Source organism: Flavobacterium koreense, assembly GCF_054776075.1.
The window spans coordinates 115,344-173,014 of the sequence record NZ_BAAHCF010000008.1 but is presented as its reverse complement, the minus strand read 5'-3'; the positions used below and the strand labels follow the sequence as shown (position 1 = coordinate 173,014).

The 57,671-nt window shown below is 31.5% G+C and carries 57 protein-coding genes (2 of these 57 cut by a window edge); 27 read left to right on the top strand and 30 right to left on the bottom strand.

Translation table 11 applies throughout. From position 1 onward, the window contains the following. The 12 genes from ACYU7A_RS04335 to ACYU7A_RS04280 form a co-directional block, all read left to right on the top strand. Positions 1–598, top strand: partial view of a transporter gene (locus ACYU7A_RS04335; protein WP_460574368.1) — the 3' portion only. The gene continues 146 nt to the left of window position 1, outside the view; the window shows 598 of its 744 coding nt (coding positions 147–744); its start codon lies beyond the left edge, outside the window; the stop codon is at positions 596–598. Then, positions 599–1,738 carry a lycopene cyclase family protein gene (locus ACYU7A_RS04330; RefSeq protein WP_460574366.1) on the top strand — a complete coding sequence of 380 codons (1,140 nt, stop codon included), beginning with the start codon at positions 599–601 and terminating at the stop codon, positions 1,736–1,738. 33 nt (positions 1,739–1,771) lie between these two features. Further along, positions 1,772–2,569, top strand: a complete 798-nt coding sequence (locus ACYU7A_RS04325) for a tetratricopeptide repeat protein (RefSeq protein WP_460574364.1) — start codon at positions 1,772–1,774, stop codon at positions 2,567–2,569. Positions 2,570–2,692: 123 nt separating this feature from the next. Continuing rightward, a complete protein-coding gene (locus ACYU7A_RS04320; protein ID WP_298117920.1) occupies positions 2,693–3,103 on the top strand; it encodes a BrxA/BrxB family bacilliredoxin in 411 nt (136 codons plus the stop codon). A gap of 217 nt (positions 3,104–3,320) precedes the next feature. Next, positions 3,321–4,679, top strand: a complete 1,359-nt coding sequence (gene trhO, locus ACYU7A_RS04315; RefSeq protein ID WP_460574362.1) for an oxygen-dependent tRNA uridine(34) hydroxylase TrhO — start codon at positions 3,321–3,323, stop codon at positions 4,677–4,679. Next, a complete protein-coding gene (locus ACYU7A_RS04310; protein WP_460574360.1) occupies positions 4,679–5,920 on the top strand; it encodes a peptidase U32 family protein in 1,242 nt (413 codons plus the stop codon). The genes trhO and ACYU7A_RS04310 overlap by 1 nt, the downstream gene beginning before the upstream one ends. Further along, positions 5,920–6,150: a ferredoxin gene (locus tag ACYU7A_RS04305; RefSeq protein ID WP_460574358.1), complete on the top strand. Its 231-nt coding sequence runs from the start codon at positions 5,920–5,922 to the stop codon at positions 6,148–6,150. Before ACYU7A_RS04310 ends, ACYU7A_RS04305 begins: the two co-directional genes overlap by 1 nt. Before the next feature lie 163 nt (positions 6,151–6,313). Next, complete coding sequence (locus ACYU7A_RS04300; RefSeq protein WP_460574356.1) at positions 6,314–7,612, top strand: PSP1 domain-containing protein; 1,299 nt, start codon at positions 6,314–6,316, stop codon at positions 7,610–7,612. Further along, positions 7,596–8,081, top strand: a complete 486-nt coding sequence (locus ACYU7A_RS04295) for a gliding motility lipoprotein GldH (RefSeq protein WP_396145341.1) — start codon at positions 7,596–7,598, stop codon at positions 8,079–8,081. The genes ACYU7A_RS04300 and ACYU7A_RS04295 overlap by 17 nt, the downstream gene beginning before the upstream one ends. Positions 8,082–8,086: 5 nt before the next feature. Continuing rightward, positions 8,087–10,405 (top strand): penicillin-binding protein 1A, encoded by a 2,319-nt coding sequence (locus ACYU7A_RS04290; RefSeq protein ID WP_460574353.1) that lies wholly within the window; start codon positions 8,087–8,089, stop codon positions 10,403–10,405. Positions 10,406–10,436: 31 nt separating this feature from the next. Then, a complete protein-coding gene (locus ACYU7A_RS04285; protein WP_345093230.1) occupies positions 10,437–11,138 on the top strand; it encodes a CoA transferase subunit A in 702 nt (233 codons plus the stop codon). 2 nt (positions 11,139–11,140) lie between these two features. After that, positions 11,141–11,800 (top strand): CoA transferase subunit B, encoded by a 660-nt coding sequence (locus tag ACYU7A_RS04280; RefSeq protein WP_460574350.1) that lies wholly within the window; start codon positions 11,141–11,143, stop codon positions 11,798–11,800. 77 nt (positions 11,801–11,877) lie between these two features. On the opposite strand, the gene ACYU7A_RS04275 is transcribed toward ACYU7A_RS04280, so the two are convergent. From ACYU7A_RS04275 to hemA, 14 genes are all read right to left on the bottom strand, one after another. After that, positions 11,878–12,273, bottom strand: coding sequence for a hypothetical protein (locus ACYU7A_RS04275; protein WP_460574348.1), 396 nt, complete (start codon positions 12,271–12,273; stop codon positions 11,878–11,880). 70 nt (positions 12,274–12,343) lie between these two features. After that, positions 12,344–13,945: a fumarate hydratase gene (locus ACYU7A_RS04270; protein WP_460574346.1), complete on the bottom strand. Its 1,602-nt coding sequence runs from the start codon at positions 13,943–13,945 to the stop codon at positions 12,344–12,346. Between the two features lie 120 nt (positions 13,946–14,065). Beyond that, positions 14,066–14,620: a transposase gene (locus ACYU7A_RS04265; protein WP_460574344.1), complete on the bottom strand. Its 555-nt coding sequence runs from the start codon at positions 14,618–14,620 to the stop codon at positions 14,066–14,068. Positions 14,621–14,668: 48 nt separating this feature from the next. Further along, the gene (locus tag ACYU7A_RS04260) at positions 14,669–16,108 is read right to left on the bottom strand and encodes a nucleoside recognition domain-containing protein (RefSeq protein WP_460574342.1); all 1,440 of its coding nucleotides are present in this window, start codon (positions 16,106–16,108) and stop codon (positions 14,669–14,671) included. 162 nt (positions 16,109–16,270) lie between these two features. After that, a complete protein-coding gene (locus ACYU7A_RS04255) occupies positions 16,271–16,984 on the bottom strand; it encodes a 3'-5' exonuclease (protein WP_460574340.1) in 714 nt (237 codons plus the stop codon). A 123-nt stretch (positions 16,985–17,107) separates the two neighbouring features. Then, on the bottom strand, positions 17,108–17,581 hold the full coding sequence (locus ACYU7A_RS04250) for a methylated-DNA--[protein]-cysteine S-methyltransferase (protein WP_460574338.1): 474 nt from the start codon (positions 17,579–17,581) through the stop codon (positions 17,108–17,110). An 87-nt stretch (positions 17,582–17,668) separates the two neighbouring features. Then, complete coding sequence (locus ACYU7A_RS04245; RefSeq protein WP_460574336.1) at positions 17,669–18,094, bottom strand: c-type cytochrome; 426 nt, start codon at positions 18,092–18,094, stop codon at positions 17,669–17,671. Positions 18,095–18,277: 183 nt separating this feature from the next. Next, positions 18,278–19,273, bottom strand: a complete 996-nt coding sequence (gene hemB / locus ACYU7A_RS04240; RefSeq protein WP_460574334.1) for a porphobilinogen synthase — start codon at positions 19,271–19,273, stop codon at positions 18,278–18,280. Between the two features lie 44 nt (positions 19,274–19,317). Next, positions 19,318–20,220 carry an oxygen-dependent coproporphyrinogen oxidase gene (hemF, locus tag ACYU7A_RS04235; RefSeq protein ID WP_460574332.1) on the bottom strand — a complete coding sequence of 301 codons (903 nt, stop codon included), beginning with the start codon at positions 20,218–20,220 and terminating at the stop codon, positions 19,318–19,320. Further along, positions 20,210–20,740: a GNAT family N-acetyltransferase gene (locus ACYU7A_RS04230; RefSeq protein WP_460574330.1), complete on the bottom strand. Its 531-nt coding sequence runs from the start codon at positions 20,738–20,740 to the stop codon at positions 20,210–20,212. The genes hemF and ACYU7A_RS04230 overlap by 11 nt, the downstream gene beginning before the upstream one ends. After that, on the bottom strand, positions 20,740–21,765 hold the full coding sequence (gene hemE / locus ACYU7A_RS04225; RefSeq protein ID WP_460574328.1) for a uroporphyrinogen decarboxylase: 1,026 nt from the start codon (positions 21,763–21,765) through the stop codon (positions 20,740–20,742). Before hemE ends, ACYU7A_RS04230 begins: the two co-directional genes overlap by 1 nt. 52 nt (positions 21,766–21,817) lie before the next feature. Then, complete coding sequence (locus tag ACYU7A_RS04220) at positions 21,818–22,489, bottom strand: uroporphyrinogen-III synthase (RefSeq protein ID WP_460574326.1); 672 nt, start codon at positions 22,487–22,489, stop codon at positions 21,818–21,820. A 37-nt stretch (positions 22,490–22,526) separates the two neighbouring features. Then, a complete protein-coding gene (gene hemC, locus ACYU7A_RS04215; RefSeq protein ID WP_460574324.1) occupies positions 22,527–23,453 on the bottom strand; it encodes a hydroxymethylbilane synthase in 927 nt (308 codons plus the stop codon). Between the two features lie 65 nt (positions 23,454–23,518). Further along, positions 23,519–24,778: a glutamyl-tRNA reductase gene (hemA, locus tag ACYU7A_RS04210; protein WP_460574323.1), complete on the bottom strand. Its 1,260-nt coding sequence runs from the start codon at positions 24,776–24,778 to the stop codon at positions 23,519–23,521. A gap of 228 nt (positions 24,779–25,006) precedes the next feature. Here hemA and ACYU7A_RS04205 point away from each other — a divergent pair, with 228 nt between their 5' ends. The 5 genes from ACYU7A_RS04205 (at position 25,007) to ACYU7A_RS04185 (ending at position 29,913) form a co-directional block, all read left to right on the top strand. Then, positions 25,007–25,879: a helix-turn-helix transcriptional regulator gene (locus ACYU7A_RS04205; protein WP_298308684.1), complete on the top strand. Its 873-nt coding sequence runs from the start codon at positions 25,007–25,009 to the stop codon at positions 25,877–25,879. A 95-nt stretch (positions 25,880–25,974) separates the two neighbouring features. Beyond that, complete coding sequence (gene hemH / locus ACYU7A_RS04200; protein ID WP_460574322.1) at positions 25,975–26,991, top strand: ferrochelatase; 1,017 nt, start codon at positions 25,975–25,977, stop codon at positions 26,989–26,991. 65 nt (positions 26,992–27,056) lie between these two features. Then, positions 27,057–27,596: a CopD family protein gene (locus ACYU7A_RS04195; protein WP_460574321.1), complete on the top strand. Its 540-nt coding sequence runs from the start codon at positions 27,057–27,059 to the stop codon at positions 27,594–27,596. 114 nt (positions 27,597–27,710) lie between these two features. Then, a complete protein-coding gene (locus tag ACYU7A_RS04190; RefSeq protein WP_460574812.1) occupies positions 27,711–29,126 on the top strand; it encodes a sensor histidine kinase in 1,416 nt (471 codons plus the stop codon). A 4-nt stretch (positions 29,127–29,130) separates the two neighbouring features. Then, positions 29,131–29,913, top strand: a complete 783-nt coding sequence (locus ACYU7A_RS04185; protein ID WP_460574320.1) for an enoyl-CoA hydratase/isomerase family protein — start codon at positions 29,131–29,133, stop codon at positions 29,911–29,913. Positions 29,914–29,947: 34 nt separating this feature from the next. Here ACYU7A_RS04185 and ACYU7A_RS04180 read toward each other — a convergent pair whose 3' ends face one another. The 3 genes from ACYU7A_RS04180 to ACYU7A_RS04170 form a co-directional block, all read right to left on the bottom strand. Further along, positions 29,948–30,592: an HD domain-containing protein gene (locus tag ACYU7A_RS04180; protein WP_460574319.1), complete on the bottom strand. Its 645-nt coding sequence runs from the start codon at positions 30,590–30,592 to the stop codon at positions 29,948–29,950. 77 nt (positions 30,593–30,669) lie between these two features. Next, entirely contained in the window at positions 30,670–31,659 is a 990-nt protein-coding gene (locus ACYU7A_RS04175) for an acyl-ACP desaturase (RefSeq protein WP_460574318.1), read from the bottom strand. Between the two features lie 49 nt (positions 31,660–31,708). Continuing rightward, positions 31,709–32,440 carry a lysophospholipid acyltransferase family protein gene (locus ACYU7A_RS04170; protein WP_460574317.1) on the bottom strand — a complete coding sequence of 244 codons (732 nt, stop codon included), beginning with the start codon at positions 32,438–32,440 and terminating at the stop codon, positions 31,709–31,711. 134 nt (positions 32,441–32,574) lie between these two features. On the opposite strand from ACYU7A_RS04170, the gene recA reads away from it, so the two are divergent. The 4 genes from recA to ACYU7A_RS04150 all read left to right on the top strand — a co-directional run bounded on the left by recA (position 32,575) and on the right by ACYU7A_RS04150 (position 36,266). Beyond that, the gene (gene recA / locus ACYU7A_RS04165) at positions 32,575–33,579 is read left to right on the top strand and encodes a recombinase RecA (RefSeq protein ID WP_345093314.1); all 1,005 of its coding nucleotides are present in this window, start codon (positions 32,575–32,577) and stop codon (positions 33,577–33,579) included. Positions 33,580–33,671: 92 nt separating this feature from the next. After that, a complete protein-coding gene (locus ACYU7A_RS04160; protein WP_460574316.1) occupies positions 33,672–34,079 on the top strand; it encodes a hypothetical protein in 408 nt (135 codons plus the stop codon). Between the two features lie 10 nt (positions 34,080–34,089). Next, positions 34,090–34,632, top strand: a complete 543-nt coding sequence (locus ACYU7A_RS04155) for an RNA polymerase sigma factor (protein ID WP_460574315.1) — start codon at positions 34,090–34,092, stop codon at positions 34,630–34,632. Beyond that, positions 34,629–36,266 carry a hypothetical protein gene (locus ACYU7A_RS04150; protein WP_460574314.1) on the top strand — a complete coding sequence of 546 codons (1,638 nt, stop codon included), beginning with the start codon at positions 34,629–34,631 and terminating at the stop codon, positions 36,264–36,266. Before ACYU7A_RS04155 ends, ACYU7A_RS04150 begins: the two co-directional genes overlap by 4 nt. An 83-nt stretch (positions 36,267–36,349) precedes the next feature. Here ACYU7A_RS04150 and ACYU7A_RS04145 read toward each other — a convergent pair whose 3' ends face one another. Then, positions 36,350–37,087, bottom strand: coding sequence for a lysophospholipid acyltransferase family protein (locus tag ACYU7A_RS04145; protein ID WP_460574313.1), 738 nt, complete (start codon positions 37,085–37,087; stop codon positions 36,350–36,352). Positions 37,088–37,179: 92 nt separating this feature from the next. On the opposite strand from ACYU7A_RS04145, the gene trpS reads away from it, so the two are divergent. Beyond that, positions 37,180–38,151 carry a tryptophan--tRNA ligase gene (trpS, locus tag ACYU7A_RS04140; protein ID WP_460574312.1) on the top strand — a complete coding sequence of 324 codons (972 nt, stop codon included), beginning with the start codon at positions 37,180–37,182 and terminating at the stop codon, positions 38,149–38,151. 11 nt (positions 38,152–38,162) lie between these two features. Here the strand turns inward: trpS and ACYU7A_RS04135 are convergent, their stop codons facing one another. Next, a complete protein-coding gene (locus ACYU7A_RS04135) occupies positions 38,163–39,674 on the bottom strand; it encodes a hypothetical protein (RefSeq protein ID WP_460574311.1) in 1,512 nt (503 codons plus the stop codon). A 117-nt stretch (positions 39,675–39,791) separates the two neighbouring features. On the opposite strand from ACYU7A_RS04135, the gene ACYU7A_RS04130 reads away from it, so the two are divergent. From ACYU7A_RS04130 to ACYU7A_RS04120, 3 genes are all read left to right on the top strand, one after another. Further along, on the top strand, positions 39,792–40,079 hold the full coding sequence (locus ACYU7A_RS04130) for a hypothetical protein (protein WP_460574310.1): 288 nt from the start codon (positions 39,792–39,794) through the stop codon (positions 40,077–40,079). 14 nt (positions 40,080–40,093) lie between these two features. Then, positions 40,094–42,574: an Hsp70 family protein gene (locus ACYU7A_RS04125; RefSeq protein WP_460574309.1), complete on the top strand. Its 2,481-nt coding sequence runs from the start codon at positions 40,094–40,096 to the stop codon at positions 42,572–42,574. A 121-nt stretch (positions 42,575–42,695) separates the two neighbouring features. After that, entirely contained in the window at positions 42,696–43,148 is a 453-nt protein-coding gene (locus ACYU7A_RS04120; protein WP_460574308.1) for a hypothetical protein, read from the top strand. A 4-nt stretch (positions 43,149–43,152) separates the two neighbouring features. On the opposite strand, the gene dprA is transcribed toward ACYU7A_RS04120, so the two are convergent. Continuing rightward, a complete protein-coding gene (gene dprA / locus ACYU7A_RS04115; RefSeq protein WP_460574307.1) occupies positions 43,153–44,256 on the bottom strand; it encodes a DNA-processing protein DprA in 1,104 nt (367 codons plus the stop codon). Between the two features lie 118 nt (positions 44,257–44,374). On the opposite strand from dprA, the gene ACYU7A_RS04110 reads away from it, so the two are divergent. Together ACYU7A_RS04110 and ACYU7A_RS04105 are read left to right on the top strand one after the other, a co-directional pair. After that, complete coding sequence (locus ACYU7A_RS04110) at positions 44,375–45,319, top strand: HU domain-containing protein (RefSeq protein WP_460574306.1); 945 nt, start codon at positions 44,375–44,377, stop codon at positions 45,317–45,319. 81 nt (positions 45,320–45,400) lie between these two features. After that, the gene (locus ACYU7A_RS04105; protein ID WP_298306928.1) at positions 45,401–45,910 is read left to right on the top strand and encodes an acyl-CoA thioesterase; all 510 of its coding nucleotides are present in this window, start codon (positions 45,401–45,403) and stop codon (positions 45,908–45,910) included. A gap of 74 nt (positions 45,911–45,984) precedes the next feature. Here the strand turns inward: ACYU7A_RS04105 and ACYU7A_RS04100 are convergent, their stop codons facing one another. From ACYU7A_RS04100 to atpA, 10 genes are all read right to left on the bottom strand, one after another. Next, positions 45,985–48,669: a T9SS type A sorting domain-containing protein gene (locus ACYU7A_RS04100; RefSeq protein ID WP_460574305.1), complete on the bottom strand. Its 2,685-nt coding sequence runs from the start codon at positions 48,667–48,669 to the stop codon at positions 45,985–45,987. A 296-nt stretch (positions 48,670–48,965) separates the two neighbouring features. Further along, positions 48,966–50,219 carry a murein hydrolase activator EnvC family protein gene (locus ACYU7A_RS04095; protein ID WP_298306923.1) on the bottom strand — a complete coding sequence of 418 codons (1,254 nt, stop codon included), beginning with the start codon at positions 50,217–50,219 and terminating at the stop codon, positions 48,966–48,968. Between the two features lie 5 nt (positions 50,220–50,224). Then, positions 50,225–50,998, bottom strand: a complete 774-nt coding sequence (locus ACYU7A_RS04090) for a DUF4292 domain-containing protein (RefSeq protein WP_460574304.1) — start codon at positions 50,996–50,998, stop codon at positions 50,225–50,227. A 27-nt stretch (positions 50,999–51,025) separates the two neighbouring features. Continuing rightward, positions 51,026–52,378 carry a tetratricopeptide repeat protein gene (locus tag ACYU7A_RS04085; RefSeq protein ID WP_460574303.1) on the bottom strand — a complete coding sequence of 451 codons (1,353 nt, stop codon included), beginning with the start codon at positions 52,376–52,378 and terminating at the stop codon, positions 51,026–51,028. A gap of 7 nt (positions 52,379–52,385) precedes the next feature. Next, entirely contained in the window at positions 52,386–53,396 is a 1,011-nt protein-coding gene (locus ACYU7A_RS04080) for a sugar phosphate nucleotidyltransferase (RefSeq protein WP_460574302.1), read from the bottom strand. A gap of 114 nt (positions 53,397–53,510) precedes the next feature. After that, positions 53,511–53,945: a dUTP diphosphatase gene (dut, locus tag ACYU7A_RS04075; RefSeq protein ID WP_298306913.1), complete on the bottom strand. Its 435-nt coding sequence runs from the start codon at positions 53,943–53,945 to the stop codon at positions 53,511–53,513. 6 nt (positions 53,946–53,951) lie between these two features. Then, positions 53,952–55,409 (bottom strand): lipopolysaccharide biosynthesis protein, encoded by a 1,458-nt coding sequence (locus tag ACYU7A_RS04070; protein WP_460574301.1) that lies wholly within the window; start codon positions 55,407–55,409, stop codon positions 53,952–53,954. Between the two features lie 96 nt (positions 55,410–55,505). Next, the gene (locus ACYU7A_RS04065) at positions 55,506–56,519 is read right to left on the bottom strand and encodes a T9SS type A sorting domain-containing protein (RefSeq protein WP_460574300.1); all 1,014 of its coding nucleotides are present in this window, start codon (positions 56,517–56,519) and stop codon (positions 55,506–55,508) included. 217 nt (positions 56,520–56,736) lie between these two features. After that, the gene (gene atpG / locus ACYU7A_RS04060) at positions 56,737–57,597 is read right to left on the bottom strand and encodes an ATP synthase F1 subunit gamma (RefSeq protein WP_460574299.1); all 861 of its coding nucleotides are present in this window, start codon (positions 57,595–57,597) and stop codon (positions 56,737–56,739) included. A 73-nt stretch (positions 57,598–57,670) separates the two neighbouring features. Continuing rightward, position 57,671 carries a 1-nt sliver of a F0F1 ATP synthase subunit alpha gene (atpA, locus tag ACYU7A_RS04055; RefSeq protein ID WP_344815852.1) on the bottom strand. It continues 1,577 nt past the right edge of the window, so a 1-nt sliver of its 1,578-nt coding sequence is all that appears in the window; its start codon lies off the right edge, out of view; its stop codon straddles the right edge of the window (only 1 of its three bases is visible, at position 57,671).

Genomic DNA, 57,671 nt, shown 5'->3' with positions numbered 1-57,671 from the left:
TACTTTTCAGAAAAATGATGCTCTTAGTAAATCATTAGGTTTGCCTTCAACTCTTTGGAAATATGGTGTAAATGATAATTTTGAATTACGATTAATAACCGAATTTTTATCCGAAGAAATTAATAACAAAAAACTCAAAGGATTTACACCGGTTTACGTTGGTTTCAAAGTAAAATTGGCCGATGAAAATGGAATCATTCCAAAAACTTCTTTTGTAGGACATATTTCGTTACCAAATGCAGCTTCGAAAGAATTTAAAACAGAGTTTTTTGCACCTGAATTTCGATTTGTGATGCAACATACTTTATCAGAAAAAATATCATTTAGTTATAATCTTGGTACAGAATGGGATGGGTTTTCTGCTGAGCCAACTTTTATTTACACCAATGCAATTGGATATTCTATTTCAGATAAATTGGGCAGTTATATTGAAATTTTTGGTTTTATACCACAAAAAGAAAAGTCAAATCACAGTATAGATGGCGGAATTACTTATTTGATAAACCATAATTTTATGTTAGATTTGTCATCAGGCATTGGAATTTCAAAAAATGCTCCCAAAAACTATTTTGCTTTTGGTTTTTCATTTCGAATATAAATGCAACACTACCATTACATTTTCACAGGTTCAGGATTATCGGCTTTAATGACCGTTTATGAAATGATTTTGTCTGGAAAATTTAAAGATAAAACTATTTTATTATTGGATGAAAATCCAAAAAAGTCTAATGATAGAACTTGGTGTTTTTGGAACAATTCTACCCAATTTGATGAAATTGTATCCAAAAAATGGGATGTTGCACTTTTTGCTGATGAAAACTTCCGACGAAATTTAGATTTGAATCCGTATCAATATAAAATGGTTCGCGGATTGGATTTTTACAATTTGGTTTTCGATTTAATTTCTAAACAAGATAATATACATTTTGTAAATCAAAAAGTAATCGATTTTGAAGAATTAGGAAATCATTGCATCGTAAAAACAGAAAATCAAAATTATACTTGTAATAAAATTTTCAATTCGATTTACAATCCATCTCTTGTAAAAAGTCAAAAGAAATATCCCTTATTACAACAGCATTTTATTGGTTGGTTTATCAAATCGAAAGAAGAAGTATTTGATAAAAACAAAGCGACTTTCATGGATTTTTCTGTTGAACAAAGAGGAAATACACGATTTATGTATGTTCTTCCAACGTCTTCAACCGAAGCTTTATTAGAATATACTTTGTTTTCTAAAGACTTACTTTCTAAAGAAGAATACGAAAACGAAATTCAAAAGTACATTCAAAAGTTAGGAATTAAAGATTACAAAATCATCGAAAAAGAACAAGGAAATATTCCGATGACGAGTTATAAATTTTGGAAACACAACACCAAAAACATCATAAATATTGGTTCGGTTGGCGGATGGACAAAAGCAAGTACGGGTTATACATTTAAAAATACCACCAAAAAATCGAAAGCATTAATTCAGTTTTTATCCAAAGAAACCGATTTTAGAAAATTTCATAAAATGGATAAATTTTGGTTCTATGACTTATTATTTTTAGATGTTTTGTTTAAAAATAATGAGCTAGGTTCAAAAGTGTTTTCATCGCTTTTCAAAAAAGGAAATCCGACTTTAATTTTCAAATTTCTAGACGAAGAAACTACGTTTTGGGAAGATTTACAAGTCATTTGGAAATGTCCAAAAGGTTTGTTTGTTAACGCGTTGTTAATGAGGATTTTTAAATAATCATCTTTTCTATCTTTATCAAAATTTATAAAGATGAAGAAAATCATTTTACTAGTTACTCTCTTTTCATTTTCAATTTCATTTGCTCAAGAAGGTAAAAATGCAGCGCAGGAAAAAATTATTGAAGAATTTCTAACCAATTGTGCGCAACGATACAATTACAATACAAGAATGTCAGATTGGCAAAATTGTTTGGATAATGGATTAGCAAAAGACAGTACAATTGCCTACTTATGGCAAGAAAAAGCAATGCCTTATTTTAAAGCAAGAAAATATGAAATTGGAATGCCATTTCTTGACAAAGCCGTAAAATATAATGCAGAACGATGGCAACCTTATCGAGGTTTTATGAAATGCATTTTCTCAAAATCTTATAAAGATGCCATTGAAGATTTAGAAGATTGTAAGAAAAAATTTGGTAATGGTTATGTTATGGATCATACGTATGATTTTTATATTGCTATTTCCTATTTACAATTAAATGAATTTGAAAAAGCAGAAAAAATTCTTCAAAACTATGTAGATGAAATTTATAGAGACCGAGATAAATTAGAACATCCAACGGCTTATTTTTATTTGGGAATTGCAAAATTTGAATTAAAAAAATTTGACGAAGCCATTGCTGTTTTTGATAAAGCTCTGAAAGTATATCCTAATTTTTCAGATGTAAAATTTTATAAAGCAATATGTTTAATTAGAAATGAAAAAATAGAAGAAGCAAAAACACTATTGAAAGAATCAGAAGCAGATTATAAAATTGGTTACAAATTGAATGAAGATAACACCATTTATGAAACGTATCCTTATCAGAAAAAATGGGACAAACAATAACATCTATCAAACGATAACAAATGTTTATGATTTGATTGATTCTAAAAATTAGAATTCTATTTATCTTTGCAGAAGATTTTCAAAATCTAAAATTTTATATCTAATACTTAAAAATTAAAAAATATGTATCCAGAAGAAATGGTAAAACCAATGCGAGCAGAACTTTCTGAAGCAGGTTTTCAAGATTTATACAGTGCAGAAGAAGTAAAAAATGCAATTAAAACAGAAGGAACAACATTAGTAGTTGTTAACTCTGTTTGTGGTTGTGCTGCAAGAAACGCTCGTCCAGGAGCAAAAATGAGTTTGGACGGAGCAAAAAAACCAGATCATTTAGTAACCGTATTTGCTGGAGTTGACAAAGAAGCTGTTGATGCTGCAAGAGAAGAAATGTTTCCGTTTCCTCCATCATCACCGAGTATGGCTTTGTTCAAAAATGGTGAATTAGTACATATGTTAGAACGTCACCACATTGAAGGTCGTCCAGCTGAAATGATTGCTGAAAACTTAAAAGACGCTTACGCAGAATTCTGTTAAGCTTGCCACAAAGACACTAAGTCACTAAGATTTTTACCGCAAATTCACAAATTACTTTCTTCAAAAAAGATAAAAATTTGCGAATTTGCGGTAATTTTTTATAATTCTTAGTGAACTTTGCGAAAAAACTTTGCGGCTTTGCGGTAAAAAATTAACTTTGCATCCGAATTCTTCCATTTAGAATTCAAAACATATTTCTCACTTAAACGTTTATAGCATGCAACTGTATAACACCTTAAGCGCAGAAGAAAGAGCTCAATTAATTGATGAAGCCGGAAAACAACGTCTTACATTATCTTTCTATGCGTATGCCAAAATTGAAGATCCCAAAAAATTTCGCGACGATTTATTTATCGAATGGAACAAACTCGATGCTCTTGGTCGAACTTATGTAGCCAAAGAAGGAATAAATGCTCAAATGAGTGTTCCAGCAGAAAACTTTGAAGCATTTAGAGAAACTTTAGAAGCTTATGAATTCATGCGTGGCATTCGTTTGAATGTTGCCGTAGAACACGATGATCATTCGTTTTTGAAATTGACTGTAAAAGTTCGAGACAAAATAGTAGCCGACGGTTTGAACGATGAAACTTTTGATGTAACCAATATTGGAGTTCATTTAAAAGCAAAAGAATTCAACCAAATATTAGAAGATCCAAATACTATTGTTGTTGATTTTAGAAATCATTACGAAAGTGAAATCGGTCATTTTAAAGGTGCGATTACTCCTGATGTGGAGACTTTTAGAGAAAGTTTGCCGATTATCAACGAGCAATTAAAAGACTTTAAAGAAGATAAAAATTTGGTGATGTATTGCACTGGAGGAATTCGTTGCGAAAAAGCATCAGCCTATTTTAAACACCAAGGTTTTAAAAACGTATTCCAATTGGAAGGCGGAATTATTAATTATGCCAAGCAAATAAAGGAAGAAAACATCGAAAGTAAATTCATTGGAAAGAATTTTGTTTTTGACCATAGATTAGGAGAAAGAATTACCGACGATATCGTTTCGCAATGCCATCAATGTGGAAAACCGTGCGACAATCACACCAATTGTGAAAATGATGGTTGTCATTTATTATTCATTCAATGTGATGATTGTAAAGCTGCAATGGAAAACTGTTGTTCAAAAGAATGTTTAGATACCATTCATTTGCCTTTAGTAGAACAAGTAAAATTAAGAAGAGGAAAACAAGTTGGAAATAAAGTTTTTAGAAAAGGGAAATCTGAAAATCTGAAATTCAAACATTCAGGTGATTTGTCTGATAAATCTTTGGCTGTTGCCGAAAAAACTAGAGACATTCGTCAGAAAATAAAAATTAAAAAAGTACTTCTTGGTAATGTTCAACATTACTATGTAAAAGCTCAAGTTGGACTTTTTATCATTGAAAATAACGAATTAAACATCGGAGATAAAATTCTAATTTCGGGTCCAACAACTGGAAATCAAGAATTAGTTTTAGAAAAAATGTTGGTTAACGGAAATGAAAATACTGTTGCAAAAATTGGTGATAAAGTAACCTTCGAAGTGCCTTTTAGAGTAAGATTATCAGATAAATTATTTAAAATTATCAGCTAATGACAACTTCAGGAAAAATAGAACTTATGGCTCCAGCAGGAAATTTCGAATCTATGCAAGCCGCTTTAGATAATGGTTGCGATTCAATATATTTTGGTGTGGAACAATTAAACATGCGTGCAAGAGCGACAGTAAATTTCGTTTTAGATGATTTGCCAGAAATTGCTCGTAGATGTAAAGAGAAAAACGTTAGAACTTATCTAACTTTAAATACAATTATTTACGATCACGATTTATCGATTGTAAAAACACTTTTGACCAAAGCTAAAGAAGCTGGAATTACTGCTGTAATCGCATCTGACCAAGCAGTGATAATGACTGCAAGAACCATCGGAATTGAAGTACATATTTCTACTCAATTAAATGTAACTAATATTGAAACGGTTAAATTTTATGCGATGTTTGCCGACACAATTGTACTTTCAAGAGAATTGAGTTTGCGTCAAGTAAAAAAAATCACTGATGACATCGAAAAAGAACAAGTAAAAGGTCCAAGCGGAAATTTAGTAGAAATCGAAATCTTTGGACATGGTGCTTTATGTATGGCGGTTTCTGGTAAATGTTATTTGAGTTTACATTCGCATAATTCATCGGCAAATCGTGGTGCTTGCAAACAAAATTGTCGTAAAAAATATACAGTAATTGACCAAGAAAGCGGTTTCGAAATTGAAGTGGATAACGAATATTTAATGTCACCAAAAGATTTATGCACTTTAGATTTTCTTGACCAAGTAATCGATTCTGGAATAAAAGTTCTAAAAATTGAAGGTCGTGGACGCGCCGCAGATTATGTGGCAACGGTTATAAAAACTTATCGTGATGCTATCGATTCTTATTACGAAGGAACTTTCACAAAAGAAAAAATCAATACTTGGATGGAATCGTTATCAACGGTTTATAATCGTGGTTTTTGGAGTGGTTATTATTTAGGGCAAAAGTTAGGCGAATGGTCGGATAATCCTGGTTCGAGTGCTACTCAAAAGAAGGTTTACGTTGGAAAAGGAGTACATTATTTTGCAAAATCCAATATTGCGGAGTTTAAAATTGAAGCTTACGATATCAAAAAAGGAGATAAAATTTTAATTACTGGTCCTTCAACTGGTGCACAAGAACTGGTTTTGGAAGAAATGTTTGTTAATGACATCCATTCTGAAAAAGCTACTAAAGGCGATAGTTGTACAATGAAAGTACCGTTCCGAATTCGTTTATCCGACAAAATGTATAAAATTGTAGAAAACTAATGGTCATTGTAACACTACAAAGAGATAAATGTATTGGCTGCAATTATTGCGTCGAAATGGCGCCTGCACAATTTCAAATGTCAAAAAAAGATGGAAAATCGGTATTGATAAAATCTTCAAATAGCAAAGGATTTTACACTTTAAAATCAACCGATCACGCCATTGTCGAATACTGTGAATTGGCTGAAAAAGCTTGTCCTGTTCATATAATTTCGGTAAAAGAAACTTAAAATCAATTGTTTGCAAACTGTTTAAATTCCAAATTCTAAAGGATTATTTCACCCTTAGTTTTTGGGATTTTTTTATTGGAATTTATTTTATAAAAATACTATCTTTACCAATTAATCGTTTTATGAACTTAAATTGCTTTCTAGCAATACTACATATATAATTATGGCATGTACAAGTTGTTCAACTTCTGATGGCGGTGCGCCTAAGGGTTGTAAAAATAATGGGACTTGCGGCACCGATAGCTGCAATAAATTGACCGTTTTTGATTGGTTGGGAAATATGAATTTGCCAACAGGAGAAGCTCCATTTGATTGTGTTGAAGTACGCTTTAAAAATGGACGTAAAGAATTTTATAGAAATACTGAAAAACTTACCTTAAGTATCGGCGATATCGTTGCAACTGAAGCTTCGCCAGGTCATGATATTGGAATTGTTACTCTTACTGGCGAATTGGTAAAAGTACAAATGAAGAAGAAAGGTGTTGACCATAAAAGTGCTGACATCACTAAAGTATACAGAAAAGCTTCTCAAAAAGATATTGATATTTGGAGTGAAGCTCGTGATAAAGAAGAACCTATGAAAGTGAAGGCAAGAGAAATTGCTATTGCTTTAAAACTTGAAATGAAGATTTCTGATATCGAATTTCAAGGTGATGGTTCAAAAGCTATTTTCTATTACACGGCAAATGATCGAGTAGATTTTCGTCAGTTGATTAAGGAGTTTGCACAAGTATTCAAAACGCGTATTGAAATGAAACAAGTTGGTTTTCGTCAAGAAGCATCGCGTCTTGGTGGAATTGGTTCTTGTGGAAGAGAGTTGTGTTGTTCTACTTGGTTAACCGATTTTAGAAGTGTAAATACGTCGGCAGCTCGCTACCAACAATTATCATTAAATCCTCAAAAATTAGCAGGACAATGTGGTAAATTAAAATGTTGTTTGAATTATGAATTGGATACTTATCTTGACGCATTAAAAGATTTTCCAGATTTTGAAACCAAATTATACACTGAAAAAGGTGATGCAATTTGCCAAAAACAGGATATTTTTAAAGGATTGATGTGGTTTGCTTACACTGATAATTTTGCTAATTGGCATGTTTTAAAAATAGATCAGATTAAAGAAATAGTAGCTCAAAATAAAGAGAAAAAACGTGTTTCTTCATTAGAAGATTTTGCAATTGAAATTGTTGTTGAACAAGAAGCTAACTTCAATAATGCAATGGGGCAAGAAAGTTTAACTCGATTTGACCAACCAAAAAAGAGCAAGAATAAAAATAAAAACAGAAATAAAAATAAAGCTCAAAATCCAAACACAAATCAAGGAGAAAAAACTGCTTCAAACCCTAATTCAAAACCAAATCAAGGTCAAAATCCAAACGAGCGAAAAAGAAATGACGAAGGAAATCAAAAACCTCAAAATAAAAGACCTATAATCATTAAAAAGAATGAAGATAAAAAATAGCATACTGTTTATTTTAGTAGCGCTTTTAGTTATTTCGTGCGATAAAAAACGTGTTTTCGACGAGTATAAATCAGTTGGAAATTCTTGGCATAAAGACAGCGTTGTGACATTTAAGTTACCTCAATTTGATAGTTCAAAAAAATACAACTTGTTTGTAAATGTTAGAGATAATAATGATTATCCGTTCAATAATTTGTTTTTAATTGTCGCATTAGAACAGCCTAATAAGAAAACATTGGTTGATACATTAGAATATCAGATGGCGAATCCGGATGGAACACTTATGGGAGAAGGGTTTTCTGATGTAAAAGAGAGTAAACTTTTTTATAAAGACAAAGAAGAATTCAAGTTAAAAGGAGAATATAAAGTTCACATCAAGCAAGCGGTAAGGCAAACTGGAAAAGTAGCCGGAGTTGAAAACTTAAAAGGAATTACTGAAATAGGTTTTAGAGTAGAATCTTTAGACTAGAAATTATGGCACAAAAAACTAATACTCAAAATAAAGGTCAAGTAAAAGACATAAAATATTATTCAAAAAAGTTTTGGAAATTATTTTTTTACACTCTTGGCGGACTTTTTCTTTTCTTTCTATTTGCTTCATGGGGTCTTTTTGGAAAGATGCCTTCTTTTGAAGATTTAGAAAATCCAGATTCTAATTTAGCTACCGAAATCATTTCTTCTGACGGAGTTACTTTAGGTAAATTTTATAACGAAAATAGAACTGCTATCAAGTACAAGGATTTACCAAAATCACTAGTAGATGCACTAGTTTCCACTGAAGACGAACGATTCTATGAACACTCTGGAATTGATGCAAGAAGGACTTTTGGTGCCGCTCTAAAACTAGGAAAAGATGGAGGTGCGAGTACCATCACTCAACAATTAGCAAAAAATTTATTCCATGGAGAAGGATCTAAATTTCTTCCTTTTAGAATGGTACAAAAAGCTAAAGAATGGATTATTGCAATTCGCTTAGAAAGACAATATACCAAACAAGAAATTATTGCTTTATACTTAAATCAAGTTGATTTTGTTAATGGGGCTGTTGGAATTCGCTCAGCATCTAAAGTATATTTTAGTAAAGAACCACGTGATTTAACTGTCGAAGAAAGTGCTTTATTGGTTGGAATGTTAACAAATCCATCAAGATTCAACCCAAATCGTTTTCCAGAAAGAGCTCTTAAAAGAAGAAATATTGTGCTTGGTCAATTGGTTCGAAATAAACATTTAGAAGAATCTGCAAAGAAAATTTTAGAGAAAAAACCAATAAAATTAAATTTTCATCCTGAAAGTCATCTGGACGGAACAGCAACATATTTTAGAGAATATCTTCGTGATTACATGAAGAATTGGGTTAAAGAAAATAAGAAACCAGACGGAGAAGAATACGATATCTATGGTGATGGATTGAAGATTTACACTACTATTGATTCAAAGATTCAAGAACATGCAGAAGAAGCTGTTTTGGCTCACATGAAAAACCTTCAAGAAGAATTTTGGACGCAACAGAAAGGAAATAAAAATGCTCCTTTTATAAATATTACTGATGCTGAAACAGATAAAATCATCAAACAAGCAATGAAAAACTCTGAAAGATGGAGAATTTTAAAAGCTGATGAAAAAACAGATGAAGAAATCATTGCCTCATTCAGTAAAAAAACCAAAATGACTGTATTTACCTGGAAAGGTGAAAGAGATACTATTATGACTCCACTGGATTCTATTAGATATTACAAACACTTCTTGCAAGCTGGATTAATGTCTATGGAACCTCAAACAGGTCAAGTGAAAGCATGGGTTGGAGGAATAAATTATAAATATTTCCAATACGATCACGTTGGTCAAGGTGCGCGTCAAGTAGGTTCAACATTTAAACCTTTTGTTTATGCTACGGCTATTGAGCAACTAGGAATGTCTCCTTGCGATACTATAATTGATGGACCTTTTATGATAAGAAAAGGACGCCACCATGTAACCGAAGATTGGGAACCAAGAAATTCTGATCAAAAATACCGAGGAATGGTTACTTTGAAGAAAGCATTGGCAAATTCTATCAACACTATTTCGGCTAAATTAATTGATAAAACCGGACCAGAAGCTGTTGTAGAATTAACCAAAAAACTTGGTGTTACAACAGAAATTCCTGTGCAACCAGCTATTGCACTTGGAGCAGTAGATATTACGGTTCAAGATATGGTTGCTGCTTATAGTACATTCGCAAATCAAGGTGTTTATATAAAACCACAATTTATATCAAGAATTGAAGATAAAAATGGAGCTATCATTTACGAACCAGTTCCAGAATCTCATGATGTTTTAAATAAAGATGTTGCTTTTGCGGTAATTAAACTTCTTGAAGGTGTTACTGAAGGTGGCTCTGGTGAAAGACTTAGAACTGAAGGTGGCGGAAGTGGTGATAATCGTTGGACTGGATATCCATATATGTTTAAAAATCCTATTGCAGGAAAAACTGGAACTACACAAAACCAATCTGATGGTTGGTTTATTGGAATGGTTCCAAACTTAGTAACTGGTGTTTGGGTTGGTTGTGAAGATCGTTCGGCTCGTTTCAAAAGCATCACTTATGGTCAAGGAGCTACAGCAGCTTTGCCTGTTTGGGGATATTTTATGGAAAAATGTTATGAAGATAAAGACCTCCAAATATCGACAGATGAATTTGAGCGACCAGATAATTTTGCTATAAAAGTAGATTGTTGGACAGCTCCAAAGCCTTCTGTAGCAACAGATTCAACAGATACAGAAGAACAAAACACTGACGAATTTGGTCTTTAAAATTTAGAAAATAAAATTCATAGTTAAAATTATGATTAATAAAAAAGTAAATTCAGTTCAAGACGCACTTCAAGGCATTGAAGATAATATGACTATTATGTTAGGCGGTTTTGGACTATGTGGAATTCCTGAAAACTCCATTGCAGAGTTGGTTAAAAAAGGAACAAAAAACCTAACTTGTATTTCCAATAATGCTGGTGTTGACGATTTTGGTTTGGGATTATTATTACAACAAAAGCAAATCAAAAAAATGATTTCGTCTTACGTTGGTGAAAATGCCGAGTTTGAACGTCAAATGCTTTCAGGTGAGTTAGAAGTTGAATTAATTCCTCAAGGAACTCTTGCGGAACGTTGTCGTGCAGCACAGGCAGGAATACCTGCATTCTTTACTCCTGCAGGTTATGGAACCGAAGTTGCTATTGGAAAAGAAGTTCGTGAATTTAACGGAAAAATGCATGTAATGGAACACGCTTTTAAAGCCGATTTTTCTATTGTAAAAGCATGGAAAGGCGACGAAGCAGGAAACCTAATTTTCAAAGGAACTGCTAGAAATTTCAATCCATCAATGTGTGGCGCTGGAAAAATAACTATTGCAGAAGTTGAAGAACTTCTTCCAGCAGGAAGCTTAAATCCTAATGAAATTCACATTCCAGGAATATTAATTCAAAGAATCTTCCAAGGCGAAAAATTTGAAAAAAGAATTGAGCAACGTACCACTCGTAAAAGAGCATAATCATGGCATTAGATAAAAACGATATAGCAAAAAGAATAGCTAAAGAAGTAAAAGATGGCTATTATGTAAACTTAGGAATTGGTATTCCGACTTTGGTTGCCAATTATGTTCGCACCGATATTTCTGTAGAATTTCAAAGTGAAAATGGCGTTCTAGGAATGGGACCATTTCCATTTGAAGGTGAAGAAGATGCCGATTTAATCAACGCAGGAAAACAAACCATCACAACATTACCAGGAGCAAGTTTCTTCGATTCGGCTTTCAGCTTCGGAATGATTCGTGGTCAACATGTAGATTTAACCATTCTTGGCGCAATGGAAGTTTCAGAAAATGGCGATATTGCCAACTGGAAAATCCCAGGAAAAATGGTAAAAGGAATGGGTGGCGCTATGGATTTAGTCGCCTCTGCCGATAATATTATTGTAGCTATGATACATGTCAATAAAGCTGGCGAAAGTAAAATTCTTAAAAAATGTACTTTGCCTTTAACTGGTGTTGGCTGTGTTAAAAAAGTAGTTACTGAATTAGCCGTTTTAGAAATCACACCAAATGGATTTAAATTATTAGAACGCGCACCAGGAGTTTCTGTTGAACATATTATTGCATCAACAGAAGCAGAATTAATCATTGATGGCGATATTCCTGAAATGATGATTGATTAATAAAAACATCAACTTTTAAATAAAAAAACCACAAAATTCGATTGAGTTTTGTGGTTTTCTTTTTATTCTAATAATGCTTATTTTCTACTTTCCAAATACTCTAATAAAACTTCGTTGGCATTCCCAAAGGTTGGAAATTGTTCTACAACACTCACAGCTCGTTTTTTATTCAATTTGTAAGTCACATCAAATTCTGTAGTGAACAAAATTGCACTTAAGAAAGGATTATTAATAAATTCTAATAATCTTGGAAAAGCATTTTCTATCGTATGAATTTCAAATAGTTCTTCCTGCTGAAACTTGAATTTTAACTCCAATTTCAAAACATCTTCATCCATTATCGGACGCACATAAATATTCATCAATTCTGCATTTCCGATGGTTTTTGCTAAAGTTAATTTGGCAAAAGTTCCATCTTCTAAACTCGATTTAACTTTGGTATAAAATTCCGAAAATGATTCTTTAAAAGGCATTTGATTGATTTTAATAGCCACAGATTCACAGATTAATTATAGTAATCTGTGAATCTGTGGCTAATTATTTTTATAAGTTAGCAAAGAAATCGTTTCCTTTATCATCAGTAATAATAAAAGCTGGGAAATCTTTAACTGTAATTTTTCTTACGGCTTCCATTCCGAGTTCTTCGAAGTCTACAACCTCAACTTTTAGGATATTATCTTGAGCTAAAATCGCTGCTGGTCCACCAATTGATCCTAAATAGAATCCTCCATAAGTTTTACAAGCTTCCATAACTTCTTTGGTACGATTTCCTTTGGCAAGCATTATCATACTTCCGCCAGCTTTTTGGAATTCTTCTACATAAACATCCATTCGTCCTGCAGTTGTTGGTCCGAAACTTCCTGATGGCATTCCGTCTGGTGTTTTTGCTGGACCGGCATAATATACAGGATGGTTTTTGAAATATTCTGGCATTGGTTTTCCTGCATCCAAAAATTCTTTGATTTTGGCATGCGCAATATCTCTGGCAACAATTAAAGTTCCGTTTAATTTCAAACGAGTTTTAATTGGATATTTAGATAATTCTGCTAAAATTTCTGCCATCGGACGATTCAAATCAACCTCAACTGCAGCTTCTAAATGTGGTGGAACTGCTGGTAAAAATTGCTGTGGATTTACCTCTAATTGTTCTAAGAAAACTCCATCTTTTGTGATTTTTCCTTTGATATTTCTATCAGCAGAACATGAAACTCCTAATCCAACCGGACAAGAAGCAGCATGACGTGGCAAACGAATTACACGAACATCATGAGCAAAATATTTTCCTCCAAATTGTGCTCCAATAGCACTTTCTTGACAATATTGTAATACTTTCTGTTCCCATTCTAAATCACGAAAAGCTTGACCAGCCATGTTTCCAGTAGTTGGAAGATTATCAAAATATCCTGCAGATGCTTTTTTAACTGCTGCTAAATTTGCCTCAGCAGAAGTTCCTCCAATTACTAAAGCCAAATGGTAAGGCGGACAAGCAGAAGTTCCTAAATCTTTAATTTTTTCACGAACAAACTCTTCCATTGATTTTTCGTTCAACAGAGATTTTGTTTTTTGATATAAGAATGTTTTATTCGCAGAACCACCACCTTTTGTTAAAAATAAAAACTCATACGAAGCTCCTTTTTTAGCATAAATATCAATTTGTGCTGGCAAATTCGAACCTGAATTTTTCTCTTCAAACATCGAAATCGGAACAATTTGTGAGTAACGAAGATTCTTATTTTGAAAAGTGTTGAAAATTCCTTTTGATAACCATTCGGCATCATCAACTCCAGTGTAAACATTTTCACCTTTTTTTGCCATGACAATTGCTGTTCCAGTGTCTTGGCAAGATGGTAGTTGACCTTCAACGGCTACAGATGCATTTTGCAATAAATTATAAGCGACGAATCTATCATTATCAGTCGCTTCTGGATCATTTAATATGTTGTTTAGCTTTTGCAAATGCGCTGTTCGCAACATAAATGAAACATCATTCATAGCTTCTTGCGCCATTAATTCTAATGCTTTCGGGTCAACGGTAAGAATTTCTCTGTCGCCAAATTGCTCTACTTTTACGTAATCTGAAGTAAGTTTTTTGTATTGCGTATCGTCTTTTAATATCGGATACGGATCTTGATATATAAAGTCCATTGTGAAATATTTTTGAAATGTAAAGTTACGGATAACCTGCAAGGTTTCCAAAACCTTGTAGGTTTGTTTATTGTAATTTTAAACATTTATACCTATGAGGCTAAAAAGACCTTATAAGATTTATTGTTCGAAAGTAAATCTTTCAGTTAAAAAATCATTTTTAAAATTATGACAAAAGATGAAATTGTCAACGTTATCAAAGTAACTCAAAACTTCAGTTCTAGCTAACTTTGTTTGATTAGTGGAAATAATTGATTGAAATGAAGAAAACTTATAAGTTTTGTAATCTATATTTAAGTGATGTTTAGGATTGAGATGGATATATTGAATTATGTTTCTTAAATAATTTTCATCTTGAATTTTTATCCTTTTAAAATGTTTTTCGAATAAACTCCCTGTTCTATTGTTTTGTTTATTAAAAGCCTTTGCATAAGAATTAAAAAAAATTGAAAATGCTTGAGTTACTGCCTTTTCATCATCAACTAATTTGATAAGAAAATGGAAATGATTATCCATTAAACAATAAGCAAAAACTTCTATTTTACCGTTTAAATGTTTTGAAAGTAATTTTAGAAAATAGGATTTATTATCATCGGATAAAAAAATATTTTCACTATTTATTCCTCTATTATAAATGTGGTAGAAATGGTCTCTTTCTAAAACTTCTAATTTCATAGACTTTCATTTATACCTACAAGGTTTTGGAAACCTTGCAGGAAAACACTAAAAAAACCAACTAGCCACAAAAATTGCAGTAATCACACAAATTACATCTACTAAAAGCATTGTTCCTAGAGCATATCGAGTGTTTTTTATATTAACCGAACCGAAATAAACTGCAATAACATAGAACGTACTTTCGGCACTACATTGAAAAATACTACTCAATCTTCCTGTCATTGAATCGGCACCAAATGTATTCATAGAATCAATCAAAAAACCTCGTGAGCCAGCAGAGCTAAAAGGACGAAGCAATGCAACAGGTAAAGCATCCGTAATTTCTTTTGCCACACCCAAATTAGAAAAAATAAAAGCTATCCAATTGCTGATAATTTCAAATAAACCACTATTTCTGAACAACGAAATAGCAACTAACATTCCTAAAACATAAGGAAAAATAGTGACTCCAGTTTTAACGCCATTATTTGCTCCAACCACAAATGCTTCATAAACGGTGGTGTTTGCTTCTGTAAATTTCTTTTCTTTTACGAATGATAATATCAATGTGAAAACAATAATTACTACCAAAATCAAAGCGGAAAGATTAGAAGTAAAATAATTTTTACCTATTAAATCCAAATGATTTACATACATCAACAAACCAATAATTGCACCTATCATTCCCATTAATCCTGCAACCAAAGACGCACTTTTGAAGTTGATTTTTTGCTTTATTCCTACAATTAAAAACGCTGCAATTGTTCCAATAAAAGAGGTAATTATACAAGGTAACATCACATCAGCAGGATTTGCAGCGCCAGCTGCAGCGCGATATCCAATAATTGAAGTTGCAATTAATGTAAGTCCAGAAGCATGTAAGCACATGAACATGATTTGTGCATCACTAGCTTTATCCTTTTCTGGATTTATTTCTTGTAAACTTTCCATGGCTTTTAATCCAAATGGTGTTGCTGCTGAATCTAATCCTAAGAAATTTGCAGCAAAATTTAGCGTCATATAAGAAATTGAAGGATGATTTTTTGGAATACTTGGAAATACTTTTACAAAAACTGGACTTAATATTTTCGCCAATTTTTGTGATGCGCCAGAGATAATCAAAAGTTCCATCAGTCCACAGAAAAATGCTAAATAAGCCATAAGTGGTAAAATCAAATCAAGCAAAGTGCTTTTGCAGGTTGGCAATAATCCATCTGATTTTTGCTTTCCACTATAAATTTTTACAACTTTATTAGAAAAAACATATGTAGAATCAATATTCAAAGTATCACGATTTATGACCATCGTTTTATCTGGAGCCTTTTCGATACTGTCTTTTATAAAAGCAGGTAAATCTTGAAGATATTTTTCAGAAACTAAAATTGGATCGTCTTTTTTTCCGTTTAAAACGAAATCAATAGTGTAGTTACTTCCAGAGAATAAGCTAAAAATCACAAAGATAATTGATGAAATAAAGATAACGAGCCAAAATCTACTTAATACCATGGTTTTTTGTTTTTGTAAATATAACTATTTATAAAAATATGCCACAGATTCAAAGATTAATTTGATAGTAGGAATATAAATTATACACTAAAATTTTAATCCAATTTTAATAAAATCAATAAAATTTCAATTTTAAAATCAGTGAATCTGTGGCTTATTTATCTATACGTGGTGTATCTCGTCTTCTACCAATAAATCTTCTTTTCTGAAACGAAGGAAAACTTGTGCCACAGCAATCACATCTTTTTCGCAATAAGTCACAATTCTATCTATGTCTTTTTCTACATAAAAAACATTACCTACTTGGCTTCCGTCGATGTCTCCTTTTGGTGAAGGAATTCCGAGGATTTTGGTTAGTAATTTTAAAGAAGTAAAATGCTTATAATCACCAAATTTCCATAACTCTAAGGTATCTAAATGCTGGATTTCCCAAGGCTTTTTCCCAAATAGATTAAGTTTGTTTGGAATGGAAACATTGTTGATAATCATTCGACGTGCGATAAATGGAAAATCAAATTCTTTGGCATTGTGCCCACAAAGAATATTTTGAGAACCATCGAAATGATTATTTAGTAGATTATTGAAGTCTAATAAAATTTTCTTTTCTTCTCCAAAAAAAGAGGTTACTCTAAAGTTTCGAATGTCACCTTTGGTTGTAAAATAACCAACAGAAATACAGACTATTTTTCCGAATTCGGCCCAAATTCCTGCTCTGTCATAAAATTCTTCGGCTGTGAATTCGTCTTTGCGTTGGTATTGAGTTTTTTGTTCCCAAAGTTGTTTCATTTCATCGTCAAGCGAGTTGAAATTTTCTTCTAATGGAACCGTTTCTATGTCAAGAAACAAAATGTTGTCTAAGCGGATTTTTTCAATCATAATAAGAATTTATATGGCGTTTATATTTATTAAATTACCCTGATTAACACGTAATTAGGTTGCGAATATAATTAAAATGACTTTAAATTTCCAAATTAAAATAAAAAAAACTCCTTGAATAAGTTAAAACAAACTTTGTTGATGGCTTGGTGTTTCGTGTTCAAGAAGCCATTTTTTGCGCCATAAACCTCCAGCGTAACCTGTTAATGAACCATCTGTTCCAATAACTCTGTGGCATGGAACTACAATCCAAAGTGGGTTTTTACCATTAGCTGATGCTACTGCTCGAATAGCTTTTACATCACCGAGTTTTTTGGATAAATCCATGTAGGACATTGTTTTTCCGAAAGGAATATTGAGTAACTCTTGCCATACTTTTTTTTGGAAATCGGTTCCTTTTGGATTTAATTTGAAATCAAAATCTTTACGTTTTCCTTCAAAATATTCTTGAAGTTGTGACACTGCTTCTTGGAGTTCGTTAGGAATTTTTGTGGAAAGTTCACCTTCGGCTAAAACGGAAATTATAGAAACTCCGTTTTCATCGCCAACAATTTTGGTGATTCCGAGTGGTGAATTTATGAAAGCAGTTTTTGACATTCTCTTTAGAAAGTCTAAATATAAAAAAAATCACAAAGCAAAAAGTAAAAACTCCTCACTTTGTGATTTCAAATTAAACATGAAATTTTATTTTACTTGACTGTAAATGTATTGTTCTAAAGATTGTAATTCTTCGTCGGAAAACGTTTTTGTTAAAGCAAAATTGGCTTTCATCACTTCAAATTGTGTTGGGTCAACGATTGGTTCACCTTCGCCTTTTAGAAATGTGACCATGTTTGCATTTTTCTCTTTGTAGATTTCTGCAATATCGATTATGCTTGGTCCAACTAATTTAATATCGAGTTTATGGCAAGTTGCACAAGTTCCTTTTCCTTCAAAGATTTCTTTTCCTTTTTCGGCTAATGGAAATGCTGACACTTCAGGTTTGGTTGCTTCTACATTTTCTTTTTCTTCTGAAATTGGGTTGCCAAATTTATCTGTTTTTTTGTCTCCACCACAACTTATCAAAATTAGTGCTATTGCTAAAGTTAGTGATTTTAAAATTGTTTTCATTTTCCTTTTATTTAATATAATCAAAGGTACATCTGATTGTTTAAGTTAAATATGATTTTTATCAGAGAATAAAAATTCAATACAAATGCTATTTAGCCCTGATGCAAGGGAATCTCGTCTTTTGGGACGAGAAGGAAAGGCAGCAGGAATAAGGTTTGCTGATAAATCCCGAGCCATTCGCTCCTATTTATTCAAAATAATCGCAGCTTCTTTAGCAAAATAAGTTGAAATTAAACTTGCTCCTGCACGTTTGATGCACATTAATTGTTCCATCATGATTTTGTCGTGATCGAGCCAACCTCTTTCGGAAGCGGCTTTAATCATTGCATATTCGCCTGAAACATGAAAAACAGTTACCGGAACATTCACCGCATTTTTAACTTCGCGAACGATATCCAAATAAGCAATTCCTGGTTTTACCATAACCATATCGGCGCCTTCTTCAACATCCATAAGTGCCTCTTTTATGGCTTCGATGCGGTTGGCGTAATCCATTTGGTAGGTTTTTTTGTCTTTTGGTACTTCGACATCGGCTTCTTTTGGCGCGCTGTCTAAAGCATCACGAAAAGGCCCATAAAATGCTGAAGCGTATTTTGCTGAATAACTCATAATTCCCACATTATGGAAACCTGCAGCGTCTAATCCTTGGCGTAAACGCAAAACTCGTCCGTCCATCATATCACTTGGTGCTACGAAATCGGCTCCAGCTTGTGCGTGAGAAACGGCCATTTTTACTAAGGCATCGTTGGTTGCATCGTTGGCAATATCACCGTTTTCGATAATTCCGTCGTGACCGTAAATTGAGTAAGGATCGAGAGCAACATCGGGCATAACAATCATTTCTGGACAAGCCGATTTTATTGCTTTGATAGCTCTTTGCATCAATCCGTTTGAGTTCCAAGCTTCTTTTCCGGTGTTGTCTTTTAGAGATTCATCAACTTTTACGTAAATGTTTACGGCACGAATTCCTAAAGCAAAAAGTTCTTTTACTTCTTCGACTGTTAAATCTATTGAACGACGAAAAATTCCGGGCATTGATGGAATTTCAACTTTATAATTTTCGCCTTCTGCAATAAACATTGGGAACATGAAATCACTTGGACTTAATGTTGTTTCGCGAACTAAACTTCTTATGGATTCGTTTACTCTTAAACGACGTCCTCTTTGTAATGGAAACATATTATTTTAGATTTTAGATATTAGATATTAGATATTTTTATAATCTAAATCCAATCAATTGGTGATTCTAATACTTTAATTAATTTTTCTTCTTCGCTGCCAACTTCTGGATGATGGTCGTAAACCCATTGTACATTTGGTGGTAAACTCATTAAAATACTTTCAATTCTTCCGTTGGTTTTTAGTCCGAAAAGTGTGCCTTTGTCGTGAACTAAATTGAATTCTACATAACGACCACGTCGGATTTCTTGCCAAGTTCGTTGCGCTTCAGTATAAGGTAACTCTTTTCTTTTTTCTACAATTGGAACGTAGGCTTGAAGGAAACTGTTTCCGACTTCGGTTACGAAATTGTACCAATCTTCCATTTTCATGGTTTCTGTTTCTTTGCAATAATCGAAGAACAATCCACCTAATCCTCGAGCTTCGTTTCTGTGCGCATTCCAAAAATAAGCATCGCATTGTTTTTTATATTTTGCATAAAACTCTGGATTGTGTTTATCGCAAGCTGTTTTGCAAGTTTGATGAAAATGAATGGCATCTTCTTCAAATAAATAATAAGGTGTTAAATCTTGTCCGCCACCAAACCAACTATTGATTACATTTCCGTTATCATCATACATTTCAAAATAGCGCCAATTGGCATGAACCGTTGGAACCATCGGGCTTTTTGGATGAATTACTAAGCTCAATCCGCAGGCAAAGAAATCGGCTTCACCAACGTTAAACATTTTTTGCATCGCTTCTGGTAATTTTCCGTGAACTGCCGAAATGTTTACGCCACCTTTTTCAAAAACTTGTCCGTTTTCTATAACTCGTGTTCTTCCACCACCGCCTTCTGGACGTTCCCAAATGTCTTCACGGAATTTGGCAACACCATCTACTTCTTCCAATTTGGAAGTGATTTGGTTTTGTAGGTTTTGGATGTATGTTAGGAATTTATTTTTCATTGTATAATTCATATAATTCCATATCTAATGGTGTTTCATTAGTTGGAGTAAACTCGTTTAGTAAAGTTTTTTGCCAAACAAAACCGTTATTAACTGCTACTTTTACACTCCCTAAATTGGATTTGTGTGCAATAATTTGAAGTGTTTTCAATCGCAATTCTTCAAAAGCAAATTTAGTCATTTCTGCTACTGCAAACGAAGTAATACCTTTTCCTTCAAATTGTGAACCGATGCAATATGCAAATTCACCTTGTTTTTTATCCCAATCTATTTTCTTGATTATGATTAAACCAACTATTTGAATATCATTATTTCTAATAACATATGTAAAATTAGTCCTTTCTGCTATTTCTTTATTTTTTACTGTAATGTATTCTATTGATTTCTCAAATGTTTCATTATCTGAAAGTGTTTTTGGGAAATAATATTTTAAATGTTCACTATTATCACTAATAAACTTATGCAACTGATTGGCATCTGTTGAATTTAGAGGATTAATTGTGAACTTTTGTGATGTCATTACTTATTATACTCCTTAACCGCTTCAATAAAAGCTTTTGCATGATCTACTGGAATATTTGGTAAAATTCCGTGACCAAGATTTACAATGTAATTGTCTTTTCCGAATTCGTCTATCATTTCGTGAACCATTTTCTTGATAGTTGGAATTGGTGATAACAATCTTGATGGATCGAAATTTCCTTGTAATGTGATTTTTCCGCCTGTTAAATAACGAGCGTTTCTTGCCGAACAAGTCCAATCTACACCAAGTGCTGATGCTTTACTTTTCGCCATATCGTTCAATGCAAACCAACAACCTTTTCCGAAAACAATAACTTTAGTGTCTTCTGCCAAAGCTTCCACGATTTGGTTGATGTATTTCCAAGAGAATTCTTGATAATCTACTGGCGATAACATTCCGCCCCAAGAATCGAAAATTTGAACTGCGTTTACTCCTGATTTTACTTTTTCTTTTAAATATAAAATCGTTGTGTCGGTGATTTTTTGCAATAATGTATGAGCCGCAACTGGGTTCGAAAAACAAAATCCTTTCGCCGTATCAAAACTTTTAGAACCTTTTCCTTCTACGCAATAGCAAAAAATGGTCCAAGGCGAACCTGCAAAACCAATAAGCGGAACCTCATCGTTCAACATTTCTTTGGTCAATTTGATTGCATCAAAAACGTAACCTAAAGTTTCATTCACATCTGGAACAATCACTTGATTTACTTGCTCCATTGTGCGAATTGGATTTGGAATAATTGGTCCCAAATTGTCTTTCAATTCAACGTGAATTCCCATCGCTCTTGGTACTACCAAAATATCAGAAAATAAAATCGCTGCATCTGGTTTTACAATTCTAATTGGTTGAACTGTAATTTCTGCTGCTAATTCTGGAGTTTCGCAACGTGTGAAAAAATCGTATTTGTCACGTAATGCTCTGAATTCTGGTAAATATCTTCCTGCTTGACGCATCATCCAAACTGGTGGACGTTCTACGGTTTCGTTATTTAATGCTCTTAAAAATAGGTCGTTTTTTAACATTGTTTAAAAGTTTAAAGTTTAAAGTTTAAGGTTGTTTAGCCTCAACATCAAACTAATTTTTATAATATTCTACTACTTCTGTAATCACATTTTCAACCGATGGTTTTTCTGCAATTATGATGTTCTTTACTTTTTTGTTTTCTAATGCTTCTGCGGTGGTTTCTCCTATGCAAAAGCAGATTTCGTCTTTTATGGTATTCAATTTGAAATAACTTTCAACTCCTGATGGACTGAAGAATAGTATTCCGTCTAACTTTTCTTTAATTTTTTTTGAAGTGATGTTGGTTTCATAAACTTCGATTTCGTTGAATGTTATTCCGTTTTCTTTTAAGGTGTTTGGTAAAACATCTCGACGTAAATTTCCGCTGAAAAAGGTGTAACTTTCTTTTCCGTAAATTAACGAAATGATTTCTGCTAAATCTGCTGCATAACCTGTGTAAGCAATAACATTAAATCCGTTTTCTGTTAATAAATCCTTGGTTTTCATTCCAACAGAAAAAACATTTTTGCTTTTCAGTTCATTGCATTTTGGATGTTGTAAAATACTTTGAACTGCATTTTGACTGGTAAAAATTAGATTTTCATTTACTTTTGAAAGTTCAAAATTCTTGATTTTAGTTTCAATGAAATCTTCTTCTATTAATGAAATATTGGCGTCGAGTAAAACTTGCTTTTGATTGGGTAAAAGCTTTTTGGCAGATAATATGTTGATTTGTTTTGTCATTGTTTTTTGGAACACAGATTTAAGAAATTAGAGGAATTTACTTTTTTAGTGTCTTTTTGATTTCTGCCATTAATGCTGTTCCGCCATTATTTAAAATTTCTTGAGCTGCATTGAAACCTAATTTTTTCCATTCTGAAATATCTACTACTTTTTCGATTTCTAATTTTTGTTTTCCGTCGATGGATAATAAAACTCCTTTAAAATTAATGGTGTCTTCTTTCTCATTATAGGTTGCTATTGCTCCAATTGGCGCTGTACATCCGCCTTCTAATGTTTTTAGAAATTGTCTTTCTATATAGGTGCAAATTTCGGTTTCGATGTGATTTAGTTGTGAAAGTGCGTCTAAAGTAAATTCATCTTCAGCCATTGCAACCACAACCATTGCTCCTTGTGCTGGCGCTGGAATCATCCAATCTAAATTGATGTAATTATCTGGTTTTAAATTGATTCTTTCTAATCCTGCTGCTGCAAAAACGGCTCCGTTCCAATCATTTTCTTGTAGTTTTTGCATTCTGGTATTCACATTTCCACGTAAATCGACTACATTATGGTTTGGATATTTATTCCACCACATTGCTTGACGACGCAAACTTCCTGTGGCAATCGTTCCGTTAGATTCTAAAAAATCTAAGTTTCCTTTGTGAACTAAAATGTCTAAAATATTGGCTCTTTCTAAAACGGCTGCTTGCACAATTCCGATTGGCAAAGCTGTTGGAACATCTTTCATTGAATGCACTGCAATATCAACTTGACCGTTAATCATTGCAATGTCTAATGTTTTGGTGAAAATTCCGGTGATTCCGAGTTCGTAAAGTGGTTTATCGAGAATGATATCACCTTGCGATTTTACGGCAATAATTTCGGTTTTATAACCTAAATCGTTGAGTTGTTTTTGAACGGTGTGTGCTTGCCAAAGTGCTAATTCACTGTCGCGAGTTCCTATACGTATTGTTTTTTCAGACATTTTATTCTTTTTTGAACCATTAAGGAATTAAGGTTCATTAAGGTTTATTATTGTGAAATTTTATTTTATAAAAATGATTTCTCTTGTTCTAGCTGAAAGACTTTTTCAATCCATTCAATTCCTTCTTCCATTGAGTCGCCATCTTTTAAATGGTTTACAAAATGATTCGTGATTTTTTGAATGATTCTATTACTAATTAATTCGGCTTGTTCTTCGTCAAAATTAGCTAATTTTTTACGTTGAAAATTCAGCTCGCCGTCTTTGATAGAATTTAATTTCTCTTTCAGAGCATGAATAGTCGGCGCAAACTTTCTGTTTTTGGTCCAAGCTATAAATTCTTCTTTGATTTCCTCTATAATTGCTTCGGCTTGAGGAATATGTAGTTTTCTGTTTTCCAAAGTTTCATCCGTCATTTGCGACAAATGATCCATGTGAATTAAAGTAACGCCTTCAATATCTTTTACATTTTCGTTTACATTCTTCGGAATAGATAAATCTAAAATCAATAACGGTTTTTTAAGATTCAAAATAGCTTTGTCAACTGTTGGATTTTGAGCACCTGTTGCTACTACAACTACATCTGCTTTTTGTAGTTCCAATTGTAAATCGGCGTAATCTTTTACAACAACATCTAATTTTTGAGCTAATTTTTCTGCTTTGTCTTTGGTGCGATTGATCAAAGTAATTTGCTCGTGTTTGGTATGCTTTACAAGGTTTTCACAAGTATTTCTTCCGATTTTTCCTGTTCCAAAAAGAAGAATATTTTTATTAGAAATATCTTCTACATTTTTGAAAATGTATTGCACCGATGCAAAAGAAACAGAAGTTGCACCCGAAGAAATTTCGGTTTGCGTTTTAATTTTTTTACTCGCTTGAATAACAGAATTAACTAATCTTTCTAGAAATGAATTTACCATTCCGTTAGATTTACTTTCATTAAAAGCGGTTTTTATTTGACTAATAATTTCGAAATCACCAAGAATTTGACTGTCTAAACCTGTTCCAACGCGAAACATATGATTAATTGCTTCTTGATTTTTATAGATATAAGCAACTTCTTGAAATTCTTCTACAGAACCTTGACTATTAGCACATAAAAGTTTGATTAATTGATATGGATGTTGTGCAAAACCATAAATTTCAGTTCGATTGCAAGTAGAAGTAACGATTAAAGAATCAATTCCTTCGGCTTCGGCTTGTATAAGTAAAGTTGCTTTAGCTTGAGCATCTAGACTGAATTTTCCTCTTATTGCTGCATCGGCTTTTTTGTAGCTTAAGCCTAATGCATAAAAAGTGGCGTGTTTCGACATATTAAAATTTTCCATATTTGTACTTTACCTAAAAGTTCAACAAAAATATTACTATACTATTTATAAAAGTAACGCTCAAAGTACTTTTTGTATCGCTGTGCGAATTTTTAAACCTTATTTGACTTTTTAGCGTTATTTATTATAAATTTGCAATGAAATCAAGTCTTTCAGAATATCTTATATGGATTAATTCTAAATAAGCAAGAAACATGATTCCAAAATCATATACGAAAAAATATCGCTATGGGTTCACAAGAAGAAATAAAAATTGAAAATGATTTTACCTTAATTCGTTTTCAAAATGATGGAAATGAGAATTTTCACGTGAAAAGACATGTTAATCAAGGCCTTATTCAATTTCACTTTGGCATTAAAGGAAAAGCAAAATTTGTATTTAATGATGGTAATTATGCTTTAGATTTGAGAGAAGAAAAAGCACTTTTATTTTACAATCCGCAAAAAGAATTGCCCTTAAATCTAGAAATCGCTCCAAATTCGTGGGTAATTTCAGTAATCATATCTATTCAAAAATTCCACGGATTGTTTTCTACAGAAGCCGAACATATTCCTTTTTTGAGTGAGGAAAATAAAGATAAAAAATATTATAAAGAAACTGATATTAGTCCATCGATGGCGATTGTTTTAAGTCAGTTGTTTCATTATAATTTGAATCCATCAATTAAAAATTTATATTATAAAGGTAAAGGATATGAATTATTGAGTTTGTATTTCAATCGTTCGGAAGATCCAAATGCTGAACAATGTCCGTTTTTGATTGATGAAGAAAACGTTTTGAAAATCAAAAAAGCCAAAGAAATTATCATTCAAAATATGGCAGAACCACCAGGTTTAGAAGAATTGGCAGAACAAGTTGGATTAAGTTTGAAAAGACTAAAAATGGGTTTCAAGCAAATTTATGGCGATACGGTTTACGGATTTCTATTTGATTATAAAATGGATTACGCCCGACAATTATTAGACAGCGGTTCGTATAATGTAAATGAAGTTGGACTAAAAATTGGTTACAGCACCGGAAGTCATTTTATTGCAGCGTTCAAGAAAAAATTTGCTACAACTCCAAAGAAATATTTGATGTCAATAAATCCGAATACTTAACCTGATAAATTTCGTATATCAAACAATCGATAAAAAAAACATAAACATAAAATCTTAAAAAAGTAGATTAGTTACTTTTACAAAAAATTGCAACAATGAAAGGAGTATTATTAGTAAATTTAGGTTCACCAGAAAGTCCAACAGCTAAAGATGTTAAGCCGTATTTAGATGAATTTTTAATGGATAAATACGTAATTGACGTTCCGTTTTTATTACGTGCCTTATTAGTTAGAGGTATCATTTTACAAACAAGACCAAAAAAATCAGCTGAAGCTTATGCTCGCATTTGGACAAGTGAAGGTTCTCCTTTAATTGTACTTTCAAAAAAAATGCATCAAAAAGTTCAGAAATTAGTTGATGTTCCTGTGGCTTTAGCCATGCGTTATGGAACTATAACTATTGAAAAAGGATTACAAGAATTAAAAGATAAAGGTGTGACCGAAGTTATGCTTTTGGCGCTTTATCCTCAATATGCGATGGCTTCAACCAAGACGATTTGGGCTTTGGCAGATGAGTTAGTGGCGTCAAAATTTCCTGAAATGAAGTTGACAAAAGTTCCGGCATTTTATAACAAACCCGATTATATTCAGGCATTATCTAATTCAATCAAAAAACATTTAGAAGGATTTGATTACGATCATTTGTTGTTCTCTTATCACGGAATTCCGAAACGTCATATTCGTAAAACCGACGTAACCAAATCACATTGTGCTATTGATGGTTCATGTTGTAGCACACCTTCGCCAGCACACGAATTTTGTTATCGTCATCAATGTTATGAAACAACAAGACAAGTGGTAAAATTGTTGGGAATTCCCGAAGGAAAATACAGCCAAACATTCCAATCAAGATTGGCAGGTGACAAATGGTTAACGCCTTACACGGATGTTGAAATCAACAAAATGCCAGAACAAGGAATTAAGAAATTGGCCGTCGTAACTCCAGCATTCGTAGCCGATTGTTTAGAAACTTTGGAAGAGATTGCAATGGAAGCTAACGAACAATTTTTACACCATGGTGGCGAAGAATTTATGGCAATTCCATGTATGAATGATGAAGACGAATGGTGTGGTGTTGTTGCGAATTGGATTGAAGATTTTAAAAATAACTAATTTAGTTTGCAGTCTCAGTCACAGTATACAGATGCGACTGAAAACTGAAAACTGAGAACTGAAATATGGAACTCTACAACTATATAAAATCACTTCATTTAATATTTGTAATCACTTGGTTTGCAGGATTATTTTATATTGTTCGTTTATTTGTTTATCAAATTGAAGCCAATGAAAAACCTTCTCCAGAAAGAGAAATTTTATTAAACCAATACAAAATAATGACTTATCGCCTTTGGTTTATTATTACATGGCCAAGTGCGGTTTTAGCAACTTTATTTGCAGCTTGGTTATTGTTTCTGATGCCTGCTTGGTTGCAAATGCCGTGGATGCACGTGAAACTCGGATTTGTTTTGGCGTTGTTTTTGTACCATCTAAAATGTCATCAAATTTATAAACAATTGCAAAACGACAAATTCAACTATTCTTCTAATTTTATGCGCCTTTGGAATGAAGGTGCCACAATTATTTTATTTGCTGTAGTTTTTTTAGTAATTTTAAAAAATGCTTTCAATTGGATTTATGGCGTAATCGGAATCTTTTTGTTTTCGATTTTAATTATGCTCGGATTCAAATTTTATAAAAGAATAAGAGAAAAGAAGTAATTAGTAATTGGTGAAGAGTAAATAGCTATTCACTAATCACTATTCACTAATCACTACAAAATGAAAAACTTCAAATTTTCAATGCTATCACTTCGAATTAGGATTTTCCTTTCGATGATTGTATTGATTTTGATTGCTTCCATTCTAATGGCTTCCATTTCTGTGATTCAGTTTAAAAACGAAGCTCGAAATTACCATCAAGAACGTTTAGAACGTAAAGAAGACGCTGTAAAAGAACACATAAATTACATTTTATCTAACACCACTTATCCGTTAACGGAAAAAAATCTGCCGTTAATTTTTAAAGACAAAATCCACGAACTTTCAGATATTCATAATGTTGAAATAAACATATATAGTTTGAATGGAAATCTTTTAAAATCGTCTAAAGCTTCTTTTTCTGTTGATAGTATTTCGCCTCCTATTCCAAAATACATTATCAAATTGGTGCAATCGTCTATCGAAAAAAGGTACGTCGATATTAAAAGTGTAGATGGAATCAAAAACCGTTCATCTTATACACAAATCAAAGACGATAAATTCAAACCACTCGGGATTTTGAATTTACCATATGTTGACGACGATAGTTTTTATGAAAATGAAATTCAAGAATTCTTAATTCGATTGAGTCAGGTTTATTTTTTCATGTTGATTATTGCCTTTGCTTTGGCTTATTTTTTGGCGTCCTACATCACACAATCATTGAAAACCATTTCCGATAAAATTAACGAAACCAGTTTAAATCAAAAGAACGAAAAAATCGTAATTGAAGCCAACAGTCGCGAGATTAATTCGTTGATAAAAGCTTATAATGCCATGGTTGACAAATTGGAAGAAAGCGCCACCATGTTAGCACAAAGTGAACGTGAACAAGCTTGGCGCGAAATGGCAAAACAAGTCGCTCACGAGATTAAAAATCCGCTTACTCCAATGCGTTTGACGGTGCAAAGTTTTGAAAGAAAATTCAATCCAGAAGATCCTGATTTGAAACAAAAACTGAACGATTATACCAAAACATTGATTCAGCAAATTGATACGATGACTTCGGTTGCATCAGCATTTTCAAATTTTGCTTCGATGCCAGCACAACAAAATGAAACCCTAAATGTGGTAGAAGTGGTAGAATTTTCATTAGATATTTTCAATGAAGAATACATCACATTTGAAAGCGAAGAAGAAGAAATTATCACGATAATGGACCGAACGCAATTGATTAGAATTATAACTAATTTGGTCAAAAATGCTATTCAAGCCATTCCAGAAGAACAAACTGAAAAATCAATTTTGGTTGCCGTAAAACGAGAAGAAAACAACGTAAACATTACGGTAAAAGACAACGGAATTGGAATTGAATTGGAATACATTGAGCATATTTTCGAACCAAAATTCACCACCAAAACCAGTGGAATGGGATTAGGTTTAGGAATTATCAAAAACATTATAGAAAATTACAAAGGAACTATTACATTTGAAACTGAATTCGGAAAAGGAACAACATTTAAGGTTTCGCTTCCAATAATTGAAAAATAAAATCATGAACTTCGAAAACCTACTTATTACTTCAGAAAACGGAATTGGTCAAATTACCATTAATCGTCCATCAAAATTAAATGCTTTGAATGTGGCAACCATTCAAGAATTGCACAACGCTTTTGAAACATTAGATACAGATGCTACTACTAAAGTAATCATAATAACTGGTGAAGGTGAAAAAGCATTTGTTGCTGGCGCTGATATTTCTGAGTTTGCGAATTTTTCTGTGGAAGAAGGAGCACAATTAGCACAACAAGGACAAGAATTATTATTCGATTTTGTAGAAAATTTAAAAACGCCAGTAATTGCTGCTGTAAACGGATTTGCACTTGGTGGCGGATTAGAATTGGCAATGGCATGTCATTTTAGAGTAGCCTCAGACAATGCAAAAATGGGTTTACCTGAAGTTTCACTAGGAGTAATTCCAGGTTATGGCGGAACACAGAGATTACCTCAACTAGTAGGAAAAGGTCGCGCTATGGAATTAGTAATGACCGCTGGAATGATTGATGCAGAAACTGCAAAAACCTATGGATTAGTAAACCACGTTGTTCCTCAAGCAGAATTAATAGAATTCGCAAAAGGAATTGCTTCAAAAATTATGCGTAATTCTCCAGTAGCCATTGGATTTGCTATAAAAGCTATCAATGCAAATTTCAAAGACGGCGTTGATGGTTATAAAACTGAAATAAAAAACTTTGGAAAATGCTTCGGTACTGAAGATTTCAAAGAAGGAACTACTGCATTTTTAGAAAAAAGAAAAGCTGATTTTAAAGGAAACTAAATTAATAAAAAGAGAACCAAATTTGGTTCTCTTTTTATTTTTCACCATCCCATTCTGCATAAAATTGAGACAAGAAAAGTTCCATAAATTTATGTCTTTCTTGAGCTAAATTTTTACCAGTTTTGGTGTTCATTTTATCTTTTAGCAACAACAATTTTTCATAAAAATGATTGATTGTTGGTGCTTCACTTTTTTTATATTCTTCCTTGCTCATATTGAGTTTGGGAGCAATTTCAGGATTATATAACTGTCTGTTTTTGAATCCACCGTAATTGAATGTTCTTGCAATTCCGATGGCTCCGATAGCATCTAATCTATCGGCATCTTGAACAATTTCTAGCTCAATTGAATTGAATTTCTTTTCAAAATTTCCTCCTTTGAAAGAGATATTTTCGATAATGTTTACAACATGAACAATAATTTCATCAGCTACTTTTTGAGATTCTAAAAAAGCTCTGGCAACTTTTGGTCCAACGGTTTCGTCTCCATCATTGAATTTACTATCGGCAATATCATGAAGAAGCGCTCCAAGTTTTACAATTTGAATATCACAAACTTCATCTTGAGCAATCAACAAAGCATTTTTATACACTCTTTCAATATGAAACCAATCGTGACCAGCTTCAGCATTTTCGAGTTTTTGCTTTACAAATAAAATCGTGTTATCTATTAAACTCATATTACATTTTATAAAAAATTCCAAACTCTAAATAAATATTGGAATTTGGAATTTTAATATTGCTATTTTTTGAAAGTTTACTTTATCAAAGCAGGTTGCACCCATTTAAAAATATAATTTTCTTCAGGCAAAACCAATCTTTCCGAAATCTTAGCCATTCTTGCAGGTAATTTCATCAAATAATCTCTTGCTTTTTCGGCTTCATCAGTTAATCCAGAGATTTTGTCTATTTGCCATTTTTCAATTAATTTTTGCATAATATCAACATAATCATTGGCGGTATAAACACCCAATTTTTGTGCAGAATCTGAAAACTGATTGAATGCGGTACTTATAGATTGTCCTGATTCTCTCAAGAAATGAGCAGGCATTGTGATTTTTTGTTTCATCATGTATTGAAAAGCCAACATCATTTCGGAAGGATCAACTTTAAAAATTTGATTAACAAATTCAGAATATGCATGATGGTGACGCATTTCATCGCCAGCAATTAACTTACAAGCTTTTGATAATTTTTTATCGCCATAATCTTTAGCAATTTGCGAAACTCTGTTGTGAGAAACATAAGTAGCTAATTCTTGAAAACTAGTGTAAACAAAGTTTTTATAAGGATCTTTTCCTGTGCCAATATCAAAACCATCATTTATTAAATGTTGTGTTGTGATTTCAACTTCACGCATGTTTACTCTTCCTGATAGATAAAGATATTTGTTTAATAAATCTCCATGACGATTTTCTTCACCAGTCCATTGGCGCACCCATTTTGACCAACCATTTCTTCCTTCATTATCAACTCCTTCTACTTCCATTAACCACGATTCGTAGGTTGGAAGTGCTTCTTCGGTAATAGTGTCACCTACCATTGCTACCCAGAAATCGTAAGGTAAATCTTTAGCAATTTCTTGCAATTCTTTTACTTCTTCGAAGAAATTTTCGCTTTGAGAATCAGGAATTAAATCTGAAGGTTGCCATATTTTTTCAACCGGAATTAAAAATTGATCAACAAACTCATCAACCTTGTTTTCTAGAAATTGCATCACTTCCAGACGCATGTTTTTTATTGACATTTTATTTGTATTGTAGACTTTAGATTTGAGACAAAATAAAATCTGATTATTATTTTAACGATTGTACTACAGCTTTTTCTGTTTTTTCCATTAATTCTTCAAATGAAAAATCTTTTACCGCTATTGGATCATGAATGATAAATTCTAATCGATTTCCTAAACCCATCGGAAAAGCACCAAATTTAACCATTTTCCACGAATTATTTATAGAAATTGGCACAACATAGGCAGAAGGTGCGTATTTACATAATATTTTCAACCCACTTTGTGCGAATTCTTTTGGTTTTCCATCTTTACTTCTAGTCCCTTCCGGAAAAATTACTGCCGAACGTTTGTGTGTTTCAATATATTCTCCTAAACCTTTAATTGTTGGAATAGCTTGTTTTGGATCTTTTCTGTCAATCAACACCGAACCTCCATGACGTAAATTGTAAGATACACTTGGAATTCCCTTTCCTAATTCTTTTTTACTTACAAACTTGGCATGAAATTTTCTTAAATACCAAATCATCCCAATAATATCATACATACTTTGGTGATTGGCAACAAAAATTATCGGAACACCTTTAGGAATTTTATTAATGTTTCTAAATTGAAACCAAGTTCCCAATAGATTGGTACATTTTACTAGGCAAAAATTAAGATAATCTACACTTTTTTTGTGCGCTTGGTAGCCAAACACATTGAAACATATCCACTGAATTGGATGAAAAATTACCAAACACAATCCAAAACATAAGTAATAAATAACCGAAATTGGATAAGAAATTAGCTTTTCCATAGTTGAAAAAAAATTGTTGGCTAAAGTAATAAATATATTTTGGATGGAATTGTTTAAAACTCATTTATATAAACTTCATTTACATTCTTTTTTTAATTATTTTTACAACTTTAAAAGCCAAAAATATAGAAAAGATGAGTTCAGAAAAAGATGCAAAATTAAAAGCGTTACAACTTACGCTTGACAAATTAGACAAAACCTACGGAAAAGGAACCGTAATGAAAATGGGCGATAAAGCCGTTGAAGAAGTAGAAACTATTTCTTCAGGATCGTTAGGTTTAGATTTAGCTTTAGGCGTAAATGGATATCCAAAAGGAAGAATTATAGAAATATATGGTCCAGAATCTTCAGGTAAAACTACTTTAACCCTTCATGCTATTGCAGAAGCTCAAAAAGCAGGTGGAATTGCAGCATTTATTGATGCAGAACACGCTTTTGATAGAAATTATGCTGAAAAATTGGGTGTTGATATTGAAAATTTAATTATTTCTCAACCAGATAATGGTGAACAAGCATTAGAAATTGCTGAAAATCTTATCCGTTCAGGAGCAATTGATATTGTGGTTATTGACTCGGTTGCTGCTTTAACTCCAAAAAGTGAAATTGAAGGAGAAATGGGTGATTCTAAAATGGGATTACACGCTCGTTTAATGTCACAAGCACTTAGAAAATTAACAGGAACAATTAGCAAAACACATTGTACTGTTTTCTTCATCAATCAGTTGAGAGAGAAAATTGGTGTAATGTTTGGAAATCCTGAAACTACAACAGGAGGAAACGCATTGAAATTTTATGCTTCTGTTCGTTTAGACATTCGTCGTTCATCACAAATTAAAGATGGTGAAAATGTTATCGGAAATCGAACTAAAGTAAAAGTGGTTAAAAATAAAGTTGCGCCACCTTTTAAAACTGCTGAATTCGACATTATGTATGGAGAAGGCGTTTCTAAAACAGGAGAAATACTTGATTTGGCAGTAGAATTTGAAATAATTAAAAAAGCTGGTTCATGGTTTAGCTATGGTGAAACCAAATTAGGACAAGGTCGAGATGCAGTAAAAGCATTAATAAAAGACAATCCAGAATTGGCTGACGAATTAGAACTGAAAATCAAAGCATTGATCAAAGAAAATAACGCTTAAAAATAAATTATCCGCTTCGGCGGATTTTTTTTTATATTTATACGCAACCTTTTTATCTTTTTTGCATCTAACAATAAATGAATCATTTTATTATGAAAAAAATAGTTTTTTTAATTGCATTTTCATTTGTGTTTTTCTCTTGCGATGTTAGTGAAGAGCAAAATTATACTTATGAAATAAATCCTGTTTATCAGGTTATAATGCCTACAGGATTTGCTAAAGATAGTATAACGAATATTACAGTAAAATATAAACGCCCTTCATCTTGTCATTTATTTAGTAAATTCTATTATGAATCCTATGGCTTTGAAAGAAGTGTTGCAATAGAGAATATTAAAGTTGAACAAGATAATTGTCAAACAGATAACGAAACTGTTTTAGAAATGCCGTTGAAGTTTCTTCCAAATGCTATAGGAACGTATCATTTTAAATTCTGGACAGGAACAGATACACAAGGTGTAGATCATTATTTAGAATATGATGTAGTAGTAGACCATTAAAATAAAGCTCTTGAGTTTAGAACAATTAATACATGATTGTAAAAAAAATGATATCAAAGCACAAGAACAATTGTACAGGCAATACGCTCCAAAGATGTTCTCAGTATGCTTAAAATATTCGCGCAATTATGCAGAGGCTCAAGATAATTTACAAGATGGATTTTTATTAGTTTTTGATAAAATTAATTCGTTTGAATTCAAAGGTTCTTTTGATGGATGGATTAAGAGAGTAATCGTAAATCATGTTCTTCAACAATATAGAAATAAAAGTTTTTTAAGCCCAATAGACGAAGATATTGCTGAAGAAGTTGAAGTTGAAATAGAAGATGGTGTATCAATGGATTTTTTGATGAAAATTATTCAAGAATTACCAGATAGATATCGATTGGTTTTTAATCTTAGTGTTTTTGAGAATTATTCCCATCAAGAAATTTCCGATTCATTAGGAATATCTGTAGGAACATCCAAATCGAATTTATCAAGAGCAAAATTGATATTGAAAGAAAAAATTGAAAATAATACCGGCAGTGTAAAAATGCCTTCAATAAAATGAGTGAAAGAAAAAATATAAACAATCTCTTTCAAGAAAAATTTGAAAATCATGAGGTTACTCCAGAAGAGTTTATCTGGGAAAACATCGAACTCAAATTAAAAGAAAAGAAAAAAAGAAGAGTTATTCCGTTTTGGTGGAAACTATCGGGTATTGCTGCTGCTTTAGTAATTGGTTTATTTACTTATAACAGTTTGAACACAACTAATGACAATGAAAATTCGGTTGTAAATCAGGAGAAAAATGATAACGAAAATTCAAATGATTCTGTAAATAAAAACACAAATCCAGTTGTTATAAACGGAAGTAAAACCATAAATTCTGATAATTCAAAAACCATTTCATCTGATGACAACGTAAATAATGTAGTTGTTGTAAAAGAAACGAATTCGCAATCTGAAAAGAATAATAAAACAAATTCTAAAATAAATAAAATTGACGTTAAGTCAAATAATGGAACTCAGGTTGCTAATTCTGAAATCAATAAAAAACCATTGGTTGAAACTGATAAATTTAAATCAAATTCAGATAGTCAACTTGTAAACAATGGTTCTAAAAAAGATAAGAATAGAAAAACATCGTTGAAATTGAGCAATATTAATTCTAATAATGAAATTGCTTTTGAAAAAAATAACGATTTAAAAGAAAAAAATAAAACTAATAATTCGTCAAGTAACGAAGTTCTAGTTCAACAAGAAACCAAAGAAAAAGAAAAAAATAATAGTGTTATTGATAAAGTTGTAAATCCATCAAAAGAGAATAATTCTATTGTAAAGAATACAACATCAGATAGAAAAACATCTGTTTTAACACCAAAAACAGATGAACCAATAATTAAAAAAATTGACTCAACATCAATTGCTAGTGTTGAGCCAAATGCGCTGGAAGAATTGCTAATTGAAAAAGAAAAGCAAACAGTTACTGAACAAAAAATAAATAGGTGGCAAGTTACCTCTAATGTTGCGCCTATTTATTTCAGTTCAACTTCAAATGGTTCACCACTTGACAGTAAATTAGTAGATAACGATAAAGTCTATTCGGCTGAGAATATTAGTTATGGTATTGGTGTAAATTATGCAGTAAATAAAAAAATAAAAATAAGAACAGGAATAAACATTTTAAATGTTGATTACGATACTAATGGAATTTTGTATTATCAAACACCAACTGTAAATAGTAGGTTAAGTGGATTAAATCCTAATGTTCCTGGGTCTCTTTTGGTCATTGAAAGTCTGAGTAATGTAAACACTTTATTTAATAGACCAATTCAAAAATTTGAAGGTAGTTTAAATCAAAAATTAGGTTACATAGAGATGCCACTAGAAGTTACCTACAAAATTTTAGATAAGAATTTCGGAATTGATTTAATTGGAGGAATGAGTACACTAGTTCTTAATAGAAATGAGATTTATCTTCAATCATCAGAATTGAATTTGAAAATCGGTGAAGCAAACAATTTGAACAATGTTCACTTTAGTGGTAATTTAGGATTAGGATTAAAATATGGTTTCTTTAAACGTCTTGAGGCGCGCATCGAACCAGTATTTAAATATCAAATAAATACATTTAATAACGATGCAGGAAATTTCAAACCATTTGTGTTTGGTGTTTACTCAGGAATAAATTATACTTTTTAATACATGTTAGGTTAAAATTAGTTAAGTGGTGTTATTGCTTTCGAGTAATAACGGAAAAGAGCGCTTTAGTTAGGCGCTCTTTTTTATTTACTGTAATCTTCCAATTGTTTCAAAATAATGGAATGTATTTCGTCTTTTATAACTTTTTTATCTTCTAATGTTTTTCCTTTTGTATCAAAAAACCTATGCACTTTTGCTCGCATAATTCCGGGACTTCCACTTAAAAAAGTATAAGACATTCTTGTTTTATTATCAGCAAAGGTCATTGGAACAATTGGAATTTGATGTTCTATTGCTAATTTGAAAGCACCATCTTTAAATTCATCTAACATTACAGCTTCATCAGGAACACCGCCTTCAGGAAAAATACAAATACTTAAACCTTGATTTAATCGTTTTTGAGCTCTTGCAAAAACTTCCATTCTACTCTTTTGGCTACTTCTATCTACTAAAATACAAGTACGTTTGTAAAAGAATCCAAAAAGTGGAATTTTAGATAATTCTTTTTTACCCACAAAAACAAAAGGATTTTGAGCAATAGAAAGCATCAACATTATATCGGTCATTGAAGTGTGATTGGCTACTAACATATAACTTTTACCTTTTTCTAGCTCTTGTTCTCTTTCAATTTTAGTATAAAAACCCATCCCTAAAAGAATGCCTTTAGCCCAAATTCTTGCCATCACAAAAAAATAAGGATACCATTCTTCTTTCAAAATAGAAAGTAACAGAAATGGTAACATTATTAAAATAAGCGCACCCATTAAAATGTAAAACCAAACGCGCCAAAGGACCCAAAAAATAATTTTTAGCAATCTCATAGCGTCAAAAATAAGTAATAGTATGCAAATTATACTACAAAGGTTTAACTTTGCATCAAATAAATTTTGATACTGAAATCAATTCAGCAATTATGGCAAAAATACTTACAGGCGTACAAAGCACAGGCACACCACATTTAGGCAATTTACTTGGAGCTATCATTCCAGCAATTGAGTTATCTAATAATCCTGATAATCAATCGTTTTTGTTTATAGCCGATTTACATTCCATTACTCAAATTAAAGATGGTGAAACGCTAAGAAAAAACACTTATAGTACTGCTGCAGCTTGGCTTGCTTGTGGATTAGACATCAATAAAGTAACTTTTTACCGTCAAAGCGATGTGCCTCAAACGGCAGAATTGTCATGGTATTTAAGTTGTTTCTTTCCTTTTCAAAGATTGACATTAGCACATTCATTTAAAGATAAAGCCGATAGATTAGAAGACGTAAACGCAGGATTATTTACTTATCCGATGTTGATGGCTGCCGATATTTTATTATATGATGCAAACTTCGTTCCTGTTGGGAAAGACCAAATGCAACATATTGAAATTACTCGTGATGTAGCTTCAAGATTTAATCATCAAATGGGTGAAACTTTTGTTATTCCTGAAGGAAAAGTGCAAGAAGAAACCATGTACATACCTGGAACTGACGGAAATAAAATGAGTAAATCTCGCGGAAATATTATAGATATTTTTCTTGATGACAAAGCTTTGCGTAAACAAGTAATGTCAATTGAAAGTGATAGTACGCCACTTGAAGAACCAAAAAATCCAGATACTTGCAAAATATTTGCTCTTTACAAATTACTAGCTAATGCTGAGCAAATTGCAAGCATGAGACAAAATTATCTTGGTGGAAACTATGGTTATGGTCACGTCAAACAAGCTTTATTTGATTTGATCTGCGAGAAATTTAAAACGGAAAGAGAAAAATATAACTACTACATCAACCATCTTGAAGAAGTTGATGCTTTGTTGCAAAAAGGTGCTCAAAAAGCTCATTTAATTGCCAATGAAGTTTTAGGACGAGTTAGAGTGAAACTAGGATTTGAGTGATTAAACATCACTCATTCCTTTTTGATTTCTTCTATTATCACTTCTTGCTCTTTCTGAATTTGCTTAAAACTTTGCTCTTTTGTGGTTAATCCTTTAGATTCAATAACAATTTTTCCGTTTCTCTCAACTATTATTACATCTTCTTTAAAAGAATAATCATCATTCAGAAGCTCTTTAGCACCATTGGCAAGTATTGTAAATCTTGGTTCAACAATTGAATTACCATGTATATATAACTTTTCTTCACTATTGTGAAAAGAGGCCAATTTTTTTCCAACATAAAAATTAAATGTTCTCTTAAATTCACTGGTTAAATCCAATTTAAAATCCTGTTTAGATTTTATATAATAAGCTTGCTTAGAAATATTTATTGTATCGTAAGCAACTGCATTTTCTAGCAAAATGATGTCATAATTTGTTTTATTTGTAAACAACCTGTAATTATAGGAAGTTGAAACAAACTGATTTTTATAAACATTAGTGAAAGGATTTTGACCTGTTTTTATAGTATCATTATAAGTCAAATTATTCTTCTCTGTTTTGTCATAATCGGTTAAAAACATTTTGAATGTGTCTATTTTGGCTTGTGATTCTGTATAATATGGGTCTAATTCAGCTGGCGCTTCTTCAATTTGGACATTATCGTAGGTGTTATTATCGTAATTATCATAAGTTGAATTAGAATCTGAAGAACATTTATTTGAGAAAAAAGCAACTTTTAATAAAATCACTAAAATGATAAAAAATGTTTTCCACGAAAAAACAGATTTTTCACTTCTACCTTCTCTACCATTAATATTATCAAGAACTACTCTCTTATTTGAAGCAATTGTATCCATCAATTCTTCATCAAATGAACGGTAATTCGACATTGAAATCATAATGGCTTCAGCAAATTCTGAACTTTTGGTTACATTATAAATATCAACTATTGCGTTTAAAAGATGATTCACCTTATCGTCTAATTCTGAACTAACAAAATGGGATAAAAAAGTAAAAAAATGAGATTGCTTGACAAAAAGTAAAGGAAAATAATTAACGTTACTTGCATGCAAACTGGATAAAACAAAATCTAATTTCCCTTCAGCTCTTTTTGCAACTTTATACAACAACTCTTCTGGAAAATATTCTTTGTAAATTAGAAGATCGTTCATTTCTTCATACTTGTTTTCAATAATTTTCTTATCAAAAAAAGTAGTCAGATCATCTTGAAGGTATTTCTCAATAAATAATTTTACTTTACTCTCATTTACTTCAATGTTTTGTGCTGGAAAATCGTCTCTTAGGTATCTTTTCTTGCTAAAAAAATTGTATAAAACTCTAATATTAGCAATAAATTGAAATTCCGTTGGAAAATATTTTAAAGCTTCTATTAAATTATTAGCAACATTAACATCAATATCAGGATTGATTTTCTTTTCTACATTAACCTGTTTTTCAATTCTAATAATCTCTTCAGAAGTAATTTGAAGAAGTGAGGATTTATCAATATTTAAATTTTCAAATAATTCTATGATATTCATGCGCTTGTAAATTGAAGAAAAACAAATGTAAAATTTTAACGCTTTATTTTACTTGATTTTATTGAAAAAAATAAAATAATTGTAAATTGCCTACATATTCAAATTAAGTAATAATTCATGGAAGCCATCATCAACCAATTATTTGAAATCGAAAAGAAAGCAACCGAACAAAATCTAGATATTTTTGAACGTAACCTGAATAGGATTCAACACGAACTTGAGGAATTGGGTTATAAAATCATTAATCCAATAGGTAATCAATATGATGAAAGAGATGCTTCAATTGAAGCCAATATTCTAAATCCAAGCGCTAAGAAAATCACCAAAGTTTTAAAGCCTGTAATTTATAAAATGCAAAATGACAATTATGTTTTATTACAAAAAGGTATCGTAATTGTTGAATAATTTCTAGAAAAGCTATGAAAAACATTAATATCGGAATTGATTTAGGTACAACCAATTCTGCCATTGCTAAATATGAAAACGGCAAAGTAACTATCTATAAAAATCCTGTTGGGTTTAAAGATACTATTCCTTCTGTAGTTTCTTTTAGAAAAGGTCGTATTCAAATTGGTGACAAAGCTCGCGAACATTTTTTGTCTAATTCCGAAAATGTTTTTGCTTCTTTCAAAAGGAAAATGGGTTCAGATGAAACTTACTTTGTAAAAGATTTAGACAAACAAATTGCTCCAATTGAACTTTCATCAATGGTTCTAAAAGAGTTGATTAATTTTACTCAAAATGAAAATCCGAAATCGGCGGTAATTACAATTCCTGCTTCTTTTGATACCATTCAAACCAATGCTACAAAAAAAGCTGGATATGAAGCAGGATTTGCAGAAGTCGTTTTACTTCAAGAACCTATTGCGGCTTGTTTGGCTTATTCCAATTTTCAAAATTTGGATATTTCTTCTGAGAAAAAATGGTTGGTTTATGATTTTGGTGGCGGAACATTTGACGTTGCTTTAGTAAAAATTGACGAACGCGAATTGAAAGTAATCGATCATAAAGGGAATAATTTCCTTGGCGGAGTTGACCTTGATACCTTATTTGTAGAAAAAGTTATTTGTCCAAAAATGGAAGCGCAATCTTCAGAAAATAACCTTTGGAATAAAATGATTTCAGGCGAAGATGCGATTTATAAAAAACTGTATTTCGAATTACTTTTTAAAGCAGAAGAAGCTAAAAAAGAACTCTCCTTAAAAGAAAAAACCAACATAGAAATCGAATTTGACGAACTTGATTTATCCTTAGATTTAGAATTATCAAAAGCAGAATTTGAAGCTATTGTTGCTCCAAAATTTGAAGAATCATTTCAACTTACACACAGGTTAATTCAAGAAAACAACTTGAAATTTTCTGACATTGAACGCATCATACTTGTTGGCGGAACGACTTACATTCCTTACATCCGACAAGAATTAGAAAAAAGAAGTCAAACACTAGTGGATTCAAGTATTGATCCAACGACAGCCGTGGTTTTGGGTGCAAGTTTTTATGCTGGCTCAAAACCATCTGAATATGTTGAATCTGAAAAAGAAGTGGTTGTAGAACAAGAAACTTTATCGGTTGAACTTATTTTTGAACCTCATTCTAAAGATAAAGAAGAATTGATTGTTGCTATTTTACCAACCGATTTTAATGGATTTTATAGAATTACCAGAAGTGATGGCGGTTTTGATACAGGTTTGCTTGCTGTAAATAAAAAAATTGCGGAGTTCGTTCCTCTTTTAGAAAAAGCTACCAATATTTTTTCGTTATTTTTATTTGACCAACAACAAAATCAGGTTTATCAGCATACTTCCATTCAAATTACTAATGGACTTTACAACATTTCTGGTCAACCTTTGCCAAACGATATTTGTTTAGAAGTTGATGAAGAAAGTGGTAAAACTTTTATGGAACGTATTTTTAGGAAGAACGATATTCTGCCACTAAAGAAGACTATTTACAAAACTTGTTCTAAAAATATTCTAAAAAATTCTGACGATAAATTAATCATCAACATTGTAGAAGGTAATGCTGGAAGTATGGTTGGAAGCAACTTAACCATAGGTTACATAGAAATTTGCGGAAAAGATTTTCATCAAGATTTATTGAAAGGAATGGATGTTGAACTGAATTTCAAAATTTCTGAATCGCGCGATTTGAGTATTACGGTTTACATTAGTTCATTAGATTTAGAAATAAAAGAAGTGTTCAATCCGCATGAGCGAACCATTTCATTATCTAAATTAACCGAAGAAATTAAAGTAGTTCTCGATGAAGTTTCGGAAGAAATTTACGATAACGAAGAAGATGAAAACTATGAATATCTTGCCAAATTAAAACGAATAAAAGATCATTTAGCGGTTTTATACAATGAATCTTTAGAGATTGTTAATGATAAATCTACCGATAAAAAGTATCAAATTGATGAGATGAAACGTTTAACGATTCAAGAATATGACGATTTGGTGCGTCATAAACATGTATTAAATGAATTAAGCGAATATCATTATTCTAAAGAAGTTTTCCAAACCTATGCAGAGCAAGCGAATCCGCGTCAAATGGAAGAATATGAAAAAATCATTAAAAATGAAGCAGAGTTTTTACAGTCCAACAATAAATATTTAATTCGTAAAAAAACTAAGGAATTAGACAGTTTAATTGATGCCGTTTATCTAAAACAAGAGTCTCGTTTTATTGATTATTTCTACTATTATCGTTTTAAAGACGAAGACGAATTTACCAACAGAGACAAGTTTTTAAAATTAGTAGAATTGGGTGAAAAAGCTTTAGAGAATCATAATATGGCCGAGTTAAAATCTATTTGCAGTCAGTTTTGGGAATTGTTAAAAGTAAAACCAAAACTAAAAGATGACTTCAATAGTTTTGATGGGAATTTAGGATTGAAATAATTTCTAAACAACTTCAAACAATTTTCCTAGCTCACCAATAATATCTGATGCTTATAATTTATTTTTACAATATTGCGATTATGGTCATATGAATTTAGATTATAACTTAAATCCTTAAATTATGAAAAAAAAAATATTTCTAATAATTCTTTTTTTATCTACTTTAAGCTTTTCACAAGATCTTGAAACATTAAAAAAAGCCGATACAATATACCTATTGTTTGAGAAAAAAAATAATCAACATTTTTTTGAAAGTTATCAAGAAAAATTAAATATTAATTTAATAACATTTCATTTTTTTACTCATCCACCGTATGGTTACACTTTTTTTATTTCTGAAAAAAAAGATGAAAAGCGAATTAAATTATCTTGTCGAAAATATAAAAAATTAATCAAGCAAAATATAAACATTTACATACCTGATTTTAATTCATTTTCTCAAAACAAAGATTTATCAGGTTTGTTTTCAAAAAATGAAAAAATAAAAACAATTTATATTATTGACATCTCTAATTCTAAAAATATTTATATGTTTAAAGTGAAAGATGTAAGTGCTTATTTTGGTGATGATTAATAACCTAAACCACTTCAAACAACTTTCCTGGCAAAGGTCGAATAACACCTTTTAGTTCCATATTCAATAAAATAGAGGCGGTTTTAAAAACTGGCAAATCACAATCGAGAGCAATTACATCAAGTAGTTGCTTTCCGTTTTTTATAAGATAATCGTAGAGTTTTTGCTCGTCGTTTTCTAAAGTGATGAAAAGCTGTTTTTGAATTACTTTTTCTTCTTTGGGTTGTAATTCCCAATTGAGAATGTAAAGAATATCAGCTGCTGATGTTAGTAAATGGGCGCGTTGGGTTTTAATCAAATTATTGCAACCTTGACTAAATTTATCAGAAATTCTTCCTGGAACGGCAAAGACATCTCTATTGTAATCATTGGCTAAATTGGCTGTAATTAGCGAGCCACCTTTTTCGGCACTTTCTATCACAATTGTGGCTTCACTCATTCCGGCGACTATTCGATTTCGTTTAACAAAATTTTCCTTTTCAGGATTTGATGTGCTCCAAAACTCGGTTAAAAAACCTCCATTTTCTTCCATTTTGGCAACATATTTTTTATGGACTTTTGGATAAACTTGGTTCAAACCATGAGCAATGACACCAATGGTTTGCAAATTATTATCCATTGCGGCTTTGTGAGCAACGATATCAACACCATAGGCAAATCCGCTAACGATGATTGGATTTAATGGTGCTAAATCTTCAATTAATTTTTTGCAAAATTCGGTACCATAAGAAGTAACTTCACGAGTGCCAACAATACTGATTATCTTCTGATTGTTCAAATCCATTTTTCCAGAAGAAAACATTAAAAGCGGACTATCAATACAATGTTTGAGTCGATTAGGATATTCTTTATCTTGATAATAAATCAAATTAATGTTGTTGTCTTTGATAAAACGAAACTCTTCTTCAGCTTGTTTAAAAACCGATTTATCTTTCAAACTTTTAATTAAAGTTTTACCAATTCCGTCAATTGAAGTGAGTTTAGAGGCTTTGGTTTTGAAGATTGATTCGGCATTTTCGCAATGAGAAAGCAATTTTTTGGCAACAATATCGCCAACGCCATCTACTTTTAGTAATGCCAATAAGTGCAGTAATTCTGTGTCGTTCATTGTATTAAATCGGTATGGTGTATATAAATAAGATTCCAAAAGTAAGAACAATAAAAATTGTTAACAAAGTTTGTTGATAAAATTTTGCATTCCACATTAAATAATTAAATTTGTCATTATGAAGATGGATCAATACATATCACAATTATTATATCGTTACCAATGTGTAACTGTTCCAGGATTTGGTGCTTTTTTAACCGAAATCCAATCGGCGCAATTGCATCAAGATTCGCATTCGTTTTATCCACCAAAGAAATTGATTTCTTTCAATGCTTATTTGAAAAATAATGACGGTTTACTTGCTAATCATATCGCTCAAGCTGAAAAAATGAGTTATGAAGTAGCAGTTACTATAATTGAAAATCAGGTGGCTGCATGGAAATCTAAGTTGAATGATTTTGGTGCTATTACTATTAAAAATATTGGTGATCTTTCCTTAAATACTGAACGAAATTTAGTTTTTGTTCCTTCTGATCAAGTTAATTATTTGACTTCTTCTTTTGGATTAACGACATATATTTCGCCTGCTGTAAAACGTGAAGTTTACAAAGAAGAAATTGAAGTTCTTGAGGAAAAAGCTCCGATTGCTTTTACTCCAGAAAAAAGAAGTTCAGCTAATTTCTTAAAATATGCTGCCATTTTTGTTCTTGGTGCTGGATTACTTGGTGCTGGTGGTTTCTTTGGAAATCAATATTATCAAAAGCAAGTTCAGTTAGAAACATTAGCGGTTCAAACAAAAGTTCAAAAGCAAGTAGAGCAAAAAATTCAAACAGCTACTTTTATCATTAGCAATCCACTTCCTGCTGTAACGCTTACCGTTTCTGAAGGAAAAATGCCTTACCATGTTGTAGCTGGTGCTTTTCAAATGGAGAAAAATGCAGAGAAGATGTATGATTTACTCCTAAAATTAGGTTATCCTGCAAGAAGAATTCCTCAAAACAAACATGGATTATTTCCTGTAGTTTACAAGAGTTTTTCTTCCTATACAGAAGCTCAGAATGAAATGCAAAGAATAAAAAAATCGCATAATCCAGAAGCTTGGTTATTAATTCAAGAATTATAGAAAAGTCCCGATTTATTCGGGATTTTTTGTTTTTTGTTCCTTTATTAAAATACTATAATTACTACCTTTGCAAAAAAAACTATGACTCCTAAACATCCTATAGATTCTTTAACAACGTTAACCGACTTAGTGTTACCAAGTGAAACCAATCCATTAAATAATCTTTTTGGTGGTGAATTATTAGCCAGAATGGACAGAGCGGCAAGTATTGCAGCAAGAAGACATTCTAGACGAATTGTGGTAACTGCATCTGTCAATCACGTAGCTTTCAATCGTTCTATTCCTTTGGGAAGTGTGGTAACTATTGAAGCCAAAGTTTCAAGAGCTTTTACATCATCAATGGAAATTTTTCTAGACGTTTGGATTGAAGATAGAGAATCTGGAAATAAAACTAAAGCCAATGAAGCCATCTACACTTTTGTGGCCGTTGACGAAACAGGAAACCCAGTTGCCGTTCCACCATTAGAACCGCAAACTGAGGAAGAAAAATCAAGATTTGACGCAGCTTTAAGAAGAAAGCAATTAAGTTTAGTTTTAGCAGGAAAAATGAATCCACACGATGCTACTGAATTGAAAGCATTGTTTTTGTAAATAAAAAAGTCCGCTAAATTGAAAAAGCCCAAAAAAGTTTATCACTAATTGGGGCTTTTTTGTATTCTAAAAATTTATTTTTTGATAATTTGTACCGATTGACTTCCTTTAGAAGAAGCAATTTTCAAGAAGTAATTACCTGAAGCAATTGTTTCATTTAAACTAATGTTCACCGATTGTAAACCTGCTGACTGATTTTTATTTGTTATAATATTTTGAATAACGCGGCCTTGAAAATCTACCAAATCAATAGAAACAGTTTCATTATTATCTAATGTATATTGAAAAGTAGCTTCTTTTTCTATAGGATTAGGATAAACTAACAAGCTGTTTTTAGGTGAAGATAAATCGATAGTACCTAAGTTTAAATCTGTATAACGAACCATGGCAATTTTTTCCCTATCTCCATCATAAGAGTCACCTGTGGCGATTAGTTTTCCGTCAGTTTGTAATTGAACGTTATTAATTCCTGAAGAGTATTCTATTGGAGTGTTTACTTCTCCATTAACACCAAAACTTAAGTCTAAACTTCCATCTGTATTGTAACGGATAATTGAAAATTGTTTGTCTTTTTGTCCTCCTTTTAATATTTTCCCATCGGCTTGTGTTATCATGTGTATATAATTAGCATTAGGTAGAGTAGTGACTACACCATTGTTTCCGAAGCTGGTGTTAATAACACCGTTAGAATTTATTTTTAAAGTATTTGTCAATAAATAATTTGCAGTAATGGTGTTAGATATCAAATAGCAATTATCAACAATACTACTAATTATTTCTCTGGCAACAATACTTTCATTCGTATTGCCAGTTGAATAATTATACCATCCATTAGTGCCAAAGGTAGTATCAAAAGACCCATCAGAATTTAATTTCGCTAAATATATTGTTTGATTACCATAAAAATTGCCCAACTGTATGCTTATACTAGATACTAAGATTTTATTGTTTGCATCTTGATAAATTGCTGTTGGATATTCATGAAATCCTGCTGCATTAGTAGTTACATCATAATTTACAATTCCATTAACGCCAAATGTTGTATCTAGCGTACCATCTATATTTAATTTAACAACCGCAGTAGATATACGATTTATGCCAACACCACCCACATTATAATTATAATCACAGGCTATTAATATTTTATTATCATTGGAAATGGTATAATCGTCAATAAAATCTAATTTATTGTCGAATGTAGTTAAGTCCAATACTCCAGCGTTACCAAAACTGTTATCCATAATACCGTTAATATCCATTTTATATAAATTACTTGAATTGGATACAATTATTTTACCGTCTGACAATAGATGTATATTTGCACAAGAAGTTAAATTTGATCCAAGATTAACTAATCCGCCAGTTCCAAAATTCATATCCCTGATACCATTTGGTAATATTTTAATTAGAACTATGTTAAAACCTGATTCTACAGTTACCAAATAGGATTGATTACTCAAAACTAATGTGTTGAATGAGAATCTTGGACTTAAATCATTAGATAAGTATAAATTTTTGTAATTGTTGGAAACAATAACGCCATTTGTATCTATATCTAGTTGTTTTATTTTGTAATCACTCATTGCATTTGTATAACTATATCCACCAGTAATTAATTTACCATCTGGTTTTATAATTAAAAAGGTTGAATAGGAGATGTTATCTATAATTGACACAACACCATCAGTATCAAATGTAGTATCATAACTACTGCCGTTAGCAAGTAATTTAATTACTTTATACTCTTGATTAGAAGTGCCAGAAACAATTATCTTATCATCAGCTAAAACTTTTATTTTTGGTAAAGCATGAATTGAAGTTGAAGTTGAAGCTCCAGATATAGAAATTGCATGATTAAGGGTTAATTTTCCGTCTGAATCTAAAGTAGTATCGAGAGTTCCGTTGGAATTGTATCTTGTAAATGCGAATAGTCCAGCAGAACTTCCAAATGCTACTATCTTACCATTGGATAGAATTTCTCCATCAAAACATGTATCAGAACTTGTACTTGTAAACGCCGTAATTACTTTTCCTGTAACTCCAAATGTTGTATCAAGTGTTCCATTCGTGTTTATCCTAACTACAGCAAAATCATTATTTGTTCCGTTAAAAGTGCTGCCGAAAACAACAATTTTTCCATCAGTTTGAATTTTGTGAGAAAATGAACGATCGTTATCAGTGCCAATAGGAAGAATTAAAATACCATCTGTATCAAAGGTTGTGTCCAAAGTACCATCACTATTAAGTCGAGCTATTGCAAAATCATTATTAGTGCCATTAGAAATATAGCCCGAAACAACTATTTTATCATCCGTTTGAAATCGAATGGATTTGATATTCATCGCTTGATTATTAAAAGCAATTGATTTACTTCCAGTTGTATTAAATGTAACATCGGCCGAACCATTAGAAGTTATTCTTGTTACCATTGATAGACCTGCCATTACAATTTTTCCGTCATTTTGTATTTGCACTGTCTGCAGACTTTGTACTGTTGATTTAAATCCATATTGATTAAATGTATTGTCTTTACTGCCGTCAGGATTATATCTAGCAATAAAACCAGATTGATAGGGAGATAGAAGTCTTCCAACATAAACAATCTTACCATCAGTCTGCAATGCCGCATCGTATGCTATTTGTGTAGAAGGAGTGTTAGACACTGTAAGTGTTGCAATTCCATCAGTATCAAATGTTGGATCTAGAGTTTGAGCAAAACCAGAAATAGTAGCAAGAAGAAGGAAAAGTATTTTTTTCATATATGTAAAAGTTGTTTTATTAATCGTCATATATGTTATCGCCTTTTATTTATTGGTATTTGCTTACGCAAAGTTCTTGATAATGGCGATTTCATAATGAAAAATTAGATTTAATAATCACAAAAATAATATTTTTATTGAGTTGCGATGTAATTTATTGAATTTAAGTATTATCAAAGAATTAAGTCAAATTTAAATAAAATGAGCCCGATAAAATATCGAGCTCATTATTATCATTATTAATTATAAATCTGTCAGCACTTTTGGTCACAGTCTATAATTGCGGACTTTTCTTTCTATCTACTTATCCATTGTGATGGATTGGTGTAAGTTGTATTTTGAGAAATCATAAATTTCAGCACTGTTTTACCCTCGGCATTGGTTCGTACTTTTCCTAACACTTGTTTGGTCGATACTTTATCACCGGCACTTACATTTACACTTCCTAAGTTTTGATAGATAGTGAAGTAATCTCCGTGTTGCACACAAACAGCTTTGTTTAAAGGCGAAATTACAATTACTTTAGTTACTTCTCCACTAAAAACTGCTCTTGCATTAGAACCAGATTCTGTGGTTATTTCGAGACCACTATTGTGAATGATTAAAGATTTATAAACTGGATGTGGTTGATCACCATAACCTAAAGTAATAGTTCCTTTTTCTACTGGCCAAGGTAATCTTCCTTTGTTAGCTTTAAAATTATTCGAAACCAATTGTCCTTCTGGTGTTAAAACAATTTTGGTTGATGTTTCAATTTTCTTTGTTTCGGCAGCAGTTGTTGTTTTTGGATTGGCTTTTGCTTTTGCGGCAGCTGCCTTTTTATTAGCTTCGGCAATCGCATCACGAATCAACTTTTGAATTTGAGCATCAATTTTTCTGTATTCTTGTTGCTTTTTCTTAATCTCAGCGGTAATTTGTTTTTTATTTTTCTTTAAACTATTGGCAATTTTTTCTTGCTCTTGCTTTTCTTTTTCTAAATCTTGACGTTGTTTTTCTTGCTCAGCAAGTAGTTTTTCTTTCTCCGTTTTTTGTCCGCTTAGTTTCAAGTTATAATCCGCAAGTTTATCTGTTTTATCCTTGATTTCAATACCTTGCATTTTTCTATAGCTAGAATATTGTTTCATGTACTGCAATCTTTTATAGGCTTGCAAGAAATTTTCTGAAGATAACATAAACATTGCACGACTCTGCTGCGAACGACTTTTGTAAGACTTCAAAATCATTTCGGCATAATCATCTTTAAGTACCACCAATTCTCTATTCAACTTATTTATTTGAAGTTGATTAATGTACATATCGTTACTCAACAACTTCGTTTGCTTAGCTGTTGTGTTGATTAGTTTCTCTTTCAATCCGATTTTCTCTTTTTGAATTTGAAGTAATTTTACCACCGATTTTTCTTTACCTCTAACTTCTTGAAGCATGCGTTCTTTTTCACGAATTTCTTCTTGAATTTTAGCTTTTTTCTGTTCAAGTTCTTCCTGACTTTGTTGGCTCCAAGCAAATGAAGTAAGTAAAACTAAAAATAATGTGACTAATTTTTTTTGCATAACCATTATATCTTATCAATGTAAATTCTTTCATATCCTTCAGGAACGCTATAAGGAAACGATAAATCTTCGTTGAATGTAACCGTTTTATATTCTATATCAATTTTTGTATTCCCTTTCTTTTGTCGAGCATCAATTGCCAAAGATAAAGGTAAAATCATTTCGTTGTGTTTTTTATAATCTGGATAAGCAATTTGCAACGTTCTATCTTGAAAAGGTTGATTGATTTCTTGTCTTTTTATTAAAAAATTTTCACTTTCAAAATAAAAAGATTTATTGGTTTTCTCCTCAGGCTTTGATTCTAATTTATACAGTTTTTCCATGATTGAAACGGCATATTTTTCTTTATGCAAATCATCCAATGCTTTTCCAAGAAACATGTTTTGTACTTTAATGTAATCTAAATCGGTGCCAAACCATTGGCTTAATCCTTCATAATTGCCTTCAAAATATTTGTTTCCTATCTTTTCATAATATTGAACTGATGTTGGTGTAATTAAAGCTTTAGCCATGGTAATTCCTAAAACCCTAATACTTACTAATATCTTTTCGTTTTTCTTTATTCTTATTTCTGCTGTAACATTTTGAGTGTTTTTCTCATCTTCATATCTCGCACCAGCTTTAATATATAATGTAGAAAAATCTGTTTTATTGTTGTAATGATTCTCTATTATTTTATCTGCAGATAAGGTATTACTTGCGCTACCTTCTGCCAAAACAGCTTTAGGTTTACAAGATACTAGAAAAATAACAACGAAAAGGACAAAGTATTTTTTCATGAATAATCCAACTGAATGGCGTGTTTACTATTTTCTTTTTTGTTTTTCAATTAATTGGTTAGCTTTAGAAAAATATAAATCTTTCTTCTTCATATCTCCCAATCCATTAGACGCTTCACCCAATTGAAGGTTGAAATTGATTTCTAAAACGGTATCGTCTATTATAAAATCTATTCCAGATTCTAAAACATCTTTTGCTTTTTTATAATTTTTTAATTGATTGTTTGCCAATCCATTATAATAATACAATTGAGGTTGTGTTGGAAACAATTGCAATTGCTCTTCAGATATTTTTGCTAATTTATCAAACTGCAAATTCTCTGTATAAGCTTGCATTAAAAGTAGAATGGTTTCCATATCATCTGTTGCATTTTTTAGATGCATTTCATAATATTTTATTGCTTTAGTCCAATCTTTTTTAGATTGATAAAATTTGGCTATTTCCTTTGCTACTTTAACTTCTTTATCGTTATCAAAATAACCAATTGCTTTGTCTAAATCTTTATCGTATTGTGGGTTATTCTTTGAAAAAATCAAAAACTCATTCAAAATACGATGCTTAATTTTCTTATCTATTTTATCACTTGCTAAAACAGTATTCATTGATTTTACTGCTTTATCTCCGTCATTATTATTAATATGAAACTTAAATAAACTTACTTGAGCCCAATCGGATGTTGGAATTTCTTTTTCTAATTGCTTGGCAATTTCTAAAGCTTTTTCTTCTTGATTGCTTTGAGAATACATGTAAATTAGAGCAATATAATTAGCTTCATCTTTAGGATTCTTTTTTATTTTATCGATAAGATTGGCTTTTTCAGAACCTTGGTATTTAGCATCGCGTAAGATATCAGCTTTATATAATTCACGTTTTTCAGATTTTCCAACCGTTTCATTCAACTCGTTTATTAAATCTAATGCTTTGTCAAATTGCTGTGTATTCATATACAATGAAACCAAATCTTCTCTATAATCGGGTTTGAATTCAACTAATTTTTGAACAATAATAATTGCCTGATTATAATCTCTTGTGTCGTAACAAACGTCATACATTCCAACCCAAGCCCAACGGTTTTTGGAATCAATTTTGGTTACTTTTTCAAAATTATCGTAAGCATCTTTATACTTTTTTTGAGAAAGATAATTTTTACCCAATTCAAAAAATACAATTGGATTTTCTGGTTGAATATTTTTACACTTTTCTAGTGCTTCAATAGCTTTGTCATAGTTTTCGATGCCTTTTTGTTTCAGAGATTCGTAGTAGTAATTTTCAAATTCATCAGAAACAGTAGCAACATCTTCTGGTTCGGTTTGAGCCAAAAGAACATTTGGAATGAAAAACATTCCGAAAAGAAAACTATATAAAACTATTTTTTTCATCAAATTTTTATTCTAAAACGGAATAATCTCCAATACTAATACTTGTAAAATTGCCATCAAAACTTACGTGATTTCCAATCATTGCATTGTCAAGATTTGCATTTTTAATATGAGCATGAGTTTGAACCAAACTGTTTTTAATGGCGCTATCAATTACATGACATCCTTTTCCTAAAGACACATTCGGACCAACTGTAGCATTAATTAAAACCACATCTTCACCAATATAACATGGTGGAATTATGGTTGAATTCTCTTGTTTAACATCGTAATCAACTAAATGGATTCCGTCGTTATGAAGGAAATTTAACATTCTGTTGTTGGTGTCAACCGTTACATCTTTATTTCCGCAATCCATCCATTCGTCTACTTTACCAGGAACAAATACCATGCCTTTTGCCATCATTTGTTTGATTCCATCATTAATTTGATATTCACCACCATGAATGATGTTATTATCAAGTACTGATTGCAACTCATTTTTTAAAACGGCAACATCTTTAAAATAGTATATTCCAATCACTGCTAAATCAGAAACAAACTCTTTTGGTTTTTCAACTAATTCGATTATTTCTCCATTGGAATTCAAATTTACAACTCCAAAAGCTTCAGGTTGATCTACTTGTTTTACCCAAATTACACTATCAGCATTTTGGTCTAAGTCAAAATCAGCTCGAATTAAAGTATCAGCATAAGCGATTACTGCTGGACCACTCAAAGAATCTTTTGCACACATTATAGCATGACCTGTTCCAAGCGCTTCATTTTGATAATAAATTGTTCCTTTTGCGCCAAGTTTTTCGGCGATTGCAATTAATTCTTCTTCTACTTTTTTACCGAAACTTTCGTGAATTACAAAAGCTACTTCTTCTATTGGTTGATTTAAAACACCAGCAATATCTTCTACCAAACGGTGAACGATAGGTTTTCCTGCAATAGGAATTAATGGTTTTGGAATCGTTAATGTGTGCGGACGTAATCTTGAACCACGACCTGCCATTGGTACTATTATTTTCATTTTTTATGTTTTTTACCACAAAGACACTAAGTTTTCACAAAGTGCACTAAGTTATATTATTATTTCTCGCAAAGGCGCTAAGGCGCAAAGCTTATATTATCAATTAACTGAAATCTATTTTACGCCTGTTGAACCAAAACCGCCTTCACCACGAGAAGTTTCCGATAATTCTTGAACTTCAATCCATTCGGCTCTTTCGTGTTTTGCAATGATTAGTTGTGCAATTCTTTCACCGTTTTCGATGATAAAATCTTCATTGGATAAATTTACTAAAATAACTCCGATTTCGCCACGATAATCGGCATCGACTGTTCCAGGTGAATTTAAAACGGTGATTCCTTTTTTTGCAGCTAATCCGCTTCTTGGTCTTACTTGTGCTTCGTAACCTATTGGTAATTCAATAAAAAGTCCTGTTTTTACGATAGTTCTTTCTAAAGATTTTAAGGTAATTGGTTCTGAAATATTAGCACGTAAATCCATTCCTGCAGAGGCAATGGTTTCGTAATTAGGTAGTTCGTGTTGTGATTTATTTATAATTTTAATCGTCATGAGTTACTATTTTCGTTTGATGATTTTTAAAAGTGTTTCCTTTTCGTTTCTGTAAATGAAATATAAAAATAGCGAAAGTAAAACGATTTTCACAAGATAATTTTCTCTCAAATAAGGAATATAAAAAGCAATAGCTGAAAAGGCAATGGATAAGCCCAAATATTTCAAAATCGTATTGATTTCATATGGAATTGGATACTTCTTTTGCCCCATTTTATAGGATATTATCATCATAGTTCCATAAGCTGCCAATGTTGCAATTGCAGAACCATAATAACTGAATTCTTTGATTAATAAATAATTCAATGCCAAAGTTACTATTGCTCCAATTATGGATATATAAGCACCGATTTTTGTTTTATCAATTAACTTATACCAAACCGATAAATTAGTATAAATACCAAGAAAGAAATTTGCTAAAACTATTAATGGAACCACTTTTATTGCATCCCAATATTCTTCGTTTGGAACTAATGGTTGCTTCAATAAATCAATAAAAACAATAACAAAAAGACTTATAAATGAACCGAAAATAACAAAATACTTTGTGATAGTTGCATAGGTTTGAGGCGCATTTTCATCACTAGCATGACTGAAGAAAAAAGGTTCGATTCCAAGTGTGTAAGCAGTGCGAAACAAAACCATGAACATTCCAATTTTATAACAGGCAGAATAAGCTCCAATATCTGCTTTTGGAACATTCATCCAATCTAAAAGAATTTTATCAAAATGTTCATTGATTGCAAAAGCGGTTCCTGCAATTAAAATTGGGTAACCATAATTCATCATTTGTTTCCAAAGATTGAAATCAAATTTCCAATTTATCTTAAAATAATCTGGCGATAAAACTACAAATGTTAACAAACTAGCTATTAAATTAGAAACAAATATGTAACCTACTTGAAAGTTTTCAAAGTAAATTGTATTAAAAAAACCGTTAGGATTTGAACTTGATAATTGAGGTAATAATAAAAGGAAAAATAAATTTAAAAGCATGTTTAAAGTTACATTACCAATTTTTATAATTGCATATTGCATTGGCCTTTTAGTGGCTCTTAATCTTGAAAATGGTATTATTACAAGTGCATCGAGAACTAATATCCAAATAGTGTATGTTATGTATTCGACTTTTATTTCAGCCAAATGTGATAATGTGTTTCTAAAAATCAAGGCAAGAAACAAAAATGAAATTGACGACCAAAAAATAGAAACGGTAGCAGTTGAAATAACGCTTTTCTTGTTTTCTTCTTTATTATAAAATCGGAAGAATGCGGTTTCCATTCCGTAAGATAAGATTACATTAAAAAAAACCAACCAAGCAAAAACAATAGAGACATCGGCAAACTCTTGTTTTGGTAATTTTTTTACGTACAATGGGTTAAGCATAAAACTTATCATTCGTGGTAAAACAGTCGCCAAACCATAAATTAGTGTTTGCTTGAAAAGATTTTTATATAAACTCAAGGTAGTTTTATTTAATGTTTAACAAAAATAGTTATTAAATTGATGTAATAAAAAAAGAGTCAACAAATGTTGACTCTTTATAAATATTTATTTTGATTATTCTTTAATAATTCGTGTTGATTGATAATTATTACCTTGTTGTATTACAACATTATAAAGACCCGATTGATAATTTTTACCAAGCTCTAGATTTTCTAGTTCTTGAAATGATACATTTATAATCTCAATTGTTTTACCTAACACGTCATATACTTTAAGAATAACATTGTCAGATGTAAGGTTTTTTAAACTTATTTTAAAACTGTTTTTAAATGGATTAGGATAAACCACCATCTCATTTTTAACAAACTCCTCATTACCAAGCGAACAATTACTATCAAATGTTATTTCAAAAGTATCAACACCACAATTATCTAGAAAATTTTGTAAAGCACTCATCTCATTACTATCTGCACAAATGTAGTTTAGATTGGGGCAACCTGTCCAGCATTGATTATAATAAGTTTGAGGACCAAAAAGTTGTGTGGTACCATTATTTATTTTAATGGTTCTCAAGTTGGGATTGTTTTGGCAATCTAGTTCATTAAACAACGGATTATTGCTAAAATTTAAATCACTAATTAGGTTATTACTACAAAAAACTTTTTCTAATAAGGGATTGTTTGTGAAATTTAGGGAAGCGATTTGATTGTATCTGCATTCTAACTGTCTTAAATTTGATAAATTGTTTATATCAAGTGACATAAGTTGATTTTGATATAAATTTAAAATTTCTATTTGCACTAATTGTGATACATTGAGGTTAGTTACATTATTATTGCCACAAACTAGAATTTTTAAATTGGTAAATGCTTCAATCCCTGTCAAATCAAAAATATTAGCGTTAATCAAGTTTAGTTGACATACTTGTAAAGCTTCACTAAACTCAATTTCTCCATTATTGTTATCATCAATTTTATAATAACTATTTATTGCACAATCATACGCAATACCATTAGTAATAGATGAATTTACTAACAACGCTTTAAAATTAGCATCAGGTATATTTACTATTTGAGCATTTATGAAATAGCAAAACAAAAAACTAAATATAAGATATAATTTTTTCATAGTTTGTTGTTATAAAACATAAAAGGCACAAAAGTTATACTCTTGCGTAATGTTAAATCAGTTTAATATTGCTTTTTTAAAATAAAATTTATTTCTGTTATAAAAATAACAAAAAAAGAGTCAACATTAGTTGACTCTTCCTTAATATTATTTTGAATTAAATTAACCTTTCAAAGCTTCGGATTTTTGAAGATTTGAAAAAATTAAAAATTTTTTCTTATCCTTTCAAAGCTTCTGCTCCACCAACGATTTCTAAGATTTCGTTAGTAATTGCAGCTTGACGTGCTTTGTTGTAAGTTAATTTCAATTGGTTTCTTAATTCTGTTGCGTTATCCGTTGCTTTATGCATTGCTGTCATACGAGCTCCATGTTCTGATGCAAAAGAATCACGAATTGCTTTGTACAATTGAGTTCTTAAAGATTTTGGAATTAATGTTAAAACAATTTCTTCTTTAGAAGGTTCAAAAATATAATCTCCTGTTGAAACTGGTTTATCAGATTTAACTGGTGCTAATGGCAAAAATTGTTCGGTTTGAACTATTTGAGTTGCAGCATTTTTAAACTGATTGTAAACAATTTCGATTTTATCATACTCCCCAGAAGTAAACTTTTGAGTTAATTCTTCAGCAATTTGGGCAACATTTTCGAATGTTAAGTTATCAAAAATAGAATTTTGACTTGCTAAAATAGTATTTGTTTTAGCTAGTACATCACCACCTTTTTTACCAATAGCAAAAACATCTACTTGTTTTCCTTGATAAGATTCGGCAATTGATTTTACTTGTTTGATAACATTGGTATTGAAAGCACCACACAAACCTCTATTAGAAGTTACGGCAACAATTAATACTTTTTTCACTTCACGTTGCGATGTAAAGCTTCCGCCTACTTCACCATCAAGTGTTGCACTTAAACTTTGTAATAATTCCGTTAACTTCTCTGCATATGGACGCATTGCTGTAATTGCATCTTGTGCTTTTTTCAACTTTGCAGCAGAAACCATTTTCATCGCCGATGTAATCTGCATCGTTGACTGAACGGAAGTAATTCTATTACGGATTTCTTTTAAGTTTGCCATTTTTTTCTAGTAATTAGTAATAAGTAAATAGTAATTAGCTTTTTACTAATCACTATTCACTTTTCACTTATAAT

Coding starts and splice junctions, on each gene's coding strand:
- ACYU7A_RS04260 (WP_460574342.1), bottom strand. CDS start 16,108: ATGGTATTAAGTAGATTTTGGCTCGTTATCTTTATTTCATCAATTATC.
- hemC (WP_460574324.1), bottom strand. CDS start 23,453: ATGTCTGAAAAAACAATACGTATAGGAACTCGCGACAGTGAATTAGCA.
- ACYU7A_RS04125 (WP_460574309.1), top strand. CDS start 40,094: ATGAAAAACATTAATATCGGAATTGATTTAGGTACAACCAATTCTGCC.
- ACYU7A_RS04295 (WP_396145341.1), top strand. CDS start 7,596: ATGAAGATAAAAAATAGCATACTGTTTATTTTAGTAGCGCTTTTAGTT.
- ACYU7A_RS04250 (WP_460574338.1), bottom strand. CDS start 17,581: ATGTCAAAAACTGCTTTCATAAATTCACCACTCGGAATCACCAAAATT.
- ACYU7A_RS04255 (WP_460574340.1), bottom strand. CDS start 16,984: ATGATTGAAAAAATCCGCTTAGACAACATTTTGTTTCTTGACATAGAA.
- hemE (WP_460574328.1), bottom strand. CDS start 21,765: ATGTTAAAAAACGACCTATTTTTAAGAGCATTAAATAACGAAACCGTA.
- ACYU7A_RS04145 (WP_460574313.1), bottom strand. CDS start 37,087: ATGAGATTGCTAAAAATTATTTTTTGGGTCCTTTGGCGCGTTTGGTTT.
- ACYU7A_RS04120 (WP_460574308.1), top strand. CDS start 42,696: ATGAAAAAAAAAATATTTCTAATAATTCTTTTTTTATCTACTTTAAGC.
- dut (WP_298306913.1), bottom strand. CDS start 53,945: ATGACGATTAAAATTATAAATAAATCACAACACGAACTACCTAATTAC.
- hemH (WP_460574322.1), top strand. CDS start 25,975: ATGAAAGGAGTATTATTAGTAAATTTAGGTTCACCAGAAAGTCCAACA.
- ACYU7A_RS04245 (WP_460574336.1), bottom strand. CDS start 18,094: ATGAAAACAATTTTAAAATCACTAACTTTAGCAATAGCACTAATTTTG.
- dprA (WP_460574307.1), bottom strand. CDS start 44,256: ATGAACGACACAGAATTACTGCACTTATTGGCATTACTAAAAGTAGAT.
- ACYU7A_RS04195 (WP_460574321.1), top strand. CDS start 27,057: ATGGAACTCTACAACTATATAAAATCACTTCATTTAATATTTGTAATC.
- ACYU7A_RS04265 (WP_460574344.1), bottom strand. CDS start 14,620: ATGAAATTAGAAGTTTTAGAAAGAGACCATTTCTACCACATTTATAAT.
- ACYU7A_RS04110 (WP_460574306.1), top strand. CDS start 44,375: ATGAAGATGGATCAATACATATCACAATTATTATATCGTTACCAATGT.
- ACYU7A_RS04100 (WP_460574305.1), bottom strand. CDS start 48,669: ATGAAAAAAATACTTTTCCTTCTTCTTGCTACTATTTCTGGTTTTGCT.
- ACYU7A_RS04300 (WP_460574356.1), top strand. CDS start 6,314: ATGGCATGTACAAGTTGTTCAACTTCTGATGGCGGTGCGCCTAAGGGT.
- ACYU7A_RS04320 (WP_298117920.1), top strand. CDS start 2,693: ATGTATCCAGAAGAAATGGTAAAACCAATGCGAGCAGAACTTTCTGAA.
- ACYU7A_RS04290 (WP_460574353.1), top strand. CDS start 8,087: ATGGCACAAAAAACTAATACTCAAAATAAAGGTCAAGTAAAAGACATA.
- ACYU7A_RS04220 (WP_460574326.1), bottom strand. CDS start 22,489: ATGACAAAACAAATCAACATATTATCTGCCAAAAAGCTTTTACCCAAT.
- hemA (WP_460574323.1), bottom strand. CDS start 24,778: ATGGAAAATTTTAATATGTCGAAACACGCCACTTTTTATGCATTAGGC.
- ACYU7A_RS04180 (WP_460574319.1), bottom strand. CDS start 30,592: ATGAGTTTAATAGATAACACGATTTTATTTGTAAAGCAAAAACTCGAA.
- ACYU7A_RS04330 (WP_460574366.1), top strand. CDS start 599: ATGCAACACTACCATTACATTTTCACAGGTTCAGGATTATCGGCTTTA.
- ACYU7A_RS04190 (WP_460574812.1), top strand. CDS start 27,711: ATGATTGTATTGATTTTGATTGCTTCCATTCTAATGGCTTCCATTTCT.
- trpS (WP_460574312.1), top strand. CDS start 37,180: ATGGCAAAAATACTTACAGGCGTACAAAGCACAGGCACACCACATTTA.
- ACYU7A_RS04270 (WP_460574346.1), bottom strand. CDS start 13,945: ATGGACTTTATATATCAAGATCCGTATCCGATATTAAAAGACGATACG.
- ACYU7A_RS04065 (WP_460574300.1), bottom strand. CDS start 56,519: ATGAAAAAATTATATCTTATATTTAGTTTTTTGTTTTGCTATTTCATA.
- ACYU7A_RS04135 (WP_460574311.1), bottom strand. CDS start 39,674: ATGAATATCATAGAATTATTTGAAAATTTAAATATTGATAAATCCTCA.
- ACYU7A_RS04160 (WP_460574316.1), top strand. CDS start 33,672: ATGAAAAAAATAGTTTTTTTAATTGCATTTTCATTTGTGTTTTTCTCT.
- ACYU7A_RS04205 (WP_298308684.1), top strand. CDS start 25,007: ATGGGTTCACAAGAAGAAATAAAAATTGAAAATGATTTTACCTTAATT.
- ACYU7A_RS04285 (WP_345093230.1), top strand. CDS start 10,437: ATGATTAATAAAAAAGTAAATTCAGTTCAAGACGCACTTCAAGGCATT.
- atpG (WP_460574299.1), bottom strand. CDS start 57,597: ATGGCAAACTTAAAAGAAATCCGTAATAGAATTACTTCCGTTCAGTCA.
- ACYU7A_RS04095 (WP_298306923.1), bottom strand. CDS start 50,219: ATGCAAAAAAAATTAGTCACATTATTTTTAGTTTTACTTACTTCATTT.
- ACYU7A_RS04105 (WP_298306928.1), top strand. CDS start 45,401: ATGACTCCTAAACATCCTATAGATTCTTTAACAACGTTAACCGACTTA.
- ACYU7A_RS04280 (WP_460574350.1), top strand. CDS start 11,141: ATGGCATTAGATAAAAACGATATAGCAAAAAGAATAGCTAAAGAAGTA.
- ACYU7A_RS04085 (WP_460574303.1), bottom strand. CDS start 52,378: ATGAAAAAAATAGTTTTATATAGTTTTCTTTTCGGAATGTTTTTCATT.
- ACYU7A_RS04310 (WP_460574360.1), top strand. CDS start 4,679: ATGACAACTTCAGGAAAAATAGAACTTATGGCTCCAGCAGGAAATTTC.
- hemF (WP_460574332.1), bottom strand. CDS start 20,220: ATGAAAAATAAATTCCTAACATACATCCAAAACCTACAAAACCAAATC.
- ACYU7A_RS04185 (WP_460574320.1), top strand. CDS start 29,131: ATGAACTTCGAAAACCTACTTATTACTTCAGAAAACGGAATTGGTCAA.
- ACYU7A_RS04275 (WP_460574348.1), bottom strand. CDS start 12,273: ATGCCTTTTAAAGAATCATTTTCGGAATTTTATACCAAAGTTAAATCG.
- ACYU7A_RS04130 (WP_460574310.1), top strand. CDS start 39,792: ATGGAAGCCATCATCAACCAATTATTTGAAATCGAAAAGAAAGCAACC.
- hemB (WP_460574334.1), bottom strand. CDS start 19,273: ATGTTTCCATTACAAAGAGGACGTCGTTTAAGAGTAAACGAATCCATA.
- ACYU7A_RS04175 (WP_460574318.1), bottom strand. CDS start 31,659: ATGTCAATAAAAAACATGCGTCTGGAAGTGATGCAATTTCTAGAAAAC.
- ACYU7A_RS04080 (WP_460574302.1), bottom strand. CDS start 53,396: ATGAAAATAATAGTACCAATGGCAGGTCGTGGTTCAAGATTACGTCCG.
- ACYU7A_RS04325 (WP_460574364.1), top strand. CDS start 1,772: ATGAAGAAAATCATTTTACTAGTTACTCTCTTTTCATTTTCAATTTCA.
- ACYU7A_RS04090 (WP_460574304.1), bottom strand. CDS start 50,998: ATGAAAAAATACTTTGTCCTTTTCGTTGTTATTTTTCTAGTATCTTGT.
- ACYU7A_RS04170 (WP_460574317.1), bottom strand. CDS start 32,440: ATGGAAAAGCTAATTTCTTATCCAATTTCGGTTATTTATTACTTATGT.
- recA (WP_345093314.1), top strand. CDS start 32,575: ATGAGTTCAGAAAAAGATGCAAAATTAAAAGCGTTACAACTTACGCTT.
- ACYU7A_RS04150 (WP_460574314.1), top strand. CDS start 34,629: ATGAGTGAAAGAAAAAATATAAACAATCTCTTTCAAGAAAAATTTGAA.
- ACYU7A_RS04230 (WP_460574330.1), bottom strand. CDS start 20,740: ATGACATCACAAAAGTTCACAATTAATCCTCTAAATTCAACAGATGCC.
- ACYU7A_RS04305 (WP_460574358.1), top strand. CDS start 5,920: ATGGTCATTGTAACACTACAAAGAGATAAATGTATTGGCTGCAATTAT.
- trhO (WP_460574362.1), top strand. CDS start 3,321: ATGCAACTGTATAACACCTTAAGCGCAGAAGAAAGAGCTCAATTAATT.